Source organism: Paraburkholderia sp. FW306-2-2C-D06C (genome assembly GCF_058781505.1).
The window spans coordinates 54356-112026 of record NZ_JBYSWU010000023.1; the positions used below are offsets into that span (position 1 = coordinate 54356).

The 57671-nt window shown below is 62.8% G+C and carries 47 protein-coding genes and 2 pseudogenes (2 of these 49 running past the window's edge); 31 read left to right on the forward strand and 18 right to left on the reverse strand.

Annotated features, from left to right (window positions below; genetic code table 11):
• Window positions 1-843: the 3' portion of a hypothetical protein gene (locus AC3WLT_RS18890; RefSeq protein WP_492593213.1), read on the forward strand. The gene continues 153 nt to the left of window position 1, outside the view; the window shows 843 of its 996 coding nt (coding positions 154-996); its start codon lies beyond the left edge, outside the window; it ends in the stop codon at window positions 841-843.
• On the opposite strand, the gene AC3WLT_RS18895 is transcribed toward AC3WLT_RS18890, so the two are convergent.
• Window positions 840-1148, reverse strand: a complete 309-nt coding sequence (locus tag AC3WLT_RS18895; protein WP_492593260.1) for a hypothetical protein — start codon at window positions 1146-1148, stop codon at window positions 840-842. The two genes, AC3WLT_RS18890 and AC3WLT_RS18895, sit on opposite strands and share 4 nt — an antisense overlap.
• Window positions 1149-1577: 429 nt before the next feature.
• On the opposite strand from AC3WLT_RS18895, the gene AC3WLT_RS18900 reads away from it, so the two are divergent.
• From AC3WLT_RS18900 to AC3WLT_RS18915, 4 genes are read left to right on the forward strand one after another with little or no spacing between them, the layout of a single operon-like run.
• Window positions 1578-2435, forward strand: a complete 858-nt coding sequence (locus tag AC3WLT_RS18900) for a transporter substrate-binding domain-containing protein (protein WP_492593214.1) — start codon at window positions 1578-1580, stop codon at window positions 2433-2435.
• On the forward strand, window positions 2432-3193 hold the full coding sequence (locus tag AC3WLT_RS18905; RefSeq protein WP_492593215.1) for an amino acid ABC transporter permease: 762 nt from the start codon (window positions 2432-2434) through the stop codon (window positions 3191-3193). The genes AC3WLT_RS18900 and AC3WLT_RS18905 overlap by 4 nt, the downstream gene beginning before the upstream one ends.
• Window positions 3183-4031, forward strand: coding sequence for an amino acid ABC transporter permease (locus AC3WLT_RS18910; RefSeq protein ID WP_492593216.1), 849 nt, complete (start codon window positions 3183-3185; stop codon window positions 4029-4031). The genes AC3WLT_RS18905 and AC3WLT_RS18910 overlap by 11 nt, the downstream gene beginning before the upstream one ends.
• Window positions 4018-4887, forward strand: coding sequence for an ATP-binding cassette domain-containing protein (locus AC3WLT_RS18915; protein ID WP_492593217.1), 870 nt, complete (start codon window positions 4018-4020; stop codon window positions 4885-4887). The genes AC3WLT_RS18910 and AC3WLT_RS18915 overlap by 14 nt, the downstream gene beginning before the upstream one ends.
• Window positions 4888-5107: 220 nt before the next feature.
• Here AC3WLT_RS18915 and AC3WLT_RS18920 read toward each other — a convergent pair whose 3' ends face one another.
• Both AC3WLT_RS18920 and AC3WLT_RS18925 read right to left on the reverse strand, forming a co-directional pair.
• Window positions 5108-6439 (reverse strand): LLM class flavin-dependent oxidoreductase, encoded by a 1332-nt coding sequence (locus AC3WLT_RS18920; RefSeq protein WP_492593218.1) that lies wholly within the window; start codon window positions 6437-6439, stop codon window positions 5108-5110.
• Complete coding sequence (locus tag AC3WLT_RS18925; protein WP_492593219.1) at window positions 6436-7809, reverse strand: MmgE/PrpD family protein; 1374 nt, start codon at window positions 7807-7809, stop codon at window positions 6436-6438. Before AC3WLT_RS18925 ends, AC3WLT_RS18920 begins: the two co-directional genes overlap by 4 nt.
• Window positions 7810-8130: 321 nt before the next feature.
• Here AC3WLT_RS18925 and AC3WLT_RS18930 point away from each other — a divergent pair, with 321 nt between their 5' ends.
• From AC3WLT_RS18930 to AC3WLT_RS18945, 4 genes are all read left to right on the forward strand, one after another.
• Window positions 8131-8523, forward strand: a complete 393-nt coding sequence (locus AC3WLT_RS18930) for a DUF2946 domain-containing protein (RefSeq protein ID WP_492593220.1) — start codon at window positions 8131-8133, stop codon at window positions 8521-8523.
• Between the two features lie 81 nt (window positions 8524-8604).
• Complete coding sequence (locus tag AC3WLT_RS18935) at window positions 8605-11007, forward strand: TonB-dependent receptor (RefSeq protein ID WP_492593221.1); 2403 nt, start codon at window positions 8605-8607, stop codon at window positions 11005-11007.
• Between the two features lie 125 nt (window positions 11008-11132).
• Window positions 11133-12632 carry a PepSY-associated TM helix domain-containing protein gene (locus tag AC3WLT_RS18940; RefSeq protein WP_492593222.1) on the forward strand — a complete coding sequence of 500 codons (1500 nt, stop codon included), beginning with the start codon at window positions 11133-11135 and terminating at the stop codon, window positions 12630-12632.
• Window positions 12629-12826: a copper chaperone PCu(A)C domain-containing protein gene (locus AC3WLT_RS18945; RefSeq protein WP_492593223.1), complete on the forward strand. Its 198-nt coding sequence runs from the start codon at window positions 12629-12631 to the stop codon at window positions 12824-12826. The genes AC3WLT_RS18940 and AC3WLT_RS18945 overlap by 4 nt, the downstream gene beginning before the upstream one ends.
• 53 nt (window positions 12827-12879) lie before the next feature.
• Here AC3WLT_RS18945 and AC3WLT_RS18950 read toward each other — a convergent pair whose 3' ends face one another.
• On the reverse strand, window positions 12880-14403 hold the full coding sequence (locus tag AC3WLT_RS18950) for a CoA-acylating methylmalonate-semialdehyde dehydrogenase (protein WP_492593224.1): 1524 nt from the start codon (window positions 14401-14403) through the stop codon (window positions 12880-12882).
• A gap of 305 nt (window positions 14404-14708) precedes the next feature.
• Window positions 14709-15119, reverse strand: a complete 411-nt coding sequence (hpaR, locus tag AC3WLT_RS18955) for a homoprotocatechuate degradation operon regulator HpaR (RefSeq protein WP_492593261.1) — start codon at window positions 15117-15119, stop codon at window positions 14709-14711.
• A gap of 180 nt (window positions 15120-15299) precedes the next feature.
• On the opposite strand from hpaR, the gene AC3WLT_RS18960 reads away from it, so the two are divergent.
• The 7 genes from AC3WLT_RS18960 to hpaI all read left to right on the forward strand — a co-directional run bounded on the left by AC3WLT_RS18960 (window position 15300) and on the right by hpaI (window position 21524).
• A complete protein-coding gene (locus AC3WLT_RS18960; protein ID WP_492593225.1) occupies window positions 15300-16073 on the forward strand; it encodes a fumarylacetoacetate hydrolase family protein in 774 nt (257 codons plus the stop codon).
• A complete protein-coding gene (locus tag AC3WLT_RS18965; protein ID WP_492593226.1) occupies window positions 16070-16828 on the forward strand; it encodes a fumarylacetoacetate hydrolase family protein in 759 nt (252 codons plus the stop codon). Before AC3WLT_RS18960 ends, AC3WLT_RS18965 begins: the two co-directional genes overlap by 4 nt.
• A gap of 83 nt (window positions 16829-16911) precedes the next feature.
• Window positions 16912-18369 (forward strand): 5-carboxymethyl-2-hydroxymuconate semialdehyde dehydrogenase, encoded by a 1458-nt coding sequence (gene hpaE / locus AC3WLT_RS18970; protein ID WP_492593227.1) that lies wholly within the window; start codon window positions 16912-16914, stop codon window positions 18367-18369.
• 222 nt (window positions 18370-18591) lie between these two features.
• A complete protein-coding gene (gene hpaD / locus AC3WLT_RS18975; RefSeq protein ID WP_492593228.1) occupies window positions 18592-19455 on the forward strand; it encodes a 3,4-dihydroxyphenylacetate 2,3-dioxygenase in 864 nt (287 codons plus the stop codon).
• Between the two features lie 17 nt (window positions 19456-19472).
• Complete coding sequence (locus AC3WLT_RS18980) at window positions 19473-19883, forward strand: 5-carboxymethyl-2-hydroxymuconate Delta-isomerase (protein ID WP_492593229.1); 411 nt, start codon at window positions 19473-19475, stop codon at window positions 19881-19883.
• Window positions 19884-19906: 23 nt separating this feature from the next.
• Window positions 19907-20710 (forward strand): 2-oxo-hept-4-ene-1,7-dioate hydratase, encoded by an 804-nt coding sequence (hpaH, locus tag AC3WLT_RS18985; protein WP_492593230.1) that lies wholly within the window; start codon window positions 19907-19909, stop codon window positions 20708-20710.
• Between the two features lie 10 nt (window positions 20711-20720).
• A complete protein-coding gene (gene hpaI / locus AC3WLT_RS18990; RefSeq protein WP_492593231.1) occupies window positions 20721-21524 on the forward strand; it encodes a 4-hydroxy-2-oxoheptanedioate aldolase in 804 nt (267 codons plus the stop codon).
• A gap of 8 nt (window positions 21525-21532) precedes the next feature.
• Here hpaI and AC3WLT_RS18995 read toward each other — a convergent pair whose 3' ends face one another.
• From AC3WLT_RS18995 to AC3WLT_RS19030, 8 genes are all read right to left on the reverse strand, one after another.
• Window positions 21533-22930: a hypothetical protein gene (locus AC3WLT_RS18995; protein ID WP_492593232.1), complete on the reverse strand. Its 1398-nt coding sequence runs from the start codon at window positions 22928-22930 to the stop codon at window positions 21533-21535.
• Window positions 22927-23187 carry a PAAR domain-containing protein gene (locus AC3WLT_RS19000; RefSeq protein WP_492593233.1) on the reverse strand — a complete coding sequence of 87 codons (261 nt, stop codon included), beginning with the start codon at window positions 23185-23187 and terminating at the stop codon, window positions 22927-22929. Before AC3WLT_RS19000 ends, AC3WLT_RS18995 begins: the two co-directional genes overlap by 4 nt.
• Entirely contained in the window at window positions 23184-23900 is a 717-nt protein-coding gene (locus AC3WLT_RS19005; protein ID WP_492593234.1) for a T6SS immunity protein Tli3 family protein, read from the reverse strand. The genes AC3WLT_RS19000 and AC3WLT_RS19005 overlap by 4 nt, the downstream gene beginning before the upstream one ends.
• On the reverse strand, window positions 23890-25845 hold the full coding sequence (locus AC3WLT_RS19010) for a T6SS effector phospholipase Tle3 domain-containing protein (protein WP_492593235.1): 1956 nt from the start codon (window positions 25843-25845) through the stop codon (window positions 23890-23892). Before AC3WLT_RS19010 ends, AC3WLT_RS19005 begins: the two co-directional genes overlap by 11 nt.
• Window positions 25846-25849: 4 nt before the next feature.
• Window positions 25850-28288 carry a type VI secretion system Vgr family protein gene (locus AC3WLT_RS19015; protein ID WP_492593236.1) on the reverse strand — a complete coding sequence of 813 codons (2439 nt, stop codon included), beginning with the start codon at window positions 28286-28288 and terminating at the stop codon, window positions 25850-25852.
• A 276-nt stretch (window positions 28289-28564) separates the two neighbouring features.
• The gene (locus tag AC3WLT_RS19020; RefSeq protein WP_492593237.1) at window positions 28565-29056 is read right to left on the reverse strand and encodes a hypothetical protein; all 492 of its coding nucleotides are present in this window, start codon (window positions 29054-29056) and stop codon (window positions 28565-28567) included.
• A 411-nt stretch (window positions 29057-29467) separates the two neighbouring features.
• Window positions 29468-31801: an EAL domain-containing protein gene (locus tag AC3WLT_RS19025; protein WP_492593238.1), complete on the reverse strand. Its 2334-nt coding sequence runs from the start codon at window positions 31799-31801 to the stop codon at window positions 29468-29470.
• 248 nt (window positions 31802-32049) lie between these two features.
• Window positions 32050-32172: a hypothetical protein gene (locus tag AC3WLT_RS19030; RefSeq protein WP_492593239.1), complete on the reverse strand. Its 123-nt coding sequence runs from the start codon at window positions 32170-32172 to the stop codon at window positions 32050-32052.
• A 497-nt stretch (window positions 32173-32669) separates the two neighbouring features.
• Here AC3WLT_RS19030 and bcsD point away from each other — a divergent pair, with 497 nt between their 5' ends.
• The 7 genes from bcsD to AC3WLT_RS19065 all read left to right on the forward strand — a co-directional run bounded on the left by bcsD (window position 32670) and on the right by AC3WLT_RS19065 (window position 45709).
• The gene (gene bcsD / locus AC3WLT_RS19035; RefSeq protein WP_492593240.1) at window positions 32670-33125 is read left to right on the forward strand and encodes a cellulose biosynthesis protein BcsD; all 456 of its coding nucleotides are present in this window, start codon (window positions 32670-32672) and stop codon (window positions 33123-33125) included.
• Between the two features lie 211 nt (window positions 33126-33336).
• On the forward strand, window positions 33337-34128 hold the full coding sequence (gene bcsP / locus AC3WLT_RS19040; protein WP_492593241.1) for a cellulose biosynthesis protein BcsP: 792 nt from the start codon (window positions 33337-33339) through the stop codon (window positions 34126-34128).
• Window positions 34125-34913, forward strand: a complete 789-nt coding sequence (bcsQ, locus tag AC3WLT_RS19045) for a cellulose biosynthesis protein BcsQ (protein ID WP_492593242.1) — start codon at window positions 34125-34127, stop codon at window positions 34911-34913. The genes bcsP and bcsQ overlap by 4 nt, the downstream gene beginning before the upstream one ends.
• Entirely contained in the window at window positions 34910-37114 is a 2205-nt protein-coding gene (bcsA, locus tag AC3WLT_RS19050) for a UDP-forming cellulose synthase catalytic subunit (RefSeq protein WP_492593243.1), read from the forward strand. Before bcsQ ends, bcsA begins: the two co-directional genes overlap by 4 nt.
• A gap of 3 nt (window positions 37115-37117) precedes the next feature.
• Window positions 37118-39709, forward strand: coding sequence for a cellulose biosynthesis cyclic di-GMP-binding regulatory protein BcsB (gene bcsB / locus AC3WLT_RS19055; RefSeq protein WP_492593244.1), 2592 nt, complete (start codon window positions 37118-37120; stop codon window positions 39707-39709).
• Window positions 39710-39719: 10 nt separating this feature from the next.
• A complete protein-coding gene (gene bcsZ / locus AC3WLT_RS19060) occupies window positions 39720-40910 on the forward strand; it encodes a cellulose synthase complex periplasmic endoglucanase BcsZ (RefSeq protein ID WP_492593245.1) in 1191 nt (396 codons plus the stop codon).
• A complete protein-coding gene (locus tag AC3WLT_RS19065; protein WP_492593246.1) occupies window positions 40901-45709 on the forward strand; it encodes a cellulose synthase subunit BcsC-related outer membrane protein in 4809 nt (1602 codons plus the stop codon). Before bcsZ ends, AC3WLT_RS19065 begins: the two co-directional genes overlap by 10 nt.
• A gap of 1477 nt (window positions 45710-47186) precedes the next feature.
• On the opposite strand, the gene AC3WLT_RS19070 is transcribed toward AC3WLT_RS19065, so the two are convergent.
• Genes AC3WLT_RS19070 through AC3WLT_RS19080 form a run of 3 tightly spaced genes read right to left on the reverse strand, consistent with a single transcriptional unit; the run spans window position 47187 to window position 51268 of the window.
• On the reverse strand, window positions 47187-47744 hold the full coding sequence (locus tag AC3WLT_RS19070) for a hypothetical protein (RefSeq protein WP_492593247.1): 558 nt from the start codon (window positions 47742-47744) through the stop codon (window positions 47187-47189).
• A complete protein-coding gene (locus tag AC3WLT_RS19075; RefSeq protein WP_492593248.1) occupies window positions 47644-49890 on the reverse strand; it encodes a hypothetical protein in 2247 nt (748 codons plus the stop codon). The genes AC3WLT_RS19070 and AC3WLT_RS19075 overlap by 101 nt, the downstream gene beginning before the upstream one ends.
• Window positions 49880-51268 carry a tyrosine-type recombinase/integrase gene (locus AC3WLT_RS19080; protein WP_492593249.1) on the reverse strand — a complete coding sequence of 463 codons (1389 nt, stop codon included), beginning with the start codon at window positions 51266-51268 and terminating at the stop codon, window positions 49880-49882. The genes AC3WLT_RS19075 and AC3WLT_RS19080 overlap by 11 nt, the downstream gene beginning before the upstream one ends.
• Window positions 51269-51587: 319 nt before the next feature.
• Between AC3WLT_RS19080 and AC3WLT_RS19085 the strand changes: the two genes are divergently transcribed.
• Window positions 51588-51854, forward strand: coding sequence for a hypothetical protein (locus AC3WLT_RS19085; protein WP_492593250.1), 267 nt, complete (start codon window positions 51588-51590; stop codon window positions 51852-51854).
• Window positions 51855-51937: 83 nt separating this feature from the next.
• Here the strand turns inward: AC3WLT_RS19085 and AC3WLT_RS19090 are convergent.
• Window positions 51938-52087: pseudogene (locus AC3WLT_RS19090) on the reverse strand (ATP-binding protein); the annotation flags it as partial.
• 363 nt (window positions 52088-52450) lie between these two features.
• On the opposite strand from AC3WLT_RS19090, the gene AC3WLT_RS19095 reads away from it, so the two are divergent.
• A complete protein-coding gene (locus AC3WLT_RS19095; protein WP_492593251.1) occupies window positions 52451-52696 on the forward strand; it encodes a hypothetical protein in 246 nt (81 codons plus the stop codon).
• Between the two features lie 129 nt (window positions 52697-52825).
• Here the strand turns inward: AC3WLT_RS19095 and AC3WLT_RS19100 are convergent, their stop codons facing one another.
• Window positions 52826-54076, reverse strand: coding sequence for an arsenic transporter (locus tag AC3WLT_RS19100; RefSeq protein ID WP_492593252.1), 1251 nt, complete (start codon window positions 54074-54076; stop codon window positions 52826-52828).
• A gap of 341 nt (window positions 54077-54417) precedes the next feature.
• Between AC3WLT_RS19100 and AC3WLT_RS19105 the strand changes: the two genes are divergently transcribed.
• The 6 genes and pseudogenes from AC3WLT_RS19105 to AC3WLT_RS19130 form a co-directional block, all read left to right on the forward strand.
• Window positions 54418-54972, forward strand: coding sequence for a cytochrome b (locus AC3WLT_RS19105; RefSeq protein ID WP_492593253.1), 555 nt, complete (start codon window positions 54418-54420; stop codon window positions 54970-54972).
• An 85-nt stretch (window positions 54973-55057) separates the two neighbouring features.
• A complete protein-coding gene (locus AC3WLT_RS19110; RefSeq protein ID WP_492593254.1) occupies window positions 55058-55621 on the forward strand; it encodes a YceI family protein in 564 nt (187 codons plus the stop codon).
• 133 nt (window positions 55622-55754) lie between these two features.
• On the forward strand, window positions 55755-56333 hold the full coding sequence (locus AC3WLT_RS19115) for a YceI family protein (protein WP_492593255.1): 579 nt from the start codon (window positions 55755-55757) through the stop codon (window positions 56331-56333).
• A gap of 188 nt (window positions 56334-56521) precedes the next feature.
• Window positions 56522-56908 (forward strand): annotated as a pseudogene (locus tag AC3WLT_RS19120) (DNA polymerase Y family protein); the annotation flags it as partial.
• A gap of 49 nt (window positions 56909-56957) precedes the next feature.
• On the forward strand, window positions 56958-57428 hold the full coding sequence (locus AC3WLT_RS19125; protein WP_492593256.1) for a hypothetical protein: 471 nt from the start codon (window positions 56958-56960) through the stop codon (window positions 57426-57428).
• Window positions 57429-57436: 8 nt separating this feature from the next.
• On the forward strand, window positions 57437-57671 hold the 5' portion of the coding sequence (locus AC3WLT_RS19130; protein ID WP_492593257.1) for a hypothetical protein. The gene runs 167 nt beyond the window's last position; the window shows 235 of its 402 coding nt (coding positions 1-235); it begins with the start codon at window positions 57437-57439; the stop codon falls past the right edge of the window.

Here is a 57671-nt window from a genome sequence, read left to right on the forward strand (position 1 = left end):
TGCGCCGTGCTGATTCCGGCGGCGTTCGCGCAGGATATCGTCAAACCGCTCAAGTCCGAAGAATTCCTCGTCCGTTACGCCTACCCGTTCGAACTCTTGACGGAAGTGCTCACCCGCACCACAGCCAAGTATGGCCCCTACGTCGAACAGCCTTACACCGACGCCATTTCGGTGGCCCGTTCGCACATGGAAGCCGTCAAGGGCGAGCGCATCAACGTGATGATCAGCGACGCGGGACACAAAGAGTTCGACGAGGGCATGATCCCGATTCCGTTTCCGATCGACAAAGGGCTGCTTGGCTACCGCGTCGCGCTGATCGCCGCCGACAACCAGCCGAAGATCGACGCGGTCGGCACGCTCGACCAGTTTCGCAAGCTATCCATCGGACAAGGCAGCGATTGGGGCGACGTGCGCGTGTATGAGTACAACCATGTGCCGGTCAGGACGGCGGAAACGTACGATTCGCTTTTTCTCATGCTTCTGCACCGGCGTTTCGACCTGTTCCCGCGCGGCGTGACCGAGGCGCCCCAGGAATTACGTGTTTACGGCGCACGCTACCCGAACCTCGCGATCGATCGTCATCTGCTGATCAGGTATCCGTTTGCCCAGTTTTTCTACGTTAGTAAATCGGAACCGCGCCTCGCCGCGCGCATTCGCGACGGGCTCGAACAAATGGTGCGGGACGGCAGCTTCGATGCCTTCTTCAACCGGCACTTCAGCCAACAGTTGGCCGCCTTGAAACTGAAAGACCGGACACTCGTCGAACTTCAGAATCCGTTCCTGCCGAAGTGGGTTCCGCTGTCGCGCAAGGAACTCTGGTTCGATCCCGCAAGCCTGCGCTAGCCGATTGCCGTTATCCGCTCGGGCGCGATGCCGAATGCGAGGATCTCGTCAACACAATCGGCCAGTTCGCGGAGCGCCTGCGACGTCTCCCGGTTCAGTGTTTCGGGATGCGATTTTCTGAGTTCGCGCAACGTTTCGCCAAGCCGCCTGATGGCATGCGGTCCGCTATCCAGAAGCGGCCAGCAATGCAGCAGATAACCCAGCGGCGTCACACTCCTGTTTTCGCACCATGTGTCGAACAGGTGCAGACAGAGCGAGTTGATGTGCTCCACCTCGTTTTCGCGTCCGGACAAATAGGGAATCATGGGAGGCAACCGCATGGACGATTCGATATTTCATCCTAGGCTGGCGACGGGCGTGATGCAGTCAGGAAGCACGGAAAATCGGCACTACACATCCTGAATCGAGCATAAGGAAATCCTTACCCCTGTATGACGCCCTTTTTCCAGGGCCGCCCTCTGCGAGCCGGTGTTACGCGTCAACTGGCCACGTCTGCGTTCGGAGCGGGCTTATGCAGAGATTATGCAGAGAAAATGTAGGCGCGATGGGCAGCCGGCAGGTTAGGGGAGCGCGCGCAATGCCGCAATAAATCGTCGCAACGTCAGATACGACGCTTAAACATCGGCGCCGTCTGCACAAATGCGCGAACCAGATAACGGTATGAAAATTGATTGGTTCTTTCCTGAGCCTGGCATGCCGAGAATAGGCGATCCCAAATTCCGCCTATCCTTTTCATGTTCAACGCACCGCATCGCATCACGCTCCACCGCGCTCTGCGCGCCTTCACTGTCCTCGCCGCTGTCCTCGCCGCATTCACCGCCGGCGCCGCGCACGCGGACAGCACGCTCGATCGCATCCATCAGCGCCACAAGATCGTGATCGGCGTGATCCTGTCCGGGCCGCCGTTCGGTTCGCTCGACCCCGCCACGCAAAAGCCGCTCGGATTCAACGTCGATCTCGCCGAAGACGTCGCGAAGCGGCTCGGCGTCGAAGTGGAACTGACACCGGTGCAGCCGTCGAATCGTGTGCAGTTCCTGCAGCAAGGCAAGGTGGACGCGCTGATCGCCAACATGGAAGTCACGAAGGAGCGCGCGGAGATTCTCTCTTATCCGCCCACGCCGTTCGAGGAAATCGGTGGCGCGCTCATCACGCGTAAAGACAGCGGCATCAAGACGTGGAGCGACGTGCGCGGCAAACCGGTATGCGTATCCCAAGGCAGCAACTACACCAAACCGCTCGCCGGGCAATACGGCGCACAGGTGAAGGCATTCCGCGGCCAGCCGGAATCGCTGCTCGCGCTGCGCGGCAATAACTGCGTCGCCGCGGTGCACGTCGCGCCGACCTTGCGCCTGCTCGTCGCGCGCAATCCGGACTGGAAGGACTACACCATCCCCGTATCGAACGATCTGATTCCGTCTCCGGCCGTGATCTGGGTGCGCAAGGGTGAAACCGACACTCAGAACGCGCTCGAGAAAATCGTCCAGGACTGGCATCGCAGCGGCTGGCTGATCGATGTCGAGCGCAAGAACGCGATGCAGCCTTCGCAGGCCGTGCTCGACCTGCACGAGAAGTACAAGGCGCAACGTACATGAGTGCAGCGCTTGCAGGCTTCTCGCAAGCCGCCGCGACGCTCGTCGATGCCATCGGCAAGATCGGCCTGAACTACAGCTTCGTGCTCGACGCGGACGAACTCGCATCGTTCCTGCACGGCATGCTGGTCACGCTCGAGTTGTCGCTCGTCACGGCGCCCGGCAGTCTGGCCGCCGGTGTCGTGCTGGCTGCCATGCTGACTTCGCCGCGCGCTGCGCTGGCGCGCCCGGCGCGTGTCTTCGTCGAAATCACTCGCAATACGCCGACCCTCGTGCAGCTGTTCTGCGCGTTTCTGGTGATCAACATGCTGATCAGCGAGGCGCTGCGCGATCTCGGCGGCAATCCGTTGACGCCGTTCATCTGGAGCGCGATCGTGATCTCGCTGCACAAAGGGGCGTTTCATGCGGAAGCATTGCGCGCCGGCATCGAAGCCGTGCCGCGCGCTACGCTGGAAGCGGCGCAGTCGCTCGGCTATAGCCGGCGCCAGCGCCTGTGGGGCGTGCAATTGCCGCTCGCGGTGCGGTTCGCACTGCCGGCGCTCGTCAACAATATGGTGGATCTGGTCAAGATGACCACCGTCGCCTCGGCGATCGCCGTCGGCGACATCACCTATGCGTCGATCATGATCTGGACGCAGCGCGACAACGTGCTCGAACTGATGATCCTGATCCTGCTGTTTTTCGGCGCGCTGACCTTCGCGGTCAACCGCGCGGGACGCTGGCTCGAGGCGCGTTTGAGGATGCCCGGCTATGGCCACTGAAACGCGCTCAACGCCCGCGCGGGGCGAACGGCGCCGCCCTGCCGCGCGCCTTGCAGCGCGCCCTGCCGCCCGTCTTGGCGCCCGCTTTGGCACATTACTCGCGGTCGTTGGCGTCGCCGCGTTGCTTGCCGTGATCGAGCACGAGACCGCCTATGGCCGCCACCATGCGACGCTCAACGCGCTCACGTGGGCGCCCGCGCTCGCCAAATCGCTGTGGGTCAACATCGAAATCAGCTTGCTCGCGATCGCGCTCGGCACCCTGGCCGGCCTCGTGCTCGGACCGCTGCTGCTGTCGCCGCTGCGGATCGTGCGCGTCGTCACGCGCGGCTACGTGCAGGTGTTCCGCAACGCGCCGCTGCTCGTGCTGATCTACTTCTCGACCTACGTCTTCCCGTTCGAAATCGCGATCGGCCATCACACGCTGCCGTTCCCCGACTGGTTCAAGGTCACGCTCGGTCTCGCGCTGCCCGCCAGCGCCAACTTCGCGGAGATCTTCCGCGGCGCGATCCAGTCGATCCCGCACGCGCAGTGGGATGCCGCGCGTTCGCTCGCATTCAGCCGCACGCAGGTATTCCGCTGGATCATCCTGCCGCAGTGCGTGAAGCGAATGCTGCCGCCGTGGATGAATCTCTACGCCAGCATCACCATGGCGACCGCGCTCGCGTCGCTGGTCGGCGTGCACGATCTGCTCGACACCGCACAGGTCGCCAGCAATACGGTGGCGCGTGCGGATTTCACGGTCGTCGTCTATTTCGCCGTGCTTGGATTGTTCTTCGCGTACTGCTATCCGATTGCGCGCCTCACCCGTTTCATCGAAAAACGTTATGCCTTCAGTTGACGCCTCAGTTGACACCTTACTTGCCGCCTCCTCCGCCGCGCGCCCGCTGGTACGGTTGCGCGATGTGCATCTTTCATTCGGCGCCAATCCGGTGCTCAAGGGTATCGACCTCGACGTGTTCCGCGGTCAGGCCGTATCGATCATCGGTCCGTCGGGTTCGGGCAAATCGACGATCCTGCGCTGCATCACAGGACTGCTGCGCCCCCAGCAGGGCGAGATCGAAGTCGACGGCACGCGCGTCGATCAACTCGCGTCCGAACGCGACGAGATCGAACTGCGCAAACGTGTCGGCTTTGTGTTCCAGCAGTACAACCTGTTTCCGCATCTGAGCGTGCTCGACAATCTGGTCGTCGCACCGGTGCGCATTCTCGGCCGCGACAAGGCCGCCGCAACCCGCACCGCTTACGACCTGCTGAAGAAAGTGCGCCTCGCCGATAAAGCGCGTGCGTATCCGGGCGAGCTGTCGGGCGGACAGCAACAGCGCGTGGCGATCGCTCGCGCGCTCGCCATGCAGCCGGATCTGATCCTGTTCGACGAGGTGACCTCCGCGCTCGATCCTGAAACCGTGGGTGAAGTGCTGACCGTGATACGCGATCTGGTGCGCGACGGCATGACCTGCGTGCTCGTCACGCACGAAATGCGTTTTGCCGAGGAAGTCAGCGATGCGGTTTACTTCACCGAAGCCGGGGTGATCGTCGAGCAGGGTCCTGCTGAACGGCTGTTTCGCGCGCCGGCGAACCCGCGCACGCAGGCGTTTCTGGCGCACATGCCGGGTGTGCCGGGTGTGTTGGACACGGCACTTGCAGCGCAACCGCGTGTACCGCTGCAACTGGATCTGAACCGTTTCGCGATCTGAGCGTCCCTGGCCTCGGGTGGGGACTGATTCAACAGGACTAACCCAACGAGACTTACTCAGCGAGACTTACTCAGCGAGACTTACTCAGCGAGACTTACTCAGCGAGACTTACTCAGCGAGACTTACTCAACGAGACTTACTCAACGAGACTAACCCAACGACGCTGCGATCCAAAGGCGCGGCACCTGTTCAACAGGCACCGCGTTTTTCTTCGCCGGATTCAGCGGACCGCGTAACGGCTGGCGGGCCGCTGCAAGCCAAGGTGATCGCGCAGCGTCGTGCCGCTGTACTCGGTGCGGAACAAACCGCGCCGTTGCAATTCGGGCACCACGAGTTCGACGAAATCGTCGAGGCCGCCGGGGAAATACGGCGGCATGATATTGAAGCCGTCGGCGGCCTCGCCGGTGAACCACTCCTCGAGCGCGTCCGCGACCTGCACCGGCGTGCCCCACACAATACGGTGCCCGCGCGCGCCGGCCACGAGGTAATAGAGTTCGCGCAAAGTCAGATTCTCGCGGCGCGCGAGATCGGTCAGCAGTTTGGCGCGGCTTTTCAACTGATCGGATTCGGGCAGCTCCGGCAGCGGACCGTCGAGCGGATACTTCGACACGTCATGGCCGAGCCGGTCGGATAGCAGCGACAATGCGCCGGAGGTGTCGGTCCATTGCTGCAATTGCGCGTACTTGTCCTTCGCTTCCTGCTCCGTTCTGCCGATGACAGGAAACACGCCGGGCATCACGTGCAGTTGTTCGCCCTCGCGGCCGAACTTCGGCAGACGGCTCTTGAGGTCGCGGTAGAAGGTCTGCGCTTCTTCGATCGTTTGCTGCGCCGTGAACACCACTTCGGCGGTACGCGCGGCGAGATCCTGTCCCGGTCCCGACGAACCGGCCTGAATCACCACCGGATGCCCCTGCGGCGCACGCGACGCATTCAGCGGCCCTTTCACCTTGAAGAACTGCCCTTCATGGTCCAACGCATGCACCTTGGCGGGATCGAAGTAGACGCCGCGCGTCTTGTCCTTCACGAGCGCGTCGTCGTCCCAGCTGTCCCACAGTCCTTTGACGACATCGACGAATTCGCCCGCCATTTCATAGCGCAATGCGTGCTCCGGATGATTGCCGCGCGTGAAGTTCGCGGCTGTGCGATCGTATGAAGTCGTCACCACGTTCCAGGCCGCGCGGCCGTTGCTCAGATGATCGAGCGACGCGAATGCTCGCGCGACATGATACGGCTCGCTATACGTGGTCGACGCGGTGGCGGCCAGCCCGATGTGGCGCGTGCCCATTGCAAGCGCGGACAGCAGGCACAGCGGCTCGAGCCGCATCGCCATCGACGGATGCGCATCGGGTCCGCTCGTCAGGCCGTCGGCGAGAAACACCATGTCGAACTTCGCGCGCTCGGCGGTCTGCGTGATGCGTTGCATCAGCGCGAGATTCTCGCTGCCGGCCTGCGCATCGGGATGACGCCAGCCGGCGACGTGGTGCCCCGCGCCCTGAATGAAGAGCCCGAGGCGCATCTGCCTGCGGGTAGCGTTACTGTTGGTCGTGGTCATACGCTGACTTGTGCGAAAGCTGTGAAAAGAGAAGCGAGATCGGCAGCGCTTTGCATCGTGTCGATCAGTGAAGGAATGAATGCGAGCCGCCGGCTGTGACCGGTGGCGTCCGAGAATTTCGCGCGCAGATCCTCGGCGCTATAAAGACGGTCCGTCGTGTGGCTCAGCGCCGTGCCGTTGCGCAGTTCGATCTCGATGGTCGAGAACCGCGTGGCCGGATCGGTCGAGGCACGCGCGGCTGTTTCGTCATGACGGCGCGTCACGCGCGCGGCGAGCGCGATCAGGTTGTCACGCACGGGAACGTCGGCGAACGTCGCGACGCCGGGTGAGCCATCCGTCAGCGCGGCGGCCACTGCGTATTCGACGCTGAAACGCGCCTCGAGACCCGTTGCCGGCAGACGGTTCGCCAACGGCGTGTCGCCGCCCGGGGGAAACGTCACCGTCACGCGTTCGATATCACGCGGCGTCAGCCGGTGCAGCTCGCGCAACGTCAGCGCGGCATGCACCGCGTAGTGCGTCGCCGTGCAGCACGCCCACGGCTTGAAATACAGTCCTGGCGTGACGATTTGCCAGGGCGCGCCCCATCCTTCGAGCGCGCGCTCCGGCTGCGCGGCGCCGCCGCTGAACACGGCGAAAAAACCAACCGGCCCATCGAGCGCGCCTGCGGATCCTTGCAGGCCGGCCGCCGCCAGTTCGGCCGCGAACACGCCCGCGCGCGCGGCGAGGCCGGCATGCAACGGCTTCGCCTCGCTGCCGAACTGCAGTCTCAGTCCAGCCGACTGCGTGGCCGCGAGACCGAGCGCATTCTCGACGGCCGCCGCGTCGAGCTTCAAAAGAAACGATGCAGCCGCGGCGGCGCCCAAGGTGCCCAGCGTCGCGGTATTGTGAAACCCTTGCTCGTAGTGGCGGCTGCCCAGCGCCAAGCCGAGTCGCGCCATCGTTTCGACACCCACGACGTACGCGTCGAGCAATTCGAACGCACTGCTGCCGCGCGTTTGCGCGAGCGCGAACAGCGCGGGCAGCAGCACGGTTGCCGGATGACCGCGGACGCTGCTGTGCACGTCGTCGTAGTCGAGCGCATGTCCGGCGTAACCGTTGAGCAAGGCGGCCTGTTGCGCCGACGCGCCGGCCGCGCTGCCGATTACCGACGCTTCGCCGCGTGAATCCTGGTCGCTCACCGTCAAGAGTTTTCGATAGCCGGGGTCGCGGGCGCCGGCGAAGGCCGCCGCGAGAAAGTCGAGCATGCCGCGTCGCGCCGCGGTGATCGCGGCTGAGTCATTGGATGGGACTGCGTTCGCGATAGCGGCTGCCAATTGCCGCGTGATGCCGGCAGCCGGTTCCGCCGGAGTGGATGGGCAGAGGCGTGACATGTCGAAAGGATGAAGTCGTGGAAGATCGCATATGGAGCCTTGCGCGCCGCCTGCTCGACGCCAGTCTTGCGAAAGGCATCCGGACAAGTCGGCCGCGTGCCGGCGCCAACGCTCCAGACGTCGAATGCTAACCAGGCACCGGCTCATGGCCAAACAAGATTTCCCGCTTTCGATATCGCAGATTCAGCGTTGCTCCAGCAGACGGCGCTGCCCATGCCGCGCATACCTCGCCGACATTCCACGCACGACGCCGCTGGAGACGATCGCGCCAGGAGATCAAGCCAGGATGTTAGAATCCGGCGCGTCTTTTCGCTCACCATCATGACTCCACGCTCCCGCAACCGCATGACCGCATGGTTTGGCCTGATCGCCATGTGGCTCGTCGTGTTCGCGCCGGTCGTCAGTCAGATGCTGGTGTCGGGGCGCGCACACGAGCCGGTGGCCGCGCTCTGCTCGGCGCTCCAGCCGCTGGATTCGGTGCAGGCGAGCCATGCCGGCCAGCCTGCTGTGCATCTGAGCCACGACGATGCATTCGGCGCGTGCGGCTACTGTCACCTGCTCGAGCATCACATCGCGATGCCCACCCTCGCGCCGGCTGAACCGTCGGTTGCGCTAGCCGTCGCCGGCGCCGCGCCGCCCACCCTCTCTACCCGCTTCACCCCGCTCGGCGCGTTCCCATCCGGGCGCCCAAGAGATCCCCCCGCCGTTTCCTGATCGCTGTCGTTCCTGATCGCGTCTCATCGCGCCCGTCGAGGGCGCGCGCGATCGTCTGTTCAATGCATCCAGGAAATGTCCATGTTCAACTTCGCTTTGCGAAGGCTGCCCTTTTGCGCCCGCCACGGCGCGCGGCGCGTCACATCCGGCCGCTCGCCGCTGTCATTCATTCCGGCCTGCGTGCCGGCACTTGTTCCCGCGCTTGTTCCAGCTTGGATTCCAGCGCTGATTCCGGCATTCATCCCATTACCCGCTCACGCGGACAGCGCGATCGCCGATGCCACCCTGCCTTCGGTCACGATCAGCGCCAAAGCGAGCGCCGCGCCACGCGCTGTCGATCCGAACACGCCGGCCTCGGTCGAAACCGTGACACGCGAACAGTTCGACAACTGGAACGTCGTGAACACCGAGGACGTGCTGAAGTACATGCCGAATCTCGCGGTACGCAAACGCTTTATCGGCGACCTGAACTCGATCATCGCCGTGCGCGGCACCAGCAACACGCAAAGCGCGCGGGGCCTCGTCTACGCCGACGGGCTGCTGCTCAGCAATCTGCTCGGCAACAGCTATTCGTTTCCGCCGCGCTGGTCGATGGTCTTTCCCGACGACATTCAACAGGTCGACGTGCTCTACGGGCCGTTCTCCGCGCTGTATCCGGGCAACTCGCTCGGCGCCACCGTGCTCATCAGCACGCGCATGCCGAAGCAGTTCGAAGCCAATGCCGACGTCAAGGCCTTCACCCAGCATTTCAGCCTGTTCGGCGTGAATCAGAACTTCAACGGCAGTGAAGCGAGCGCGTCGATCGGCGACCGGATCGGCAAATTCTCCTGGCTGCTCGGCGTGAACCATCTGGACAATACGAGCCAGCCACTGCAATTCGCAACGCTCGCGAAATCCAGCACACCCGCCAAAGCCGGCGATACGCCGGTCAGCGGCGCCTACTTCTACAACAACCAGACCAACACGACGACCGCCGTACTCGGGGTCAACGGCGAAGGCATCGAGCACACGGCGCAGGACCAGTTCAAGCTGAAGACGCAGTACGACTTCACGCCCACGCTGCAAGCCGGCTTTACGCTCGGCTACTGGCATCAGACCTATAACAGCCAGACTTCGACGTTGCTGCGCGACGCCAACGGCAATCCGGTCTACAGCGGCAAGGTCGCGATCGGCGGCTACGAATACACGATTCCCGCTGCCGCACTCGCACCGAGTCTCGGCCATAGCGAGAACTGGCTATACGGCGTGTCGCTGAAAACGCACAACGCCGCCGGCTGGAATGGCGAAGCGCTCGCGTCGTATTACGACATCGGCAACAGCGTGGCGCGCACCGCCAGTTCGGGGGCGCCGGGCAACGGCCCCGGCACGGTGATTTTCGGCGACGGCACCGGCTGGAAGACGCTCGATCTCCGAACCACCTACACACCCGCCACGCCAGAAGCTGGCCTGGCAAACCACTGGCTAAGTTTCGGCTATCACTACGACAACTATTTTCTCGAGAACGAAAGCTACAACACGCTGAACTGGCGGGACGGAGCGGCCACGACGTTTGCCAACGCGTTCGCCGGCAAGACACAGACACAGGCGCTGTACGCGCAGGACGCGTGGCGCTTTTTGCCGCGCTGGAAGTTCGTCTACGGCGTGCGCTATGAGGACTGGCAAGCCTATGACGGCTCGCAGGCGCGGCCGGGCGTGACGCTTCCGTATCGCGACGCTAACCAGCATCACTTCTCGCCGAAAGCGTCGTTGTCGTTCGACGTCACCGACGATCTGACCTTGCGCGCATCGATTGGCCGCGCGTATCGCTTCCCGACCGTCAGCGAACTGTTCCAGGGGCAAATCAACGGCTCGTCGATCGTCAATAACAATCCGAACCTGCAACCCGAAGACGATCTGTCGAAAGAGCTGACTGCCGAATGGGCGCACTGGAACGGGCTATTCCGTTTCTCGCTGTTTCAGGACGACGTGAAGAATACGATCTTCAGTCAGACCGATACGACCGTGATCCCTAACGTGACGAACTTCCAGAACATCGGCAAGGTGCGCTCGCGCGGCGTGGAAACCAGTTACCAGGGGCAGGATGTGTTCGTGCGCGGACTCGATCTCATCGCGAGCGTCGCTTATACGCAATCGAAGATCATCGCGAACGCGCAGAACCCGGCGACGGTCGGCAAGTATTTCTACCGCATTCCGCTGTGGCGCGCCAATCTCGCTGCGACGTATCACATCGACGAGCGCTCGGCCGTCACGCTCGCGGCGCGCTACTCGGGGCGCGAGTACAACACGCTGACCAACACCGACACGAACCCGGATGTATTCGGCGGCACCAGTACGTACACCGTCGCGGATGCCAAGTTTACTTTCAGGCCCACGAAGCTGAGTGAACTCGGCGTCGGCATCGACAACCTGTTCGATGCGCGTTACTTCGTCTACCACCCGTATCCGGGCCGCACCTTTTACGTCGAAGCGAAGCTGCGCATGTGAGGTATGTGAACGCGGCTTTGCGCGCACATGCGCTCCCGTCCGTTCAGAAAACCCTGCGCGCCAACACGCCCGTCACGCAGGGTCGCTCGAAAGATCGATGACTGCCCTCACCTCAGGAGGATCGAATGTCCACCACGACCGCTCAACGCATGGCTGCGCCGGCCAGCACGGCAAACACCGGCTATCGCACGCTATGGCGCTGGCACTTTTACGCGGCGCTCTTCGTCATGCCGTTCCTGGTGATACTCGCCATTACCGGGACCCTGTATTGCTTCCAGCCGCAAATCGAGCCGCTGCTTTATCCGCACCAACTGATCGTCGAACCGCGGGCGACACCGAGGCTGCCCCAGGATGCGCTATTGGCGAAGGCACGCGCGGCGATGCCGGCCGATGCAACAGCGGTGACCGTTGCGATCGCGCAAGCGCCCAACCGCAGCGCTGAATTCGTTTTCCGCCTCGCCGACGGTGAAAAGCAAAGCGTCTATGTGAATCCCTATAGCGGCGAAGTATTGGGCACGCTCAGCGTCGAGCACCGCTTCATGCAGGTGGACCGCATGCTTCATCGCAAGCTGCTGCTCGGCAAGCCTGGCGAGCTATTGATGGAGTTGGCGGCATGCTGGACGCTCGTGATGATCGGCACCGGCATCGCGTTGTGGTGGCCGCGCGAAAAAACCACCGCGAGAGACGCACTGGTGCCGCGTTTCGCACTGAAAGGCCGCGCGTTGTGGAAGAACCTGCACGCGGTGATGGGCATCTGGCTCGCACTCGGTGCGCTGGCGTTCGTGCTGACCGGCCTGCCCTGGTCGGGTTCGTGGGGCAAGCAGTTCAAGGCGCTCGCGACCAGCGCGAATCTGGGTGCGCCCGCGGGCTCGTGGGGTGGTCTGCCGCTGCGCTCCACGCGGCCGGCCATGCACGCCGACCACGCAGATGGCACGGGCGCATCGCCTCAAGGCCACCCGCCGCGCCACCTGAGCGACACGCAGGAATCGAACATGGAATCGATGCCCGGCATGGTGATGGACGACCTGCCGCTGCCTGTCACGCCGTGGGCCGTCGGCAACGCACCGGTGCCGGCATCCGCCAACACGCAAACTACGCAAGCAACGCAGGCGCTGCCGCTCGACCGCGTCGTCACGCTAATCGCGTCGCTCGGCGTGGCGAGCGGCTATGACATCGTGCTGCCCACGTCGCCTGCAGGCGTGTACACCGTCTCGTACTTTCCAGCCGATCCGCAACAGGAGCGCACGTTGTATCTCGACCAATACAGCGGCGCGGTACTGAAGGACATCCGCTACGGCGACTACGGCGCCGTGTCGAAGGCCGTGTCGTACGGCACGTCCTTGCATATGGGCCGCTATTTCGGCGTCGCCAATCAGATTCTCTGTGCCGCGATTTCGCTTGGACTCGCGGGTATGGCTGTGACGGGCTGCGTGATGTGGTGGAAACGGCGGCCGCAGCGTTCGCTCGGTGCACCGGCACGCGAGCGCGCCGCGCCGCCCATGCGCGGCTGGAAAACCGGCCTCGTGTTGCTCGGCATCGTATTCCCGCTGATGGGCGTCACGCTGCTGGCGGTTTGGCTGGCCGACCGTGCGATTTTCGGCCGCGTGTCGCGGCAAGCCGCATGAAGCGTTGTTTCCCAATTGCAGTGCCGGCACACGGCACGCTCGCGCTTGCACCGCGCAGCTATCACGTGATGCTCGAACGCCCGAAGGAGCCGCTCAAAATCGGCGCGACGGTCCTGCCGGCCTTCGCGTTCAGCGACGGCCAGAAAGTCGCCGCGGCCTGCACGGTGAAGGGGGCCCGCACATTGGGCCAGTAAGGCGTGCACTGCGCGGCCGGACGGCCGCGCAGCAATACAGCTTGTGCGACGGCTTACTTCGCAACCGGCATCGTAAATTCGGCGCCCTTCGCGATGCTATCCGGCCAGCGCTGCATGATGCTCTTGTAGCGCGTATAGAAACGCACACCTTCTTCGCCGTAAGCGTGATGATCGCCGAACAGCGAACGCTTCCAGCCGCCGAACGAGTGCCAGGCCATCGGCACCGGAATCGGCACGTTGATGCCGACCATGCCTACCTGAATCTGCCGGCCGAACGCGCGCGCCACGCCGCCGTCGGACGTGAACAGCGATACGCCGTTGCCGAACTCATGCGCGTTGATCAATTCGACCGCGCTCGCGAAATCGGGGACACGCACCACCGCCAGCACCGGTCCGAAGATTTCTTCCTGATAGATCTTCATTTGCGTGCCGACCTGGTCGAACAGCGTGCCGCCGATGAAGAAACCGTCTTCGCTCGCGACCGGATGCGCGCGGCCGTCGACGATCAGCTTCGCGCCTTCCGCCTCGCCCGATGCGATATAGCCGGCCACCTTGGCCTTATGTTCGGCGGTCACCAACGGGCCCATCTCGGCGTCGAGGTTCTCGCCGTTCTTGATCACCAGCGACTTCACGCGCGGCACGAGGCGCTCGATCAGCTCATCGGCGACATGACCCACCGCCACCGCCACCGAAATCGCCATGCAGCGCTCGCCTGCCGAGCCGTAAGCGGCGCCGATCAAGGCGTCGACGGCCTGGTCGAGATCGGCGTCCGGCATCACCACCAGGTGATTCTTCGCGCCGCCCAGCGCCTGCACGCGTTTGCCGCGCTTCGATGCTTCCGTATAGATGTATTCGGCGATCGGCGTGGAGCCGACAAACGACAGCGCCGCCACGTCCGGATGTTCGATCAGCGCGTCGACCGCCACCTTGTCGCCGTTCACGACGTTGAACACGCCATCGGGCAGACCGGCTTCCTTCAGCAGTTCCGCGATCCGCAGCGACGCCGACGGATCACGTTCCGACGGCTTCAGCACGAACGTGTTGCCGCACGCGAGCGCGACCGGGAACATCCACATCGGCACCATCACCGGGAAATTGAACGGCGTAATGCCGGCGACCACGCCGAGCGGCTGGCGCAGATTCCAGTTGTCGATGCCGCCGCCGATCTGGTCGGTGAAATCGGTCTTCAGCAGATTCGGAATGCCGCAAGCGAACTCGACCACTTCGATGCCGCGCACCACTTCGCCTTGCGCGTCCGTGAACACCTTGCCGTGTTCGCGCGTGATCAGCAGCGCGAGTTCGTCGTGATGCCTGTTCAGCAGTTCCTTGAACTTGAACAGAATGCGCGCGCGCTTGAGCGGCGCGGTTTCGCTCCATGCGGCAAAGGCGGCCTTCGCGGCCTTGACCGCGGCGTCCACTTCCTCGACCGAAGCGAGCGCGACCGAACCGGTCACCTTGCCGGTGGCAGGATTGAACACGTCCTTGAAGCGGCCGCTGGTGGGCGCGGCCGGCGCGCCGCCGATGAAATGACCCAACTGCTGCACCGACAGCTGCGCTGGTTCGTTCACTGCATTCATCTGGTTACCTCGTTCTCTGGAGGCCCGGTACGAATGACCGCCGGGCTGGAAGCAAAAAAGATCAGGCTACGTCACGCAGCACATTGTCGGAGGTCCGCTCATCGGCAGGCTCCATGAAGACCTGCCAACTGTATCGACGGCGCCGCTCATATTCCCGATACAGCACAATAAAACCGCACCTCACTGTGTTGTTTTTTGTGTCGCAACTGTATTGGAAAGTCCGGCGTGGGGCGCCGTGCGGCGTTACCAGCGTTCAAGACAGGCCGCCGGCGCTGAACTTCAGCGCGGCCGAATGAACCGCTAACTCACTCGCCGTCTTCCTCTTCGAGCCCCGCAAGCAGATCGTCGACCGCGCGATACACGCGCTCGACGATTTCCGGCCCGACCTTGCGCTCCAGCTCGCGATAGTGCGCCTCGAGATCCTTCGAGATTACCCGCACCAGTTCCTCGCTCGTCGGCGTCAGCGACACCAGCACGCGGCGCTGGTCTTCCACGAAACGCTCCTTCGTCACCAGTTCCATGCTCTCCATGCGGGCAAGCACGCCGGCCATGCTCGGGCTCGAAATCGTGCAGATGTCGGAGATGTGGCGCGGCTCCATCGGGCCGTGCTCGTTGAGCGCGCGAATCACGCGCCATTGCTGTTCGGTCAGTCCGTGCGCGGTAATCAACGGGCGAAAACGCTCCATCATTTTTTCTCTGGCGCGCAGCAACAGCATCGGCAGATTGCGGCGCAGCACTCGGGTCGTAGCGGAAGCGGACATGGCAGAAGATGAGTAAAAGCAGCCGTCAAAGCTTAAGGGAAAACCCGCGAGCAGCCGACAGGCTATTGACCGTCAATGATATCAAGCGTAATACTACTAACATGTTAGTATTTTCTCCGGGAGACAGCTGATTTTATGTTTGCACTTGCCGATCATCTGCTGCATCCCGAAGGCGACGCGCTGCCTCGCGACGTGGATGCACGCACCGTTGCCGCGTTGCTGGCACGCGGCATGGCCTGCCGGGCGCCGGTTTCAGGCGCTGTCTACGGCACCTTGCTCAACGACCGGGCCGCATTGGACGCGCTAGGCGACGCCATGCATGCCCCGCCCTATCAAGCTCCGCCGAAGGCGCCGGTTCTTTATCTGAAGCCCCGCAATACGCTCGCCGGCCATCGCGCGCGTGTCGTCGTGCCCGACGACGCGTTGGGTGTGGAGGTCGGCGCGTCGCTGGGTATCGTGATCGGCCGCACGGCAACACGAGTTAGCGCGGATCGCGCGTTCGAATACATCGCCGGCTATACGCTGGTCGCCGACCTGAGCGTGCCGCATGCGAGCGTTTACCGGCCTTCGGTACGCTTCAGGGCACGCGGCGGTTTTTGCGTGGTCGGGCCGGCCGTGGTGGCGGCGCGTCATATTCCGACACCGGACGATCTGACCATCGAGGTTCTGCTCGAGGGACGCGAGGCCTTCACCGCCAGCACCGCATCGTCGGTGCGTAACGTCGCGCAATTGATCGCGGACGTCACCGACTTCATGACGCTTTCCGCCGGCGACGTCATCACACTAGGCGTGCCGCACGGTTCACCGGTCGCGCATACCGGCGACACCGCCACATTATCGATCGGCAACCTGCCGCCGCTCGAAGTGTCCTTCGCCGGCGCACAAGAACAAGATGGAGAACAGCCGTGATGCGCGGCCGTGTTGCGTATGCAGGCGCGATTCACGAAGCCTGGCCGGACACGAACGGCGTGCGCCTCGCCGACGGCCGTGTGCGTCGCGAGGATGAAGTCGTGTGGCTCGCGCCGATCGAGGTCGGCACGATCTTCGCGCTCGGCTTGAACTACGCCGAGCATGCGAAGGAACTGCAATTCACCCAGCAGGACGAGCCGCTCGTTTTTCTCAAGGGCTCCGGCACGGTGATCGGCCATCGCGGCGTGACGCGCCGCCCCGCGGACGTCACCTTCATGCACTACGAGTGCGAGCTGGCTGTCGTGATCGGGCAAACCGCGCGCAACGTCAGGCGCGAAAACGCCATGCAGCATGTGGCCGGCTACATGATCGCGAACGACTACGCGATCCGCGACTACCTGGAAAACTACTACCGCCCCAACCTGCGCGTGAAGAATCGCGACGGCGGCACGGTGCTTGGGCCCTGGTTCGTCGATGCGGCCGATATCGAAGACGTCACGCAACTCGAATTGCGCACCTATGTGAACGGCACGCGGCAGCAGCACGGCAACACCCGCGATCTGGTCACCGATATCCCCGCGTTGATCGAGTACCTGAGCGGCTTCATGACGCTCGCGCCCGGCGACGTGATCCTGACCGGCACGCCGGAAGGCATCGTCAACGTCAATGCGGGCGACGAGGTGGTCTGCGAAATCGACGGTCTTGGCCGTCTCGTCAATACGATTGCATCCGACGCGGATTTTGGCCGCGCCTGATCGGCTGCTTTGCATGGGATCGGAGTAAGCGCTAAAGCGCCAACTCCGATCGGCAGAGAAAGAGAAAGAGAAAGGACAAGGCAATGCGAATCGAACATCTGATCAACGGCGAGCCGGGCGCCGCTCGCGACTACTTCGAAACCGTCAATCCGGCGACGCAAGGCGTGCTCGCCGAAGTCGCGCGCGGCACCGCGCAAGAAGTCGACGCCGCCGTGCGCGCGGCGCAAGAAGCGTTTCCGGCATGGGCCGGCAAACCCGCTCCGGAACGCGCGAAACTGATTCGCCGACTCGGCGAGTTGATCGCGAAGAACGTGTCGGAAATCTCCGAGACCGAAACGAAGGACACCGGTCAGACGATCTCGCAAACGCGCAAGCAGCTCGTGCCGCGCGCTGCCGACAACTTCACCTATTTCGCGGAGATGTGCACGCGCGTCGACGGCCATACGTACCCCACCGATACGCATCTGAACTACACGCTGTTTCATCCGGTCGGCGTGTGCGCGCTGATTTCGCCGTGGAATGTGCCGTTCATGACGGCGACGTGGAAAGTCGCGCCCTGCCTCGCGTTCGGCAATACCGCCGTGCTGAAGATGAGCGAACTGTCGCCGCTGAGCGCGTCGATGCTCGGCAATCTCGCGCTCGAAGCCGGCATTCCGGCGGGCGTGCTGAACGTCGTGCACGGCTTCGGCAAGGAAACCGGCGAACCGCTGGTGGCGCATCCGGACGTGCACGCGGTGTCGTTCACCGGATCGACAGTAACCGGCAACCGCATCGTCCAAACCGCGGGCCTGAAGAAATTCTCGATGGAACTCGGCGGCAAGTCGCCGTTCGTGATCTTCGACGACGCCGATTTCGAACGCGCGCTCGACGCCGCGGTGTTCATGATCTTCTCGAACAACGGCGAACGCTGCACGGCAGGCTCGCGAATTCTCGTGCAGCGCTCGATTTACGCGCGCTTCGCCGAACGGTTCATCGAACGCACGAAGCGTTTGACCGTTGGCGATCCGCTTGCCGACAGCACGATTGTCGGTCCGATGATCAGCCAGGAGCATCTGGCGAAAGTGCGCAGCTATATCGAACTCGGCCCGAAGGAAGGCGCGACGCTCGCATGCGGCGGACTCGACTCGCCCGAACTGCCTGAGGCGATGCGCAAAGGCAACTTCGTCCGGCCGACGGTGTTCGTCGATGTCGACAACCGCATGCGGATCGCGCAGGAAGAAATTTTCGGCCCGGTCGCCTGCCTGATTCCTTTCGACGACGAAGCCGACGCGATCAAACTCGCCAACGACATTTCATACGGCCTGTCGAGCTACATCTGGACCGAAAGCACCGGCCGCGCGCTTCGCGTCGCCGCGGCCGTCGAAGCGGGCATGTGCTTCGTCAACAGCCAGAACGTACGCGATTTGCGCCAGCCATTCGGCGGCACCAAGGCATCGGGCGTGGGCCGGGAAGGCGGCACGTGGAGCTACGAGGTGTTCCTCGAACCGAAGAACGTGTGCGTGTCGCTCGGCTCCCATCACATTCCGCGCTGGGGCGTATGAACCAACGGTGCCGGCGCATGAAGCGCCGGTGTGTTTTCAGCGCAGGCGCTTGATGCGCCGCGTAGGAGCAAGACAGCAACTACGTTGCATGGGACCAGAGTAAGTGCTTTGCATGGGACCGGAGTAACGCGCTAAAGCGCCAACTCTGGTCGACGCAACTACGTTACATGGGACCAGAGTAAGGCGCTAAAGCGCCAACTCTGGTCGACATAGGAGACCGCGATGGGCAAACTCGCGTTGGCAGCAAAGGTGACTCACGTCCCGTCGTTGTATCTGTCCGAACTCGACGGCCCGCATCAAGGCTGCCGTCAGCCCGCTATCGACGGCCACCGTGAAATCGGCCGGCGTTGCCGCGAACTTGGCGTCGATACGATCGTCGTGTTCGATGTGCATTGGCTGGTGAACAGCGAATACCACATCAATTGCGCGCCGGCTTTTGAAGGCGTTTATACGAGCAACGAACTGCCGCACTTCATCAGGAACATGCCGTACGCGTATCCCGGCAACGTCGGGCTCGGCAATCTGATCGCGGAAGTCGCCAATGAAATGGGCGTGAAAAGCCGCGCGCACAGCGAGACTACGCTCGAACTCGAATACGGCACGCTGGTGCCGATGCGCTACATGAACAGCGACCAGCACTTCAAGACCGTGTCGGTAGCGGGCTGGTGCATGTGGCACGACCTCGGGACCAGCGCGCGCTTCGGCCTCGCGGTGCGCAAGGCGATCGAGGAGCGTTACGACGGCACCGTGGCGATTCTGGCGAGCGGCTCGCTCAGCCACCACTTCGCCAACAACGGCACCGCCGAGCAGTTCATGCATAAGGTATGGAGCCCGTTTCTCGAACAGATGGACCGCAGGGTGGTCGAGTTGTGGGAAGCCGGCGACTGGAAGACCTTCTGCGAAATGCTGCCGCTCTATAACGAAAAGTGCTGGGGCGAAGGCGGCATGCACGACACCGCGATGCTGCTCGGCGCACTCGGCTGGGATCGTTACGAGGGCAAGGTCGAAGTCATCACGCCTTACTTCGGCAGTTCGGGAACGGGCCAGATCAATGCGATCTTCCCTGTCACGCCCCTGCCCGCTTAAGCCTCGAGGAGCCCAACGTGCCGCACCTGACACTCGAATACAGCGCCAACCTGGCCGGCGCAGACAGCATCGGCCAACTGTGCAAGACCCTCGCTGATTGCCTCGATGCGCAGCGCGAGAACGGACAACGCGTTTATCCGCTCGGCGGAATTCGCGTGCGCGCGGTGCGCTGCGAGCAGTACTGCATCGCCGACGGCCGGCCCGACGCCGCGTTCCTGCACGCGAATCTGAAGATCGGCGCGGGCCGCTCCGAGGCCACCAGGAAGGCGACTGGCGACACGTTGTTCGACTTGATCAAACAGCGCTTCGCCGCGGAATTTGAACGACACGGTTTGGCTTTATCGCTCGAAATCAATGAATTCAGCGAAGCGGGAACGTGGAAGCACAACAATTTGCACGCACGGCTCAAGGCCTGGCCCCAGACCTAACAGCGGCTCATAGAGAATCGATCATGCTAGATGAACAGACTATCCGCGACCTCGCGGCGCGGCTCGACAACGCCGAGAAGACGCGTACGCCATTACGCCACTTCTCGGCCGCCTATCCCGGGATGACCGTACAGGACGGCTACGCGATTCAACGCGAGTGGGTGAAGCTGAAACTGGCCGAAGGCCATGTGATCAAGGGCCGCAAGATCGGGCTGACATCGCGTGCGATGCAGCGCTCGTCGCAGATCGACGAACCCGACTATGCGCCGCTGCTCGACAGCATGTTCATCGAAAGCGGCCAAGATATTCGCGCCGACCGCTTCATTGCGCCGCGCGTCGAGGTGGAATTGGCGTTCGTGCTGAGCAGGCCGCTCAAAGGTCCTGGCGTCACCCTGTTCGACGTACTCGACGCGACGGCCTACGTGAGCCCGGCGGTGGAGATCATCGATGCGCGCATCGAACAATTCGACCGTGAGACGAAGGCGCCGCGCAAGGTCTACGACACCATTTCGGACTTCGCCGCGAACGCCGGGATTGTTCTGGGCGGACGTCCGGTGCGTCCGCTGGACGTCGACCTGCGCTGGGTCGGCGCGTTGCTTTACAAGAACGGCGCGGTGGAAGAAAGCGGACTCGCCGCCGCGGTGCTGAATCACCCGGCTACCGGCGTAGCGTGGCTCGCGAACAAGATTGCGCCCTACGACGAAGTCCTGAACGCAAACGACGTGATTCTGAGCGGCTCGTTCACGAGCCCGATTCCCGCGCGTGCCGGCGACACGTTCCATGTCGACTATGGCCCGCTCGGCGGTATTGGATTGAATTTCGTTTGAGTTTGCCGACATGTCTCTACCGCAAAATCCTTTCAAGCGTGCGCTCGCTGAAGGCAAACCGCAATTCGGCTTATGGGCCGCGCTTGCCGATGCCTACGTGACCGAATTGCTGGCGACAGCCGGCTTCGACTGGTTGCTGATCGATAACGAACATGCGCCGAACGACGTGCGCAGTACGCTGGCGCAATTGCAGGCGGTGGCCGCGTACGCATCGCATCCCGTGGTGCGTCCGGTGCGCAGCGACAGCGCGCTGATCAAGCAACTGCTCGATATCGGCGCACAGACTTTGTTATTGCCGATGATCGACACGCCCTGGCAGGCAGCCGACGCGGTGGCGGCAACGCGCTATCCGCCACAGGGGATTCGCGGCGTGGGCAGCGCGCTGGCGCGAGCCTCGCGTTGGAACCGGATACCGGACTATCTGAACACCGCGGCGCAACAGTTATGCGTGCTGGTGCAGGTCGAGACCGTATTGGGGCTGGAAAATCTGCCGGCGATTGCGGGTGTGGAAGGTGTTGACGGCGTATTTTTCGGACCGGCTGACCTGAGTGCTTCGATGGGTTTGCTGGGCAAGCCGGGCGATGCGCGGGTGCGCGAAGCGATCTGCAACGGCATCAGGACGGTACGGGAAGCAGGCAAGGCAGCGGGCGTACTGGCGCCGGACGCGGGGATCGCGGCGGAGTATCTGGCGGCGGGCGCGACGTTCGTGGCGGTAGGAACGGATACGGGGTTATTGAGCCGCGCGGCGGCGGATCTGGCGGCGTCGTACAAGAAGACGGCGGAGGCGGCTGCGGTGGTCAAGGGCGGGTACTGATAGAGGCCTTACCATGGCAACCGGCGGTAAAAGTCATCCGCAACCTGGTTGTTTCTCACTAAAGAAAGCGCTACCTGCAGGAGCAGCACCGCGACGAAACACGCAAGCAGCCCCAAGAAGTAACCCATCGATAACTGTGCGTCGATGAATACAAGAAAAAGCAGGATTAGAAAACCACTCACCAGGAGCGTGGAGCAGACATTCAAAGGAGTCGGCAATCTCTCTGCGACACCCTGGACGGGTGCGACGCTGGTCCCAATGAGATTCAGCATGATTCCGCCCTTGTACGGTGTCGCAACCAGCTGCGTCCCCTGGCCGTGCTGCACCATCTGCGCGGCGAGCGCCTGGATGAGTAGCGCATTGACTGGACCCGGTACGCCGATGGCTGTATCCAGGTCATGTACGGCCAGTTTCAGTTCGGTATCCTTCACCGCCGTAAGCGTGGCATGTTTTCCCTGACCCGGTATGTGACTGAGCCACAGATGCTTGATACGCTCAATGGGTGACTGCCGTGCCGCCAGCAAGGTTTTCAGCCTGTCGAAAGCCGTATCCATCGTTGTGGGGATAGGCCGGAAGACCCACGCCTCCGGCTTGAGCTTGCCCCTGCTCCCAGCGATAACCGTGTCTGACGCAAATAGCAGCGCCACTGCCGCCTCAGAACAGATCGGCTCCTGTCCTGCGGAGTGAAGCTGGTACGCGAGTACCAGGCAAAAATCCGGCATTCCGTTACCGGACAGCCATCCCTCGATCAGTCCCATATCCAGCGCCTGAGGGACCCTGGTTATCTTCACAAAATCAAAGTCGCGCGGTGCCAGCTTGCGCAAGAGTGCACGAAGATCATTGAGGTCCTCTTCGCGCTCCGACTGCACTACGATACTGAATGTATGTCGCCCCACGATGTCCTGCATATACGGCGCAAACGGTGTAACCAGTTGCTCCAGCACCTGCTGGACACGCGACGCCGAATTGCTTTTTTCTATCGCAAGCGGCAGGATCTTTCCGGCGTTCATGGGTGCGCTGCCTTCGAGCCCGAGCATGCGCTCGGCCAGCTCCTTCTCCGGTGCCAGCGTCACACGACCAAGGATCGCAACGCGTTCCTGCGCCCACCAGCGCCAGCGTGCATACGTCCTGCGGCACAGGTTGTTAAAGAGGTCGACGCGTTCGTTCCAGTCCTCGTACCCGAAATAGATCAGGCCACATATCATCCCCCAAACGATCAGGGGAACCAGCAGCACGCGCACGAAAAACTCCGCGCAAATAACCGGCTTACCCTGCTTCCAGTTCAGCACTGTCACGACAAGACAGACGGCATAGATAACGACAAAGGCGATCACGCTGATCCAGATGGAGGGTGGTTCGCTATGCCTGTATTCCTCGATCTTCGGTTCTTCCCATTTGATACTCATGACCGGTTCTTCATCCCCGACTGGCTGGCAATAACAAGGCTTCCGCATTGCGTACGGCACTGATCGACCACCCACTTTCGGCCACCTTGCTTGTAGCCTTCGCCGTGCTCGATGATCGGGTTGTCGCCGTGTTCGGGACAGGTCACGATATCGCCCACTAGCGCGACTCGATGTCCTCCGAGTTTGAACGAGGCCGAACCCTGCTTGACCACGCCGCCGTGCGTGGTTTTGTCGCCTTCACGTACCGGATTTTTCATTGGCGTTCCCTCACAAGTGGTGCATCGGGATTGGTCGGCTTGATCGAAGCATCGCAGGTGATGTGATCCTGACCGGATGGCGTATGTAGGCCGGTCGGTGCTTTAGCATCGAAGTCAATGCGCTTCCCGTCAGGCAACTTCTCCTTTGCGAAGTAGACGAAACCGGGAACCATGGGATATAGCGTCGTCGCTGTTTGATCGGTCGTATCACCGAGTTTTTTAATAACATAGACCGCATCTTTTGTCGCTGCGACCATGTAGTTCTTTGAATATTCAAATGGATCGAAGTTATGCTCAGAGTATTTCATTCCGTGAAAGGTCGCGCCTCCGTCCGTCGAATAAGCCATGGTAGGACTGCAACCGCGATCGCTGCACGCGGTGTAGGGTGCTGTCGCAGCCGGGAAAACCAGATTCCGTCCTGTCGGGTCCGCATTGATGATCTTCCCCTGAAAGTTCTCGACGGTGCCGCGACCAAGATAACTACGAATGCCAGCCTTGGTATCGTTGTAGAAGGTCTCGCCGTGATTGCAGTCCCGGTAGTGCTCCAGCGTCACAAAGCGGTGATCGTCAAGGCGGTAGATCACCTGCGGCGGCGAGTCATAGGGCAGTTCCTTCGCGGCCAGAAAATCTCCAAGGTTGAACGACCACGGTTGCTGTGCTGCACAGCTGATAGTTGTTGCCGACAGAGCGAATATGATGAGCTTACGAACCACGATAGTCCTTCCCGTATTGAATGCGTTTCGCTTCTGCCTCACTGATTTTCTCCGCTACTGTGGTCCAGTCAATGGTCCCAGGTTTTTCGACCTTGTCGAACGTGCCGTAGTCGAAATACGTGTCGTGTCCGCTCGTCCACTCCGCCATCTTGATAAGGTCGAACCAGAATTCCCGGTCATCGAAGGAATCACAGAACCCGACAGGCAGATCGTAAGCGGCTACGCGCTTCATGAACTCTGTATTCGATGGTAGCGTGCTGTGATTGGTCGGCTCGGGCTTATAGTTACTGATACGGTCAATCATTTCATCATGAGACTCCCGTTCGGTCCGTTTCCCGGTATTGCTGTATACGTCGTCACGGGTCACGTACTTTTCAGGTTGATAGATTGACCTGTAGTAGGGAAACGTGGAGTCATCGTAAGAGCCTTTATTCGGGTTGTTTTCGTCCGTATTAAATTTCCCATACTCGGACGCGTACTTGCGCGTTTGCTCAAAATGACTCATCTCTTCCACCGTCAGCGGATTCGGCACCTTCTCGGCATTGACCGTTACCGTCTGGTTCGCATTCGGGATTGCCCATATATCCGTAACACCAAACAGCCCACCCAGCACCCCGCGATTTCCGTTCCAGAAGTCGGTCGGCTTTGCCTCGGCCACAAGCCGGTCTTCCGGGATCGGTGGCAGCGTGCCAAACTTGCGCACGCCAGGCTCGTCGCCAACCGGCGTACTGCGCGCGAGCATGCGCTGCTTGACGGTATCGCCAAGTTCTGCGAGCAGCTTGTCGTTCACACCCTGCCAGCCGATGCTCTGCAAGGGCGCCGCCCCCATCACGCGGTCATGCGGCGTGAAATAGACGTAGAGACGGCCATGGTTGTCCCGCTCGGGCATACCGTGGTTCAGCTTCAGATCAGGCCGCCAGAAGTTCATGTCCTGTGACGCGCCGACATGCAACTGCTGCATCATCTCTTCGGTGTAGACCTGCTTGTCTTGGTTGATACGATTCGCGACAGCACGAAACGTATTGACGCGAGCTTCGCCGGTAGGACGCTCGCTGCCGCACGCCAGGGCATCCGTCATCTTGTCTTCCAGCGCATACGGAGAATTCATCACAAACACGGCATCAGGTACACGCTCCTTGCAAAGCAGGGTTGCGGCCATTGCGATCATCGTGCCCTGACTGTGCGACATAAGCGTGATGGTGTCGCGTGGGTATTCCTTACGGATCTTGTCAACCAGTTTCGCGAGGCGTTGCGCCGCGTGGGAGTAATAGACGCGCGGCGGCGCATCCTGCAACTGCCGCTCGACTTCGGTATTCAGGTGTTGCATGTCGAAGCCAAAGACAGAGCGCGAGAAGCCCTTGTCGCTCCAGAGCTGCTGAAGGTTGTTGGTGCCGTTCTGGAACGCACCGCCGCCCCAATACCACGGACCACCATCCTTGGGGCACGCGGGCGCCCAACGGTCCTCGCCTTCGAGGTTGCGCAACGGCACCTTCCAGCGTTCCAGGTCATCGTAGTCGCTGCGGTAGCCCCAATAGAAGCGGATGACGGGGGAATTTTTGAATTGATCCATCTGGCGCGGTCCGACACCACCCCCGCCTTCATTCTCGTCAACGCTGTACTGATTCGCTACTAATAAGGTCGAGTCCGTCCGACCAAGCCTGACGTTCAAGCCGTCGCACAACCCCCTCTCTGCGAACTCGTACCACTCGCCCTCGGAATTCACGCCATGCACGAAGATGATGACACCCGGCATGTGCGGTGGAACGCGCGCCTCGGCCCGCACCTGATAACCCGCAGGCGACATGTAGGACTCCCAGAACGGTTGTCCAAGGTGATCGCGCTGCATCGGCACCACGTTGGTCATCACATCGTGCTGATAGGGTTGTGGCTGTGCGTCGGACTGCGTTCCCGGCTGCTCGTCCGGCTGGCTGTTCTGCTCATCCATTGAATCAGGCCCCCTTGATTTTCGAAAGCAACAGCTTGATACCCCGCGCGATATCGTTCTGCGTCAGCGACGTTTCGCCCTTATCGTTCGTGACGCCTTCCACGATGCGGCCGTCTGCCGTCTGAACCTTGTACGGACGATTTACGAGCGGGCGTCCGGTGACATGGTCACTGAGAATGAACCGCTCATCGCTCGGAGCGTCGGTCTGGTTGAACTTCGGCAGCGGCAGCGAGAGCGCGCCGGGGCCGCTCTTGTCGATATCCACGATCTTCAGGATAAGGTCTCCCGCGCCGCCGATTTCGACGTTATCGCCCTGAATCTTGATATACGCCGTACCGCCGCCGTTCAGGACAATCCCGTTCGCAGCGTTGGCGGTCAGTGTTCCCGCCACGCTGGAAAGCTGCATGTTCAGTTGCGAGACAAGCTCCATCGCATCCGCCTGCGCCTGGATCTGGACCTTTCCACGCATCGCAAGCAGGCGGATTCCCGCGCGCTGCGCGAACACGGACACGGCCTCGACCGCCGCAAGAGCAATATTCTTCAGCGCACTTACGTTAAACCCGGATGAGGTCGCAAAACTTGTGTCCTTGCCCGACGACACCATGACGCGACTGGGCGTCGCCATGCCAATGCCGCGCGGGGCTGACAGTGCAATTACAGCCTCTTTCAGGCCCGCCAGTTCATTCTTCAACCACTCGTTTTCGGCTTTCAGGTCCGCAATTTCGGCCTTTGCCATCGCGCCTGCATCGACCAGCCCCTGCGCCTGCGCCTGGGTCATGTTGAACTGGCTTGACATCGCGTCCATGTCGGTCTGCTGGCCTATCGCCTTTTCCTGCATGTCCGCCGACAGGAGCAGGCCGCCACCGGCCCTCAGGCTGCCTTTGAGGTCCGTGCGCAGTTCGTAACCGCTAACGCGCTGCTTGTTATCACGGTCCACCCCGTAGCCCATTGTGAGCTGCGTCTTGCCGTGCTCGGTCGCGAGCTTGACGTGCTCACGGCCTGCGCGGTCCTCGAGCTGGAACGTGTTGTTCGAGCGCGTGCGCAGCGTATTGCGCGTGCCCCACGGATGGCCCGCGATGACCGGGTCGGTATCCTGCGCGGTGTGCAGTACCTGACTGATGAACGGAAGGTCCGGGCAGCCCCACAGGAAGCCCACGGTCACGACCGTGCCTTCGACCAGACCGAAATGGAAACCGGTCTGTCCTGCGCCCGCGAACGGCTTCGCCAGCCGCATCGGACAGCTTTCCAGTCCAGGCGTGCGCTTATCCTGATCCGCATGAATGTGCACGATATAGGAGCCCTGCGCGTCCAGATACGGGTCCTTGTACCCACCTGGCGAGGCAATGGTGCCCGTGATGACCCCCTCGATTCTGGGCCACGTATGTTCGAGCAACGGCAACCGGTACAGCCGGTCGGATGGCATCGCGGTGAACTCGACGCGGTAAGGCTGCTTGCGCGATGCGCTGCATTTCACCCGGACAGCGACCAGCCCGTACTCAGCGTCGGGCAGTTTCCGGTTCGATAACTTGAGGATGCAGTTGGGCGCGAGGTCCAGCATGTTGCAGGTGCCGCGATACACCACCTGTGTGGCCACGGCCGCCTCGCGCCGCAGCAGCGCTTCTTCCTTCGCCTCATCCTCGCTCAGGTCGGGCGTGCCCCACGTATAAGCCTCGCCATAGGTGGTACGGTCCTCAGTGATCCGGCTGGCCCCTTCGATCGGTTCGGATATCGGACGCTCAGTGCTGAACGTGCGCACCTTGTAGCTCGTCGGCAAGGTCGTCGCGTCCATTTCAAGCGAATCGACCGATTCCGCCCCTGAGCTTTCCAGGCCGCTGTACTGGCGATAGGCCACGGTCAGGTCCGGGTCGCGGCGGTAATGGGTGAAGTCGTCACCAAACCGCACGTTTTCGCAGTGCCCGCCCTCCTCACAGACAAACCAGATACCGGAGCGGCGGCATAGCCGCGTGATGAAGGTCAGGTCGTCTTCCTGCCACTGCATCACGAATGGGCGCGGGCCATATTGACGGTACAGGTTGAACTCGAAACTTGCGTGTATCCTGTCGAAGCCGTGTTCGCGCAATATCTGCTCGATGATTTCCGGAAAACTTTTCTCAAGGAAGAACCGGCACTTCGGCGTGTTGCGCAGCAGCGCCAGGCGCGACTCCAGCACAACCTCATAGGTGGTTTCGTCGCGGCTGCTGCCGCGCTGGCTGAAGCCCGTGATGACTCCCTGTATGCGCCGTTCGGGTTCCGGCTTGAGCGTCGTGAGCGCATTGAATGGCGGCTGGATCACGAACGCCGCAGGCTTGTTCAAGTACTCGACGCGCGACAGATCAGGTTGTGGATGCGTGAACCGGATCTGATACCGGGTAGGCTCCCCGATGGCCCGCTCACCTTCGAAGGCAAAGATATCGGCCAGCCCGGCGCTGCTGGCCTGCGGCATGTCGAGATGATAGTGCCGATGCGTAAAACCTTTCTTTTGACTCAAGCCCCCTCCTGTTGCGTAACGTCACTCAACGTCTGTACTCCTTATCTTGAAATACCCACTTTGCATGAGGTATTGCTCGTTGCTGATGCGATGAGTCTTCGTCCATCAACGGCGCGTTAAGCGGATGCTACGTCAAGGTAGCGGAAACGTTCCCGTCAGGGTGTCAAAATTTGTCAAGTCATCTTAACGTGACGAGCCATCGCACCAAACATTAAGCGCCATTTAACGAAATCAGACGATCAAGCATGAGGGCTGAAGGCGCTTACCAGCCAAGCAGTTGAGCGCACGGCGTGGGCAATATGTGCGGCGTTGGGTGCCCCCGGCATCGCGCGGCGTGTACTGGATGAAACCAATTTTCCCGGACAGCGTGTCGTTCGACCTGCACGCGTGGCCAAGCATCTTGCGCGTTTTGCCGATGATGACTGGCAGGCAAGTTTGCCAATCTCGTTTGCGCGCCTGCCGGACGGTACGTTGCGGCTTGTCGATGGGTAGCACCGCCTGAATGCGATCGTTCTGCGGGACATCGCAACTCCGGTTCGTGTGCTGATTCACGATGTCCAGGACGAACAGGCGGCGCGTCGCCTCTATGCATATTTCGATGAAAAGGATTCGGTGCGCAGCCAGTCGGAAGTGCTTGACGGGATCGGACTTGGCATAGATGGCACGGTTATCGTGAGTGACATTGCGAATGGTCCTCGTGATAGCGACGCACAAGAAGGTCATACGGCGTGTCGTAGTGCTTCGCGCGTTGATCCATCGCCGGACCTTCGAGCAGGTTTTTCCTGACCGCGTGACCGCATGTAAGCGACTCGAACACCGCATGATGCGAGTTGCACGCAGTTTGCGGCAGGTAGAAAAAAGCCCCTGCAATGCAGGGGCCGGTTTGAGGAAAATTCGTGCTATCTGTTCATGCGGCAGCCTGTTCGGTGAGCGCCGCCACTGCACTCGCGCGGTCCAGCGCGCGGATGTGGTCGCGCTGCTGGATTTGATTTATAACGATATGCGCTGTTATAGGGTCCCCATGCGATGTATGCAAATCCCCCGCACAGGGGCAACGCCAATAAACCAGTAACAAAACAAGAAATTGCACCGCCGTAAGCAAACAACCATCCAGGCGCTACGCGCAAAAAAACCTCAATCACTAGCGGGCCAGGGCAACCCCACAGAAGACCAATCCAGCTCAACCCCAACAACAGACCGTTCCTTAGCAAACTGCACAGCCAAAGTAACAGCAACACAAGGCCGGCCGCTGGCCAAAGAAAGATAAGGATTGCTCGTCACAGCCACCCCGGGCAACAAAACCGCATTACGAAAATAAGGCCGATGATCCCACCTCGCATCGCGCGGATTCGCAACAGGATACAGCGAAGTCGCTTCGCTGCTCCATGCCGGCCCTCGCACCTCATGCCCGATTTGCCGCCCCGAATCATCCAGAATAAAGCAGCTGACACACCGCTCAAACGTAGCGAGAAAAGCAAACGCCTCATCCATCGCCACACCGGCTCGCAAATCGTCGGCCGCGCTATTCAAAGCCACCCGATAAGGCTCGACCTCGCTTTCGAACAATGCATGCTGGTGCGCACGCCCTTGCGCGATAACGTCGAACGCATCGTCGATCCGCCGGCGCACCGATTCCGGCGGCGCCATCTCGGCGGCCGGCCGCCCGAGCAGATATCCCTGTGCAAAATCCACATTCGACGCCACCGCGAGGATCAGCTCCTCGGTCGTCTCGACACCCTCCACCACCACCAGCATCCCCGCCTGGTGCAGCAGCGATACCAGCTTCGGCAAAATTGGCTGCTCGGTACCGGGATTCGTCGCGCGAATCAGTTCGCCGTCGAGCTTGACGAGATCCGGACGGATCCGGAACAGCCGGTCGAGATTCGATTGACCCGCGCCGAAATCGTCGACGGCGATCAGAAAACCGTGCTCCCGATACAAGGCCGCCGCCCGCGACATTTCGTCGACGCTGCCGCCGTGCGACTCGAGAATCTCGAGAATCACCCGCTCCGGTTCGAGCCCCACCGCCCGCACAATCGCCGCGAGCTGATCGGCGTAACCTTCGGCGATGAAGGTGGCCGGCAGAATGTTGAGGAACAGCCACGCACTCGCGGGCAGCGCCTCGCGCGCATTGCCCAGATGCACGGCATGACTCGCGCGATCGAGCGCGCCTTCGTCGTTGCGAGGGTTCGGCGCGAACAGCACGACCGGCGGCACCAGCGTGCCGTCGTCGTGCTCGCCGCGCAGCAACGCCTCAAAGCCCACCTGCTTCTGATGCGACAAGCTGTAAAGCGGCTGGAAGTGCGAGGTCAGGTAATAGTTGTCCCATCGCTGCCTGCGCGCCACCGCGCCGCCCTCCGTGCGCGCCGCTTCGGACATGAGTTGCAGCGCCTCGCCCGGCGGCGCGTGTTCGGCGCACACGCGGTTTCGGCCCGAGTGCTTGGCGCGCAGCAACGCCTGGTCGGCGCGGTCGAGCAGCACCATGATGTTTTCGCCGCGGCGGTGTTCGGCCACCCCGAAGCTCGCGCTCAGATAGCCGTCCGGACGCTCGAGCGCGGCAATCGCGCCGCGCAGGCGCTCGGCCAGCTCGAGCGCGCCGGCGAGGCCCTCATGCAGCAGCACCGCGAACTCCTCGCCGCCGATGCGGCTGACGCTGTCTTCCGCCGTGGTATGTTCCATCAGCGCCTGGGCGACGTGATACAGCGCATGGTCGCCGACAGCGTGGCCGAAGCGGTCGTTCAGCGATTTGAAACTGTCGATGTCGAGAAAGATCACGCTGACTCGCGCATCAGGCACCATGGTTTCGAGGCGGTGCTCGGCCTGCTTGACGAACGCGCGACGGTTTTGCAAGCCGGTCAGCGGATCGGTCGCGGCGAGTTTTGCCAACTGGCTCTCAAGCAGAAAGTGGTTGCGCCGGAACCGGTAAAAGCCGAAGTGAAACACCGCGGAAGTCGGCATGCCGATCGCCGCGATCCACATCCACGTAACGATGTCGACGTCATGCGTGCGCGGCACGCCGAGCAGCAAGGCGAGCGCCGCCGCATAGAAGAGCGTGCTGCCCACCCAGAAATGCGCCGGCGTGAGCCACAGCGGCGCCGCGCAGATCGGAATCGCCACGAGAGCGGGCAGCGCCCACAGCAACGGCTGGTCGACCCCGGAGATGTTCAGCGCGAGCCCCGCCACCAGCGACAGCGAGTACGCTACGCCGATCGCGCCGAATGCCCAGGTCGTATTCGCGCGCGGAATCGCCAGCACCAGCAGGCCGAGCACCGGTGCGCAAGCGAGCCGGTACGACAGCGGCAGCGCCGGACCGCCGACGAAGTTGCGCGCCCCCACGAAGCACAGGAATGCGACCACGGTAAACGCCATCGTTACCGTCGAAAGCGGACGCTGGTGCTCCAGCGATCGTCGATGGAAACGCTCGCGCAAGCCGGCATCGGCCTGTTGCTTCGTTGAGGTGGAAAGCATATTGATAGTGATAGTTATCAGGCTGGTTCCGGTCACTCTGCCAATGTATAACGGCAACCATCAGACAAATATTTACCCCTTCCACGTAAATAGGCATGCGGCGAGATTCGGCTCTTGCATCGCGCCCGTCGGAGAACCTCGACGCGCTGCCCCGGCAAACGTTTGCCAATCACCGGCACGCTGCACATCACCGGCACGTCAGCTGCGCCACAGCGCGGCACGCCACCTTCCATCAGAACGCCGCCCCGCTATGCCGCCATCACGCGATCGCGGCCCGACGCCCTGACCGCATATAGCGCGGCGGCGGTCGCCAGACGCAACACGCCGAACGCCTCACCGCCCAGCCGCCCGAAGACATTGCCGACCCGCATCGCCGACCCGCACGTTGCGGGTGATGAAGGCCGCGAAGCGAAAGATCGGTGCGTGTCGCACGGGCAAGATCCAGCAAGAAACGTTCAAGGACCAGTAGCCTGTTGCAGTCGCCTAAACGCAAAGTGTTGTATTTACAATGCGGCCGAGCGCTGGAAAGTTTCGCTGAAATATGCCGTTATCGCGGCCAAGACACAGGCATTTGAAACGGCGCATCCGGCGGCGAGCCGCCGGAGAAAGCAATTCACGCCGCAAAAATGCATATCGCCCATGGCTTCGATTTCATCTTGCGCGCGTCTAAGCTGACGAATGGAAAGTAGCTAAATCTTAATGTCTTAAGTAGACTGCGCCGAACTATGCCGGGACAGATTGAACGAATTCGGTAAAAAGTAACTGCGGACGCGTGCAATGCGCGCTCCCTGTCGCAACACTTTCATTGGCATGCGGCTGTCTGCGCCCGTTCTACACGGGTTGATGCAACGGCCATTTCCCGGAAAATATGGTCCCAATTCTCGACTACCTGCTGGAACGCCAAATCTCGCCGCAGTGGCGAGGCATGCTGACTGCACTGGCCCACGAGTTCGAAGCGCAGATCGGCCGCGATGAATTGCGCCAACTGATGTACCGCGTCGGCTGCCGGTTTGCGGCGGCGCATCAACTGCCAGCCTGCGAATCTACCGCCGGACTCGTGCATACGTTGAACCTGTATTGGCATGAAATGGATTGGGGCTACGTCGAACTATCCGACGAGGCCGCGTGTCTGCGCATCGTCCATTACTGCGCGCCGCTGCGGACCTTCGGCGACGCGGCGCTGGCATGGACGCCCGCGTTCCTCCAGGGCGTCTATCAGACGTGGTTGAGCGCGTTGGGCGCCCAAGGCCTGTCGGTCGCGCAGACCAGCGAGTACGGCGAGGACACCGCGATCGAATTCCGCCTCGGCCGGCATCCTGCTTGAGCGGGACGTGAAGGCATCAGGCAGGTAGCGGCAGATGACGGGCAAATAGCGGGCAAGTAGCGGGCAGGCGGCGGACAGGTACCGAGCGGGTAACAGGCAGCGGATATGACGCGCCAGACCGTTGCGCGTGAAGTAGCAGGATCAGCGTTTTTGCGCCGCGAGTAAAGGTAAGGATGAGGGTAAGGCAAGTCATGAACAAGACGGCGACACTATGAGTTCATCGAGCGACATCGAAAAACTATTCGGTCATTTCGGCGGCGACGCCGGCGCATACCAGGAAATCAGCCGCGAAAACGAAGCGCGCTCGGCGCGCACGCGTTGGCCGCTGCTGGTGACGCTGGATCTGACGCAGCCGGAGATTCCGGCGATCGGGCCGCGCCGTGGGGCCGCCGCCCAGACGTCGGCGGACGACGCGCCGCAGCAGGCCGAGGATCGTCAGGGCACGACATCCAAAGACGCCGCCTCGGTTACGCGCGCACGAGCGCCGCTGTTCACCCGGCCGCATCGGCGCGACATTCCGCCGGTCGCCGCAGTGGTGCAGCCCGCCGTGCGGCCCGCCGGTCCGCGCGGCGCCGCGCGCTTCAGCGTGCTGGAAACGAAAGACGGCGACACGGCACAGGCGGAACCTGCCGCAGCCCGGATCGATGCGGCGGCGCCCGTTGCGCCGCAAGCCGGCATTCCGGCCATACCGCCGCGAACCAGCATCCCGTCGGCGCCGGCGTCCGCACCTGCGCCGACGTGGGCGCGAGCGCCGCTTCCGGCACCCGCCCTTGCTCCCGCCGCCAAACCCGCTTCGATCCTCGGCAAGCTGTTCGCGCCTGAACCCGAGCCCGCACCGCTGCAAGCGCCGGCCGCGGCGACCGGGTCCGCGCCCTTGCTATCGGTCTTCGACCGTCTGCGCGGCGCCGCCTCTCAACCGGCCAGCGCGCCGGCCAGCGCCGCACGTCCGGCCGCGCCCGCCGCCTCCAACTCGTGGCTGGTCAACGGCCCGCGCCGCACATGAAAGTCGTTGCGGTGGTGTCCGCTAAAGGCGGGGTCGGTAAAACCACCCTCGCCGCCAATCTCGCTTCCGTGCTCGCCCATAGCGGCCGGCGTGTGATCGCACTCGATCTCGATCCGCAAAACGCGCTGCGCCTGCATTTCGGCGTGCCGCTCGACAGCGTCGACGGTTTGTCGCGCGCGACGCTGACGGGCGATCCGTGGCATTCCGTGATGTTCGACGGCGTCGACGGCGTGACCGTGCTGCCCTACGGCGCGGTGCTCGAAGACGACCGCCGCCGCTTCGAGGCGTATATCGACCAGGAACCGCGATGGCTCGCGCACGCGTTGCAAGCGCTGCGGCTCGACGCGTCCGACGTCGTCATCATCGACACGCCGCCGGGTTCGTCCGCGTATGCGCGCGCCGCGTTGTGCTCGGCCACCTTCGCGCTGAACGCGGTGCTCGCCGACGCCGCCTCTTACGCGGCGATCCCGCAAATGGAACGGATGATCGAGGCGTATGCCGCGCCGCGCGCCGAGTTCGGCGGCGTTGGCTACGTGGTCAATCAGATCGACCAGTCGCGCCAGTTGACCAAAGACGTCCTCAAGGTCCTGCGCCAGATGCTCGGCGGCAAGCTGTTCCCCGGCGTGATCCATCTGGACGAAGGCGTGAGCGAGGCGCTCGCCTGCGACACCACGCTGATCCACTACGATCCGCTCAGCCAGGCCGCCGCCGATTTCCGCGCGTGCGGCAACTGGCTGATGGCGGCCGTCGATGCGATCGCTGTCTCGCCGAGGAACGTCGCATGAGCACGCCGAGCGCACCGCGCGCCGACACGGCCGAGCCGCCGCGATTCGAACGCTTCGTCGACGCGCGCTTCTGGAACAGCAGGATCGTGACCGGCATCGTCACGCTGTTCGCACTGGTGACGCTGTACTTCGTGTTCACCGTACCGCTCGCGTTCTATGAGCAGTTGATGTTCGCGACCTGCTGCTTCGTCTGCGCGCTGCTGTTTCGCCGCCTGCCGGGCCGGTACGCGACGATGGTGATGATCATGCTGTCGGTGGTGACATCCGGCCGCTATATATACTGGCGCCTGACCTCGACCACCTACTGGGAACATCCGCTCGACGCCGCATGGGGTTTGCTGCTGGTGTCGGCGGAGGTGTATTCGACCATCGTGCTGCTGCTCGGCTACTTCCAGACCGCGTGGCCGCTCAAGCGTGCGCCGCTGCCGCTGCCCGCTTCACGCGACGCCTGGCCGACCGTCGACGTGTTCATTCCGACCTACAACGAACCGCTCGCGGTGGTGAAGCCGACCATCTTCGCCGCGCTCGCGCTCGACTATCCGGCCGACAGGATCTCGATCCACGTGCTCGACGACGGCCGCCGCCCCGAGTTCAAGGCGTTCTGCGAGGAAGTCGGCGTCAACTGGACGATCCGCACGCACAACCGCCACGCGAAAGCCGGCAATATCAACGAAGCGTTGAAAATCACCAGCGGCGAGTACCTCGCGATCTTCGACTGCGATCACATTCCGACTCGCTCGTTCCTGCAGATCGGCCTCGGCTGGTTCCTGCGCGACAAGCTGCTGTCGATGCTGCAAACGCCGCACCACTTCTTTTCCGCCGATCCGTTCGAGCGCAATCTCGGCACCTTCCGCAAGGTGCCGAACGAAGGCGAACTGTTCTACGGTCTCGTGCAGGACGGCAACGATCTGTGGAACGCCACTTTCTTCTGCGGTTCGTGCGCGTTGCTGCGCCGGACCATGGTGGAAGAAATCGGCGGCATCGCGGTCGAGACCGTCACCGAAGACGCGCACACCGCATTGAAGCTGCACCGTCTCGGCTACACCACCGCGTATCTGGCGATTCCGCAAGCGGCGGGGCTCGCGACCGAAAGCCTGTCGGGCCACATCGGCCAGCGGATTCGCTGGGCGCGCGGCATGACGCAGATCTTCCGGATCGACAATCCGCTGACCGGCAAGGGTTTGAAAATCGGCCAGCGGCTCTGTTATCTGAACGCGATGATGCACTTCTTCTACGGCATCCCGCGTCTGGTGTTCCTTACCGCGCCGCTGTCGTATCTGTTCTTCGGCGCGCACGTGATCGAAGCCGCCGCCAGTACGATCGCGATCTACGCGCTGCCGCACATGATGCACGCGAGCATCACCAACTCGCGGATGCAGCGCGCGTTCCGCCATTCGTTCTGGGCCGAAGTGTACGAGTCGGTGCTGGCCTCGTACATCACCGCGCCGACTTTGCTCGCGCTGATCAACCCGAAGCTCGGCAAGTTCAACGTAACGGCCAAGGGCGGCCAGATCGAGAAGAACTACTTCGACTGGGCGATCTCGCGGCCGTATCTGTTCCTGCTGTTGCTCAACCTGATCGGCTTTTGCGTCGGCATCGCGCACATCTATCTGAACTGGAATGTGCACAGCGTGGTGCAGACCACCCTGCTGAACCTCGGCTGGACCACCTACAACATGCTGATCCTCGGTGCGAGCGTGGCCGCCGCAAGCGAGCGCCGGCAGATTCGCGCGGTGCACCGCGTGGCGATGCAAATGCCGGTGATGCTGAAGTTTTCGACCGGCCGCACGCTCGCCTGCGAAACCATCGACTACTCGGAAGGCGGCGTCGGCGTGGCGCTGCCCGGCAACATCGAAGTGCCGATGCACGAACGCGTGAGCGTGTCGCTGTTTCGCGGCGACGAGGAATATGCGTTCCCCGCCACCGTCGGTTTCGCCGCGCCGGGCCGCGTCGGCCTGCGCTTTTCCGCACTGACGCGCCAACAGGAATACGAGTTCGTCAAGACCACGTTCGCCCGCGCCGATGCATGGACCGGCTGGGCCGAAGGACGTCAGCAGGACACGCCGCTGCGCGGTCTGTCGCATGTGCTGACGGTCGGCGTGCGCGGCATTCTGGGCCTGTTCGAACATCTTTATGCCGACCTTCGAAGCTCGATGAAAAGCCGTCCAGTGGACGTCAAGAAGCTAAAAACCAAAGATTGATCTATGGGCAACCGGATGGCGAAGGGAAACCTCGAACGCTCGAACCACGAGCGCAGTGGGATGAAATCGGAAACGCGTCGGTCTGGACACATCCGCTCGCAACGACTGATGCGCGGCCTTGCATGCTGGCTCGCCCTGCAAACCGCGTTGACGGCGCCGCTGGCGTCGGCGGCTGAAGCCGCTGCGGCGGCGTCGAGCCGCGCAGGCACAGACACAGGCACGGAAACAGGCACGGAAACAGGCACCGCAGGCGCTGCGGCGCCGGCCGCTCATACCGGCGCCGCAATGGTCGCCACCGGGGTCGGCAACGTGCGCGCGCCGGGCCCCGCCGTGTTGTTCGATCCGAACACGATCGCGCAAGCGCCATTGGCGACGCCCACGCCGGCGCTCGCCGCGTCGTCGGTGAAAGCGCTGGGCATCAGGACGCCGACCACCGCCGAGCCGGGCACGCTGGTGCCGGGCGGCCGCCGTCAGACGCTCACCTTGGCCGACCTCGGCGCGCTCGATCCGCTGCAGCTGCGCGGCACCGACGGCCAGAACGGCGTCGCGTTTTCCGTGCGCGGCGACGAAGTGGCGACCGGTGCGGTCCTGCATCTGATCTATAGCTATTCGCCCGCGCTGCTCCCGAATATCTCGCAGCTGAAAGTGCTGCTGAACGGCGAAGTCGCCGCGACCCTGCCGGTGCCGCACGAACAGGCCGGCATGCTGGTGGCGCGCGACGTCTCGATCGATCCGCGCTTCATCACCGAATTCAACCACCTGAACGTGCAGTTGATCGGCCATTACACGCAACGCTGCGAAGACCCGGCGAATTCGTCGCTGTGGGCCACCGTCAGCAATGCGAGTTCGCTCGAGCTGACCTATGCGTCGCTCGCCAGCAAGCCTGACCTCGCGGCGCTGCCGCAGCCGTTCTTCGACCGCCGTGACGTGCGGCGCCTGGAGTTGCCGTTCGTGTTTCCGCAACGGCCCGGCGCGGCCACGCTCGAAGCGGGCGGCATCGTTGCTTCGTGGTTCGGCGCGCTCGCCGGCTACCGCGGCGCGGTGTTTCCGGCGCAACTGGATGACGCGCCGCTCTCCGGCAACGCGGTGGTATTCGCGACATCCGATCAACGCCCCGCAGGCGTGACGATTCCGGCGATCTCCGGGCCGACTATCACCGTGGTGGATCGCGAGGCGCCGGCGCGCGGCAAGCTGCTGCTCGTACTCGGCCGCACCGAGGCCGAGCTGAAAACCGCCGCCAGGGCGCTCGGCATCGGCCAGAACACGCTGACCGGTCCGAGCGCGACGATCACGCAATTGACCGAGCTCGCGCCGCGCGTGCCGTACGACGCGCCGAACTGGCTGCCGACCCATCGCCCGGTGCGTTTCGGCGAACTCGCCGACGCGCGCGATCTGACCGTCTCAGGCTACGACGCCGACGCCGTGCGCGTGAATCTGCGCGTGCCGCCCGATCTGTTCATGTGGCACACCAAAGGCGCGCCGATCGATCTGCGCTACCGCTACACGGTGCGCCCACTGCGGGACCGTTCGTCGCTGAATGTCAGCGTCAACAACGGCTTCGTGCAGGCGCTGCCGATTCCGGCGGAGTCGGCCTCGGTGTTCGAACTGAGCCATTACTTCGCCAGCGTGTTGCCCGACGGGACCGCCGAAGCGCGCCACACCGTCCATATCCCGCCGCTGCTGCTGACGCCGCGCGCGCAGGTGCGCCTGCATTTCTTCTACGACATTCCGAATACCGGCGAATGCCACGGCCGCCTGCTGGAAAACGTGGTCGGCGCGATCGATCCGAATTCGACCATCGACCTGTCGTCGTTCCCGCACTACATGGCCCTGCCCGATCTGGCCGCGTTCGCCAACAGCGGCTTCCCGTTCACGCGGATGGCCGACCTCTCCGAAACCGCGGTGATCCTGCCGAACGACGCCACGTCGAGCGACTACAGCCTGTACCTGCTGGCGATGGGCCGGATGGGCGCATCGACCGGCTATCCGGTGACCGGCGTGAGCGTCGGCACCTCGAACGACGTCGACAGGTTCGCCAGCAAGGACCTGCTGATTCTCGGCGCGCCCGGCCGTCAGCCGCTGCTGCAACGCTGGGCCAAGTCGATGCCGTTCTCGAGCGACGGCAATGCGCGCACTTTCCAGCTGTCCGATATCGCCTTCAAGCTCGAAGACTGGTGGCATGGCGAACGCGGCGTCGAACGCTCGCCGGCGCGCGCCGATCTGACGCTGGTGAGTTCGAACGGCGACGCGCTCCTGACCGGCTTCGAGTCGCCGTTACAGAAGAACCGCAGCGCCGTCGCGCTGGTGAGCGCGGCCGGCCAGTCGGACGCCGATCTCTCCGCCGCCCTGCTCGACGCCGATGTGCTGCCGCAGATTCAAGGCGCCATGGCCGTGATTCACGGCCGCACCGTGACGATCACGTCGAATGGCGAGGCGTACTACGTGGGCCGCCTGTCGCCGCAGGAGTATCTGCGCTGGGCGCTGTCGTCGCATCCGCTGCTGCTGATGCTGGGCGGCGTGCTCGCCGCGCTGATCATCGCGGGCCTGTTCTACCGGACGCTGCGCTCGATCGCCGCGCGCCGCTTAAGGAACTAATAGGACTGAAATGCAGGTTCGAATCAATCAGACATGGGTGGCGCTGACGGTGGGCCTCGGCCTCGGCCTTGCTGCGTCCACAGGTTTCGCCAGCGTCGTGAAGGTCGCGCAGACCACGGCGGCGCCCGGCGCATGCGGCGACTGGAGCGCGTACCGCACTTTCGTCGAACGTTTCGTGCAGGCCGATGGCCGCGTGATCGATTACTCGACGCCGGCTCAGCAGACCACGTCGGAAGGCCAGTCGTACGCGATGTTCTTCGCGCTGGTCGCGAACGACCGCGCCACCTTCGACCGATTGCTGAACTGGACCCGCACCAATCTCGCGGGCAATCAGTTCGACGTGCAGAACGTACGGCTGCCGTCGTGGCAATGGGGTAAGAAGCCGGACGGCTCGTACGGCGTGCTCGATCCGAATTCCGCGTCCGACTCCGACCTGTGGATCGCCTACGACCTGCTGCAAGCCGGCCGCCTGTGGCGCGAAGCCGGTTATACGCAACTCGGTCAGGCGCTGGCCGCGCAGATCGCGCGCCAGGAAATGACGCAACTGCCTGGCGTCGGCCCGATGCTGTTGCCCGGGCCGCAAGGCTTCAAAAACGGCGACGTGACACGTTTGAATCCGAGCTACCTGCCGCTGCCGGTGCTGCGCGCGCTGGCCCGGGAAGTGCCGAACGGCCCGTGGAGCAAACTCGCGGACAGCGCGTACAGGTTCATCAGGACCACCTCGCCGCAAGGCTTCGCGCCCGACTGGGCGGCGTGGCAAAACGGCCAGTTCGTGGTCGATCCGAAGAACGGCGACACCGGCAGCTACGACGCGATCCGCGTCTATCTGTGGGCCGGTCTCGCGTCGCCCGCCGATCCGCTCGCGAAACCCTGGCTAGCGGCACTCGGCGGCATGCGCGCGAAGATCGGGCAAACCGGCATTCCGCCCGAGAAGGTTTCGTCGACCACCGGCACGGCGAGCGGCGAAGGACCGTTGAGCTACTGGGGCGCGCTCGCGCCGTACTTCAAGGCGCTCGGCGACGAGCACGGCCTCGGTCTCGCGCGCACCCATCTGGCCGCGTTCGACGCCAATGTGCCGGGCCGCGACCCGGTCTATTACGATCGTGTGCTGGGCTTGTTCGGCACCGGATTCATCGACGGCCGCTATCGTTTCGACGAAGCCGGCCGTCTCGTGCCGAGTTGGAGAAATGCATGCGATTGAGCGCCCTCGCGTTGTCATTGCGCTTCGCGCTGAGCCTCACGGCCGTCTGCTATGCGGCGACGGCCTCGCCTGACGCGTTCGCGCAGGCATCGAAAGATCCGTTGAACGTGCTGATCGATCAGGGCAAATACTGGCAATCGCATCAGCGCGGCGACCTCGCCGAGCAGGCGTGGCTGAAAGTGCTGCGCATCGATCCGAAGCAGCCTGATGCGCTCTTCGGCATGGGCATGGTGCTCGCCGACCGCAAGGACGGCGCCGGCGCGCAGCAGTATCTGGCACGTCTGAAAGCGGTCGCGCCGAACTATCCGAATCTGGACGAACTGGGCCGGCGCCTCGGCGAATCGAGCCTGCGCGACCAGACTGTCAACGATGCGCGGCGGCTCGCGCAAAGCGGCCAGAGTGCGGGCGCGGTGCAGGAATATCAGCGCGCGTTGAGCGGCAAACCGGCCACGCCCGCACTTCAGCTCGAGTACTACCAGGCGCTCTCGGCCACGCCGCAAGGCTGGGATCAGGCCCGCCGCGGTCTCGAACAGCTGGCGCGCGACAATCCCGACGACCCGCGTTACGCGCTCGCCTTTGCGCAGCATCTGACCTATCGCGACGTCACGCGCCGCGACGGCATCGCGCGGCTGCAAAAGCTCACCACCGACAGCACGGTCGGCGCGGCGGCGAAGAAAAGCTGGCGCCAGGCGCTGCTGTGGCTCGACGCGCGGCCGTCCGACGCCGCGCTGTATCAGGCGTATCTGCAAGTCGCGAGCGACGACGCCGCGGTCAAGGCGCGCTTCGATTCGATGGTCCAGCAGGACAAGGCGGCACACGAGCGCGCACAGGAAAACGCCTCCGTCGATGCGCGCGGGCGCATCATCGCCGACGGTTTCGCCGCGCTCGATCGCGGCGACCTCGGCACGGCGGGCGCGAAGTTTTCGTCGCTGCTGGCGAACCGCCCGAACGATCCCGACGCGCTCGGCGGCATGGGCATCGCCGCGTTGAAGCAGGAACACTTCGCCGAGGCCCGCAACTATCTGGAGCGCGCGTCGCGCAGCGGCAATCCGGCGCGCTGGAAAACCGCACTCGATAGCGCGACCTACTGGACCTATACGAGCGACGCGATCGGCGCGCGCAGCAACGGCGAGTTCGCGAAGGCGAAGTCGCTGTTCGAACGCGCGATCGCAATGAATCCGTCCGACGTCACCGCGCAGGTGCTGCTCGGCGAAATGCTGCTCGCGAACCATGATCCCGCCGGCGCGGAGCAGGCGTACCGGATGGCGTTACGCCGCCAGGCCGACAATCCCGACGCGATTCGCGGCCTCGTCGGCGCGCTCGCCGCCCAGGGGCGGGGCGACGAAGCGCTGCAATTCGCCAATCAGTTGAACGCGGCACAGCAGTCGAAGGCCGGCGGCATCAGCCGTCTGCGCGGCGAAGCGCAGGCCGCGCAGGCGCGCGCCGCCGAAGCGCGCGGCGATCTGGGCGCGGCGCGCAGCCTGTTCGAAGACGCGCTGCTGAATACGCCCGACGATCCCTGGCTGCGTCTGGACCTCGCGCGCATCTACGTGCGCCAGGGCGCGGTCGCGAACGCGCGCAGCATGATGGACGGCTTGCTCGCCGCGCATCCGGACATGACCGATGCGCTGTATGCGAGCGCGCTGCTGTCGGCGGAAACGCAGGACTGGGCAGCGGGTCTCGCACAACTCGAACGGATTCCGGCCGCGCAGCGCACCGACGCGATGACCGCCTTGCAACACCGTTTGTGGGTGCGTCAGCAGGCCGACATCGCCACGCGGATGGCGCGCAGCGGTCAGCGCCAGCAGGCGCTCGCGACGCTGTATGCCGCCGAACCGGTCGCCGGCAACAGCCCCGAACTGATCGGCGTGCTCGCCACCGGCTATCAGCGGGCGGGCGACCCGAACCGCGCGTTGAGCCTCGTGCGCGGCGCGATGAACGCCGCGCCCGGCAACCCGGATTTGCTGCTGCAATACGCCGGCATATTGTCCGCCACGCGGCAGGACGCCGAACTCGGCATGGTGATGCGCCGGCTCGCGTCGATGCAACTGACGCCGCAGCAACGCACGGATTTCGGCAATCTGAATCTGGGGATCGTCATCAAGCAATGCGATGCGGTGCGTCAGCGCGGCGATCTCGCCAGCGCTTACGACGTGATCGCGCCGTGGCTCGCGGCGATGCCCGACAATGCCGATCTGCAAGCCGCGCTGGGCCGCCTGTATTCGAGCGCCGGCGACGACCGCAATGCGCTCGCGAGCTATCGCGTCGCGCTCCAGCGCCGGCCCGACGACCTGAATCTGCTCCAAGCGACGATCCCCGCCGCGGTCGGCGCGAAACAGTTCAGCTACGCCGAATCGCTCGCGAATCAGGCTCTCGCTGCCGCGCCCGGCGATCCGGGCGTGCTGGCTACGGTCGGCCGTATGTATCGCGCGGAAGGCAAGCTGTCGCTCGCGTCGACTTATTTGCAACGAGCGCTGGTCGCCGCCAATACGCCGCTGATGAGCAACGCCGGGCGCACTGGCGCCAACGCGCCGGGCAACGTGCCGCGCGGGTGGGAAGCCGCAACGGCACGGATCGGCGCGACGCCGCTGCCGGGCACCAATCCGTTCGAAGGCAAAACCGCCACCCTCACGCCAACCGATGCCGACAACGCCGCGCTAGCGGGCGGCGGCTTCAATGCCGCGCGTGCTTCGCTCCCGTATTCGCAGTCCTCCTTGCCGACACAGACCGTGCCGAACTATCCGCCGCCCTCGCAGCCCGCGCCTTATGTGGCGCCGTATGTGGCGCCGTCCGCGGCGCCCGCGCAGCCGTATGCGCCGAATGCCGCGCCCACCGCCGTTCCTTATGACGCGCCCCGTCCGGGCGTCGACTCGGGCGGCTACGGCCAGGAGACCTACGGGTCGAGCCAGTCGGGTGCGCCGTTGCAGCCTTATCCGGGCCAGGGCCAGGTGCAGACGCAAACGCCAATGCAGCCGATGCAGCCGATGCAGCAGCAGTACAACGCGGCTTATCCTCAGCAGGCCGCGGCGCCGTATCCGCAGCAGGCGCCGTATGGCGCGCCGGACGGCTACACGGCGACGCCCTGGCCGATGTCGCCGGCCGCGCGCGAAGCGCAGGCCAACGCCGGGGCGATGCAACAGCCGCGCTATACCGGCTCGACGGCGAGCACCAATCGTTCGACCAGCAGGAAGCCAAGCGCGTCGAACAAGAACCGTAATGGGCAGACTTACGCGCAAGCGCCGTATGGGCAACAACAGGCCTACGCGCAGCAGCAACAGCCGTACTACGGTCAGCAGGCTTATCCGCAGCAGCAGGCCTATGGGCAGCAACCTTATCAGCCGTACCCGCAACAGCAGCAGGCCTACGGGCAGCAGCCCTATCAGCCGTACCCGCAACAGCAGCAGCCGTATCCCAATCAGGGCTACTACGCTCAGCAACAGCCATACATTCCACAACCGCCGACCGGTTACGCGCAACCGTATTACCCGCCGCAGCCCGGCATAAACGGCAACAGCAACGGCAGCAACTACGCGTCGTCGAATGCGGGGAACGCGCGCGCAGCGAATACGCAAACGCTCGGCGTCGCCGAAGAACTGGCGCAGATCAATCGCGAGCAGGCGAGCACGGTGTCGGGCGGGATCGTGTTCCGCAACCGCAGCGGTGAAGACGGGCTGTCGACGCTCACCGACATCGAAGCACCGGTCCAGGGGCGTATCAAGGCGGGCAACGGTCATATTGTCGTGACGGCGACGCCGGTGACGCTCGATGCCGGTACGGCCGCGGGCAACGTCTCGACGCTCGCGCGTTTCGGCGCGGGATTGTCCAATAGCACGTCCGAATCGGCGGCGGTCGCTGGAACGAACAACTACGGCAGCCAGACCGCGAGCGGCGTGGGCCTGTCGCTCGGCTATGAAAGCCGCAATATCAGCGGCGACGTCGGCGTGACGCCGCTCGGCTTTCGCGAACAGAACGTGGTGGGCGGCGCGCAGTACAACGGCGGCATCACCGACAAGGTGTCGTATTCGCTGGCCGTCGCACGCCGCGCGGTCACCGACAGTTTGCTGTCCTATGCCGGCGCGCGCGACGCGGCCTCCGGTCTCGAATGGGGCGGCGTGACTTCCTACGGCGGCCGCGGCAGCCTTTCATGGGACGACGGCACGAGCGGCCTGTACACGAACGCCTCCTACCAGGTGTTCACGGGTCACAACGTGCCGACCAACAACGCCGTCAAAGGCGGCGGCGGCATCTACACGCGCGTGCTGAAGGACGCCGATCAGACGTTCACCGTCGGACTGAATACGACGCTGATGCGTTACAACAAGAATCTGTCGTACTTCACGTATGGTCAGGGCGGCTATTTCAGCCCGCAAGAGTATGTGATCCTGAATCTGCCGGTCGAATGGACCGGCCGCAACGGCGCGTTCACCTACGACCTGAAAGGCTCGATCGGCGTGCAGCACTATCGTCAGGACGCGTCGAATTACTTCCCGCTCAACGACAAATCCAGCCGCCAAACCGATGCCGCGGCGAATGCAAAATTTATCGGCACCGGTGTCGAGACCGACGCGGTCTATCCTGGCCAGAGCAAGACCGGCCTGTCGTATTCGCTGAACGCCGTGGGCGAATATCAGCTGGCGCCGCAGCTTGCGTTCGGCGCGACGGCTTCGCTCGGCAATGCATATGAATATCGCGAGTGGCTCGCCGCGGTGTATGTGCGCTACAGCTTCAGCAAGCAAACCGGCTTGCAGCCGTTCCCGCCGACGCCGCTTGCCTCGCCGTATTTGTCGCTGTCGAATTGATTTGATGTTTGCAGCGTGGCTGATGGGCTGTTCGGTTGCCCACCGCCCACTGCATGGACGCCGTACGGGGTCTTTTGAGTTATCCCCAGTTTTTTTATAGCGAGCCTGCGACATTTGGGTCAAAGGAATGATTTCCTTGCGGCGAACTATGAGCTACTGGCGCTTATAGGGACGGCCGATGCATCAAGTTGTCACGGTCATAGTGAGATGCCGTCGATCAAGAAGCGATCGGTCCATCGGCAGCAACCGGCCATCCCCGGACGTTAGCTAGCCCGGAAACGGGGTCACTCGAACGGTCACTCCGAACTTGAAAACGGCCGTCAACCGTCTTATGGAAACGTTTGCTGAGCGTCAGGGGCTTAGGAAGCGACGGCGTGAAGATCTGGCGGACTGTGATGCACGCATCCGGCGTGTATGTCACAAACGTGCATTGCGACAAGTTTCAGTAATGGCCCGTCGGCTTCGTCTTTCAGATACTAGGCAAATCGCTCTTTTTCAGAGCTTCACTTTGAGCTTCAGATTGCATCGCCCGAAGAAGCAGTCGCGTCTGCTAGGTGTCTTACCCACTCGACGGTTTGAGCGATACGGCAGTTGTAAATCCTTCGCGAAATACGCAATGCGAGGGCCGGGTGATAGTTGGAATGTGGTTACTGAAATTGGAGGTGTGTATGACCAACAGCAGCAGAGCATCGGAAGCAGCAACCCCCAACCTGGCAACGGAAGGAACTTCCGGAGTCAGCCAGAAGCGTCAAGTGAACTATGGAACGCCCGTTCGTCGGCCGCTTAGTTCCAATTCCGGCACGAGTACACGACGTCAGGTTACTGGAACCGTGACGCGAGTGCGTTAAGAAACTGTTGCATTTCGGAGGTAGGATCATGAGTCTCTGGCATATTAATATCGTTGGAAACGGCGTATTCGACGGGAACTTCACGTTTCCACCCGGAACGATAAACCGGCATAGCCACGTGTTGGCAAACATTTGCGAGGTGTCCGCGCCTCAGGGCGAACCGCTAGACTTTCCATTCCAAGGCGACGCAACCATGGAAATCCATAACATGGTTCCGAAGGACGATGGTACGTTGAGTGTGCGATTCGAAATCGACTTTGACTCACCATTGAACGCAAGAGTGCAGTTCTTCGTACAGGACTAATTCCGCGGATTTGCGCAAGCAGGGGCGTCACGTTATGGGCGATCGCAAAGTCGCCCATAGCAACGTCGAGCGATTGTCTCAAGGGTCCCGCATTTACCGCAGACCGCAAATGAGACCACCTCGTAATATCACCCGTCGGCAAGGTTAGCCGGCGAGCGACCGCTTTACTCCGGAACGTGTCGCTACGGGTGTGGTGTGGCGACCGGCCGCAATGGGTCGAATCCCGCCGTTCCCTATCGATCCTGTCAATACCGGCTATCCGCAGTGAACCGTAGAAGTTGTCGGCGTCTGCAAATTCGGTGCACGCAGGAGACCGGAGGGTGAGTCAGACACGGATTACCCGACGGGTACGTTGCCTGGCAAGGGTTCTCTCAACTTTATCCACAGCTTTATCCCGCGAAGCTGTGAGTAACTTCTGCGCCTGCAGCGCTTCCCATTCTTCCTCAAGGGCGCGCGCCTGCAGCTTCATCGAACAGTGGTAAAGGGCCGCGTATGCGCGTTCCGCGACCAGCAGACGGTCGACCAGCTCGGCTTTGGTCAGGCGGCCGAGACGCTGCCGTGCAGTACGCGGATCCCGGTCGAGTTTCGATGGCGGTGGCATCTCCGTGCAGGAAGATGCAGGCGGGTGTCGAGCCGGCCGGCGCGGCCGCCAGTCGCGGTGCTGCTCATACAGCTGACGCGCACCTGCATTGTTGAGCAGCGCGCTGTGACTGATGCCGTGTCCTTCCGGGTCGAACTCGCAGGATGCGGCCACGATCGTGGCGATGGTGACCGGCCGGTGCTTACGCTCCAGCGCGGCGACGGCGCGGCGGGCTAGATCGAGTGTGCGCGCGCGACGTTGCTGGTGAATTTGGATCAGCCACGGGCGTTGATTCGTTGGCATGGAGTTTCTCCTGCTGGGGGCGCCGGGCCTCGTCGATACGATATTGCTCGATCAGGTCCATCTCCCGCAGCTCGGTATCGGCTGCCGCGACAAGCTGCTGGAGCCGGTGCACATCGGGAAGTAGTCCCTCGCGGCGGTAGTAATCGATCTCGTGTTCTGCCCATTCGCGCCGGTGTTCGACCTGGGGGCGCTTTGCGGGATCCGGCACCTTGGCCGCGCAGCCGATGCAGGCGAACTGCACCTTGCAGAGACCGTGCGCGCCGCAGTGTCCGCCGACGACCTCGGCGAGAGTGCCGGTCCGGGTCGCGGCGTCGCGATAGAGCTGCTGGAGTTCGGCCGGTGAGCGCAGGACCGCCTCCCCGACATCGATAGTGCGGGCGATCGCGGCCAGATAACGATCGGCTGCGTCGGCGATCATCGTCGCCGTGGGCTGAGAATAGTACTGGGTGACCGGCACGCTCTTCTGATGCAGCCAGGCGCCGACAATGTCAACGGGGATCTTCTCTACCTGTACCGCATGCGTGGCGAAAGCGTGCCTCAGCAAGTGAGGGCGCAGTGACACGGTCCGACCCGAGGCCGTCCGGAGCACCATGCCGTGCAGGATGAAACGCACACAGGCGCTGATCGCGACCGCGGACAGATGCCGGTGTTCGAACTGGAACAGGTACGGTTCGGCGCCGAACCGGTGTGCGCGGCGATGTCCGGGAGCGAAGGGGATCACGGGTAACGGGCACCCTGCAGGGAGCGCGTAGTGTTCTGCGAGGATCTGCGCGACCCGGGCAACCAGCCGGATGGTTTCCGTGCCGACGAAGTAGTCATGGCGGACATTCCGGCGTTCGCCCTTCGGAATCAGACGGAACAGGTACCGGATGCGGGGCGCCGGGTCATTTGCAGTCGCCGGCGCGGGATGGACCAGCCGGACGAGGCAGTCCTGGCTCAGGCTCGTCTGCATGACCTCGTTCAGTCGCGCGCCGGTGGTCGTGAACAGGTCGAGCGCCATCACGCCGAAGGTCAATGCGTGAAAGACCTGCTCGACCGGCACCAGCAGGTGCCCCAGGCAGGCCTGCGCGCGGTTCAGGAAGACCTGCCACGAGGGCAGGAGGATACCCGGGTGATTGCAGATGAATGTCGCCGCGGTGTAGCCCCATGCCTTGCGCCAGGCGATGGCTTCAGCGTTGCGCACCCGGTCGGGGGCGTGGCGCAGCAGATCCGCAAACCACAGCGTGGCGCTGATATCGAGGTCGCGGCCACTGACCACCTCCTGGATACCGACCAGTTCAAGCAGCGTTGTATCGGGGGGCGGCAGGTCCGCATTGCCCGGCAACTGCAGCGTCGCGTGCCGCGCGAGCAATGCCCCAACATTCCAAAGCCGCAGGCGCAAGCACCATTGCCCGTCGACATATGAATATTCCATGGGGCTATCAGGTGCGTTCAGGCAATCGAACTGTCGTACCGCATTGTGGTAGGCGTCACGGAAACGGGTGAACCAGTTCCATCGCAGATGGGCCTCGCTGCGGATATCCGGATAGACCTGCATCAGCACATCGGTGTCTTCCTTGCGCCGCTGCTGGCGCGCCTGCACGATCGGCTCCAGATCGAGCCACTGTTTGTGCAGTGACCGGTTGGCGGGCGGAAGGAGCCACGGCTTGTAGCGTTCGCGCTGACGGACCGGAAGCCCCCGCAGCCATTGCAGCTCGGCGCTGGCAACCGACTGGTAGCGCTGGAAGAACGTGATGCGCGCCTCGCGTGAATTCTGGCCGACCGTGCCGGCAAGATACAGACGCATGTACTCGTCGAGATCGTCAAAGAATGCACCCATGTCCCTGAGCCGACCCTGTGGGTGGTGGCCACCAAAGATGAGCCGCAGCTTGCTGTGCAGGACGGAAATGGCACTGTAGATCGAGCTGTGTTCGTAGCGCTGCGCGGCCATCACCAGCGCGACCAGCACCAGATGGCCATACCAGGGCCTGCGATATGCATTGCGGTACAGATAGCGCACCACGCGCGCGGGTACCTGCGCAGCATCGGACGCTGCCTGCGCGTCACATTCGGTGTTGGGCGCATGCCGGATCGCGTCAGGCAGATCGGGCAGCGCCGCGATCCGGTCGATGCGCTCAGGCGTCTCTACGTAGGGATTATGTTTCACCGGACGCCCGTCCCAGCCGCTGCAGCAGCTCCCAGTCCGGGTTGGGCGGGACAACCATGACCGGTGTGGTCCCCGCTAACGGGGCAGGCGGTGGCACGCCGGCTGTCCGTCGCGCGTGGAGCGAGCGGTCGAGCTGCGCGTGCAGCCGCGCCTGCAGGTCGGCATGCTCCAGTTGCCGGAAGTGATGGTCGTAGCATTCAAGGGTCGCGCGGCCGCTGCTCCACTTCATGTAGGCGATCAGCGCGTCGATCGCGCGCTCCCGGTCCGTACCGGCCGGCAGCGTGTGATAGATCTCCCGCATGGCCTGCGTGACGTACCAGTGGCGCGCCTGATGGATGTTCGCGCTGATGCCTGCGTGACGACAGGCGGGGCGCCACGAGAGATCGCGGAATGTGCGTGCGCTCAGGGCCGTGCGCTGCGCGGTCAGGAGTAACGGCACGGTATGCCACGAAGCCGGATCGCTGCGACGCAGGTAATCCGCCAGACACCAGCCATGTTCATCGCGGGCGCGCCGGTCATGGTCGAAGTAGCGACGCAGCAGTCTGGCGGTGGTATCGCTGAAGCGCAGCGCCTTGACGCGCCGCTGGCCACTTCCCTTGCTGAAGGCACTGGCCTCGCAGCGCAGTCCGCGACTATGCCAGTCGCCGAGCGTCAAGCCGCAGATCTCGCTGATCCGGGCACCGGTTTCAAACAGCAGACGTGTGACCAGTTGCTCACGAAGATGCCAGCCGGCCTGCTGTCCGGCATCGAGCACCCTGCGTGGAAACAGTGGGTCGTCAATGATCTGCGGCAGCCACTGCTCCCTGACGATTACGAAGTACGCCGAGGTGTGACGCCCATTCGGCGCGCCCGTCGACGCTAGGACGCCGCTCGCCAGCGGCATGCGTGGAAACGTCTCAGGTGCTGCCCGCCGCGCGGCGCCGTCGTCGGTATCACTAAGCCGCGTGAGCGGATCAGAATGGGCATACAGCCCGGTCTCGATCGCAAAGCGGTAAAACGCGCGGGCTGCCGCGAGAAAGCTTCGTATCTGCGTCGCGTTGGCGACGGTCGCGTTCACCCCGACAAATCCGCCACGGTGCAAGCGCACCTGACAATGCAGCTCCTCGTTCAGAAACAGCATGCAGTGGGCGCGGGCGTGCTCAGGTGCGATATCCCATCGACGGCGTCCCGCGATGAGCCAGGAAAAGTAGCGGATCAGCGCGTGCGCATAGACCTTCACCGTAGGCGGCGCATAGCGTGCTTCGGCGAACCGGATGAACCAACTGAGCGGCCGGTGCGCACAGCCGTTCGCATCCATCACGAGTGTGCTGGCCGTGCCGTTCGTGGTCGTCGCGCGCATCAGGAACAGGCGTAGACGGTGCCGGGGATCGGAGTCCATCCTTCAACACTACTGGTTCCTATAAACCTTGAAATATAGAAGGTCACACGGCCAGATCAAGCAACTCGCGCTAACTACTCTGTGAGCAACACTGTGGATAAGGTGCTCGCCTGGCTCGCAAGTTGTTGAGGTTTAAGGGTTAGTGGTGTTTGACCCGTTCGTGGGTCCGGGCTTTGGACGTATGCCTGCAGCGTTGGACCTTGCCTGGTTTCTTTGCCTTACGCGGCGCTATGGCTGTGCGCCGCGTAAGGCAAAAAGCCCCGCTCCTAGCCTACAATTATCTCTGCAGCGAACACGACCTCAAGCACCGAGAACCATCATGTCTGCCGAACACGAAAAAAAACCCGCTGCCAGCACTGTGGAGAGTCCGCAAAAGCACAAGCGGTTGTCCATCGCGACACGCAATGTTTTGATGATCGCCGTCGGCTTGATCGTGTTCGTCATCGTCTCAACCGTCGTGCTGTATGACACGATCGCTTATGGCGACCCGGTTCCCAATTTCGGCATCATCCTTATGATGACCGTGCCCGTTATCGCAGGCGTGGCATTCCGGGTTGGGTTGGATGCGTGGCTGGACAAGGGTTGATCGAGTCCCGGTTTTACAGATCATGACAGGGGGTTCGTAGCCCGCTCCGAACGGTGGTCCGCTGTCCCTCCACCCTCCACCCTCTACCCCGCTCGCTCGATGAGCGGCAGCACGACCCACACCTCCAGCCCGCCCCCCTCGCGTGCATGAAACTGCACACTACCGCCGTGCAGCCGCGCAATCCGCTCGACGATCGCAAGTTCCAGGCCCGTGCCGCCGCTGTGTGCGCGCGCAGGGTTTCATGCGTTGCACTCCGTTCTTGATCGGCGCCTACCCTCACCCCACCCTGCCGAAGCAGCGCAGATTTTCAACGAGGTCCATGCAAAAAACGCCATCGGCATCCATTGGGGCCGCATCGAACCTGACGACACACCGTTCGATCAGGCCGCCAGCGAGACGGTGCCCGTGCCGGACGCACTTTCCGCGCACTCTCCGTTTCGCGCCATCGGTAGATGGGCGAGCCGATGGGCGGCGATACATCAGACGAATAGCGCCCCACTTTAAGCGGATTGTCAGCGCATCGTCAGCGCGGGGAGGAACGCGGCTTGCTGGACGTTTGGCGCGAGGCGCATCCGATCCACCTACCGGAACGTTAGATGAGCTATCAAGACATTGACAAAGAGATTGCCCATCTGGAACACGTGTTCCAGATGATTTCCACCAACGATCGCATTCCGCTTTCGTACTGGCGCAATCGCCTCAGCAAGTTTCCGAAGCCATGGCTGATGCCGACGCAGCGTGCGCGGCTCGAGCGGCTCGAAACGGCGCTGCGCGCGCTCGAACTGACCGCTGAAACAGCGGACACTGCACTCCCGCTGCGTTCGGCCGGCACGCGGCGGTAGCAAACGTCGTGAATGAGAAACGCGGAGCTACACGTGACGCGAGCGCCGCCGACGATGCCGGCGCGCGCCCGCAAGACGTCGGCGCCGCCTTGCGGCATCTGAACGACGACGAACAGGCCCGCGCGCCGGTCAACCGGTCAGAATCCGCGCAGCAAGCGCCAGCGCGAGGGCCGGCAGCATCACCACGACGCCGACTTTCAGGAACTTCATGAAGCTCACGTCCTCGCCCTCGCGGCGGATCGCGTTGAGCCAGAGGATTGTTGCAAGCGAGCCGGTGATCGACAGATTCGGGCCCAGATCGACGCCGATCAGCAGCGCATCGATCACCCGCTCGGGGCTGTGCGCCTGCATCAGCGTCGAGCTTGCGATCAAACCGGCCGGCAAGTTGTTCATCAGATTGCCGCCGATCGCGATGATGCCGCCGGCCGACGCCGCCGTCGCCAGTTCGCTGTGTTGCGTCGCGCGTTGCACGATACCTGCCAGCGTGGTGATGATGCCGGTGTGATCGAGCATTTCGACCAGCACGAACAACCCGGCCACTAGCGGCAGCACGCTCCACGAGATTTCCTTGATCATCGGCAGCGGCGACTTGCGCTCCTGAATCAGCACGACCGTGGCGGTCAGCGCGCCGAGTATCGCGGTGGGCAGGCCGAGCGGGATATCGTATGCGGAGACCGTCAGCAGGACGACGGCGGTAACCGCGATGCCCGCGAGCGCGACGCGTCCGCTCGACGACAACTCGAGCGGTTCGAGATTCGCCTCGCACTCGCCCGCGAGCGCCTCGCGCTGGGTCCAGCGCAACAGCGCGTAGGTGGCGGCGATCGACAACAGCGAAGGCAGCGTGAAGCGCATCAGCCACGGGCCGAGCGCGGGCGTGTGATTGCCGTACAACACCAGGTTGGCCGGATTCGAGATCGGCAGCACGAAGCTGGCGGCATTCGCGATGAACGCGCACACGAACAGCAGCGGCAGAGGATGCGTTTTCGCTCTCCTGGCGGCGGCGAACACCGCGGGCGTGAGGACCACTGCGGCGGCATCATTGGAGAGGAATGCGGTGATGACCACCCCTACCAGATAGACCAGCAGGAACAGCTTCTTGGGCGAACCTTTCGCGTGGTTGACGGCCAGCACGGCGACCCAGTCGAACAGGCCTTCGCGGCGGCCGACTTCGGACAGCACCATCATGCCGGTCAGAAACAGGTAGACGTCGGTGCCTTTTCCAACGGCCTGGATTGCCAGCTCGACCGGCAAAAGCCTGAGCGAGACCAGCAGTAGGGCGCCGGCTACGGCCCAGACGGCTTCAGGCCATTTGAAAGGCCGGGTGATGACGCCGGCCGTGGCGGCTGCGGCGATACCCCAGGACAGGACAATGGGACTCACTAACTGGATTCCAGGTGGGTTGATGCGTGGCGATGAAGGGTGAATGCCGCAGGATACCCGAAGTGGGGGGCGGCCTCGCGATGGCGTGGTGGTCCGTCAAAGCCGCACTACCGGCGCGCGCCGACGAAGCACCCGTGCCCGCATATAGCCGCGGTGAAGAAGCGCGGACCGATTGACTCCGGCCACATTAGCTTCACCACGACAACAATCTGTTCTCCCGCACCCGCCTATTCAGTTTTCACTGTCTTACCTACTATCCGCACTTGCACGCGGCACGCGCTACAGCGGCACGCGGCACACACGCAACACACACGCGGCACACACCAGGCGAGCATGAAAAAATGAATTCCCTTCCTTCGGATATCGACCGCTACAGCGGGCCGGCCATTGCCTTGCACTGGCTGATCGCACTGCTGATCGTATGCGGGTTCTATATCGGCTGGATCATGACCGATATCCCCGGCTTCACGCCGACCAAGCTGAAGTATTTCTCGTGGCACAAGTGGATCGGCGTCACGGTATTCGTGTTGGCCGTAGCGCGCGTACTGTGGCGCGCCACGCACCGCGCGCCGGCGCTGCAAGCCGCCACGCCCATGTGGCAGAAGGCTGCGGCCCATCTCGTGCACGGCGTGCTTTACCTGCTGATGCTGGCGATTCCGTTATCCGGCTACCTGTATAGCTCCGCCGCCGGCATTCAGGTCGTTTATCTCGGCATCGTGCCGCTGCCCACGCTCATCGGCCCGGATCAGGCGCTCAAGGCCACGCTGCGCACCGTTCACGTGCTGCTCAACTACACGCTGCTGGCGCTGGTCGCCATGCACGTGCTGGCGGCGCTCAAGCATCAATTCGTCGATCGCGACGGATTGCTCGCGCGCATGATTCCGCTCCTCAAGTAAGGAACGATTCGCTCCAGCATGTTGGCAATCAAATTCCCAGCGGTATTCAATTAACGCGCGCGGGTTCGATAGGATGCGTACCACTATGAAATCAAACCTCTCTCACTCGATTCTCGCCGGCGTTGCCGCCCTGTCCTTCCTCGGCGCGGGGCTCGCGCACGCCGATGTCGACGCGGGCAAAAGCAGCGTCGTCGCAACGACCAAACAGATGAACGTGCCGGTGGACGGCAAGTTCAAAAAGTTCTCGGCGCAGCTGAATTTCGATCCGGCCAGGCCCACCGCCGGCAGCGCCAACGTGTCGATCGATACCGGCAGCTACGACCTCGGCGCCGACGACTACAACAAGCAGGCGCAAGGCAAGGAATGGTTCGATAGCGCAACTTATCCGGCTGCGACGTTCGTGTCGAGCGCGATCGCGCCGGCCGGCGGCAATCAGTACAAGATCACCGGCAAGCTCACGATCAAGGGCAAATCGCAAACCGTCGTGGTGCCGGTCACGATCGCCAGCCAGGGCGCGACGCAGACCTTCGACGGCTCATTGCCGATCAAGCGCTCGCAGTTCGATGTCGGCACTGGCGAATGGAAAGACACGTCGGTCGTCGCCGACGAAGTCGTCATCAAATTTCACATCGTCGCTGCGAAGAAGTAACTGACGCGAACAGGCGACCTCGCACGCTTTCGCGCCTCTGTTGAGCCTTTTTTAGCGCCTCTTCTGGTGCCCCTTTTGTTGCTTTTTTTGCGCCTCTTTTTTGCGCTTTTTTTCGTATTACCTGGAGAAGAAATTGAAGAAACAACTTTTGCTCGCCGCCGGCGCGCTCGCCGCAGCCATGTCGTTCAACGCAATGGCCACCGACACGTACCAACTCGACCCGACGCACACGTACCCCAGCTTCGAAACCGACCACTTCGGCGGCCTGTCGATCTGGCGCGGCAAGTTCAGGAAGAGCAGCGGCACCGTCGTGCTGGATCGCGCGGCGAAGACCGGCACGGTCGACGTGACGATCGATATGAGCTCGATGGATATCGGTAACGACAAGCTGGACTCTGAACTGGTCACGGACAAGTTCTTCGACGCCGCGAAGTTCCCGACCGCGACCTACAAGGGCACGCAGATTCGCTTCGACGGCGACAAGCCGGTGGAAGTGATCGGCACGCTGACAATGCATGGCGTGACCAAGCCGGTCAACCTGAAGATCGAATCGTTCAAGTGCTTCGTGAACCCGATGCTCAAGCGCGAAGTGTGCGGCACGGAATCGACCGCGACGTTCAATCGCGACGACTTCGGCGTCGACTTCGGCAAGACCTACGGCTTCAAGATGCTGACCACGCTGAATATCCAGGCTGAAGGCATAAAGCAGTAACAGTGAGCAGCACGGTGCCTTGCCCAGGCGGAGCAAGGTACTATGATGGTTTGGCATCCGGCGCGCGGCGAAGCATTCCGAGCGCGTCCGGACGCCCGACGCAGCAAGCCGTACGCGCGGCCGCACCGGCGAGGCGCTGACGTCCCTGCCCCGCTGCTGTCGCTGCTGTCATTTTGTTTCCGCCATCCATGAGTTCTGCAAGCCGCCGCATCGCGCACCTGGACATGGACGCGTTCTACGCGTCGGTTGAGCTTTTGCGCTATCCGGAACTGCGCGGCAAGGCGGTGGTAATCGGCGGCGGCCGCAATAGCGCGCCGCAAACGCTGGAAGACGGCACTCGCCGCTTCGCGCGCCTACGCGATTACGCGGGTCGCGGCGTGGTCACCACGTCGACCTATGAAGCCCGCGCGCTCGGCGTGTTCTCGGCAATGGGCATGATGAAAGCCGCGGTGCTCGCGCCGGACGCAATTCTGCTGCCCACCGACTTCGATTCGTATCGCCACTACTCGCGTCTGTTCAAAACGACGGTCGCCACGTTTACCGACCGGATCGAAGACCGCGGCATCGACGAAATCGAATGATGATGCTACAGAATGGAAAGAAGACTCTCCTCTCCGATGGACCATGCGGGATTCGGCGCGCGAAGGCACCCCGCCAATCGACGCCATCGACTGCGACTTCAGCACGCTCACCTTCGGCTACGACGAAGGTTTCCTTCATGCGATGAAGGACATCATGATTTCTTTAAGGCATCGGGTGCAGTTGCCGACAATCCACGTCTATACCGGCGACATCGTCTCAGAAGAACGAAGGATCGACAGCACGGACCTTGAAACCAATCGCGTCGAAACTACTGGAATGTGCGGTCGTACCGTTGCGTGCGAATATGCTCCGATTGCTTGTTATGCCTGCCCTCGCTTTATCCCATGTTTCGACGCAGATCATTCGATCAACATGCAAATAGTGGAACGAGAAATCGAGGCATCAAGGGGCATGGGACTCTCGATGCAACATGATGTACAACGCTGGAAGACAATCCACAATCATATCCGACTGACGATACACTTGATTTTGCCCGCAAGATCGTCAGGCTAATAGAACGAATGCCAGACGCCAGCGTTCCAGTAACGTGGGACAACGTGGTACTGCACGTTAAACGACAGTTTGGAAAAGAACTACAACGCAACGTTTTGTCGCAAAAGGAGTGGAACGACCGAAAACTCATAGCCGAGGCCTATCAGGAAGCCAAGAGTGTCGAAAAACGCCTGCAGAAACAGGACGCACCGAAGTACGCAAATAGTCCTCGTTCCGTTTTACGAAAACGTATCGAGCAACTGG

Excerpts from the sequence above, each read along its gene's own strand:
- hpaR (WP_492593261.1), bottom strand. The coding sequence starts at position 15,119 with ATGCTGTTGCTGCGCGCCAGAGAAAAAATGATGGAGCGTTTTCGCCCG.
- AC3WLT_RS19030 (WP_492593239.1), bottom strand. The coding sequence starts at position 32,172 with ATGCGGGTCGGCAATGTCTTCGGGCGGCTGGGCGGTGAGGCGTTCGGC.
- AC3WLT_RS19065 (WP_492593246.1), top strand. The coding sequence starts at position 40,901 with ATGCGATTGAGCGCCCTCGCGTTGTCATTGCGCTTCGCGCTGAGCCTC.
- AC3WLT_RS18895 (WP_492593260.1), bottom strand. The coding sequence starts at position 1,148 with ATGATTCCCTATTTGTCCGGACGCGAAAACGAGGTGGAGCACATCAAC.
- AC3WLT_RS19105 (WP_492593253.1), top strand. The coding sequence starts at position 54,418 with ATGAATTCCCTTCCTTCGGATATCGACCGCTACAGCGGGCCGGCCATT.
- hpaD (WP_492593228.1), top strand. The coding sequence starts at position 18,592 with ATGGGCAAACTCGCGTTGGCAGCAAAGGTGACTCACGTCCCGTCGTTG.
- AC3WLT_RS19000 (WP_492593233.1), bottom strand. The coding sequence starts at position 23,187 with ATGAAAAATCCGGTACGTGAAGGCGACAAAACCACGCACGGCGGCGTG.
- AC3WLT_RS18910 (WP_492593216.1), top strand. The coding sequence starts at position 3,183 with ATGGCCACTGAAACGCGCTCAACGCCCGCGCGGGGCGAACGGCGCCGC.
- bcsP (WP_492593241.1), top strand. The coding sequence starts at position 33,337 with ATGAGTTCATCGAGCGACATCGAAAAACTATTCGGTCATTTCGGCGGC.
- AC3WLT_RS18945 (WP_492593223.1), top strand. The coding sequence starts at position 12,629 with ATGAAGCGTTGTTTCCCAATTGCAGTGCCGGCACACGGCACGCTCGCG.
- bcsZ (WP_492593245.1), top strand. The coding sequence starts at position 39,720 with ATGCAGGTTCGAATCAATCAGACATGGGTGGCGCTGACGGTGGGCCTC.
- AC3WLT_RS19020 (WP_492593237.1), bottom strand. The coding sequence starts at position 29,056 with ATGACCTTCTTGTGCGTCGCTATCACGAGGACCATTCGCAATGTCACT.
- AC3WLT_RS19070 (WP_492593247.1), bottom strand. The coding sequence starts at position 47,744 with ATGCCAACGAATCAACGCCCGTGGCTGATCCAAATTCACCAGCAACGT.
- AC3WLT_RS18925 (WP_492593219.1), bottom strand. The coding sequence starts at position 7,809 with ATGTCACGCCTCTGCCCATCCACTCCGGCGGAACCGGCTGCCGGCATC.
- hpaI (WP_492593231.1), top strand. The coding sequence starts at position 20,721 with ATGTCTCTACCGCAAAATCCTTTCAAGCGTGCGCTCGCTGAAGGCAAA.
- AC3WLT_RS19110 (WP_492593254.1), top strand. The coding sequence starts at position 55,058 with ATGAAATCAAACCTCTCTCACTCGATTCTCGCCGGCGTTGCCGCCCTG.
- AC3WLT_RS18930 (WP_492593220.1), top strand. The coding sequence starts at position 8,131 with ATGACTCCACGCTCCCGCAACCGCATGACCGCATGGTTTGGCCTGATC.
- AC3WLT_RS18915 (WP_492593217.1), top strand. The coding sequence starts at position 4,018 with ATGCCTTCAGTTGACGCCTCAGTTGACACCTTACTTGCCGCCTCCTCC.
- bcsD (WP_492593240.1), top strand. The coding sequence starts at position 32,670 with ATGGTCCCAATTCTCGACTACCTGCTGGAACGCCAAATCTCGCCGCAG.
- AC3WLT_RS18960 (WP_492593225.1), top strand. The coding sequence starts at position 15,300 with ATGTTTGCACTTGCCGATCATCTGCTGCATCCCGAAGGCGACGCGCTG.
- bcsB (WP_492593244.1), top strand. The coding sequence starts at position 37,118 with ATGGGCAACCGGATGGCGAAGGGAAACCTCGAACGCTCGAACCACGAG.
- AC3WLT_RS19085 (WP_492593250.1), top strand. The coding sequence starts at position 51,588 with ATGTCTGCCGAACACGAAAAAAAACCCGCTGCCAGCACTGTGGAGAGT.
- AC3WLT_RS19025 (WP_492593238.1), bottom strand. The coding sequence starts at position 31,801 with ATGCTTTCCACCTCAACGAAGCAACAGGCCGATGCCGGCTTGCGCGAG.
- AC3WLT_RS19095 (WP_492593251.1), top strand. The coding sequence starts at position 52,451 with ATGAGCTATCAAGACATTGACAAAGAGATTGCCCATCTGGAACACGTG.
- AC3WLT_RS18920 (WP_492593218.1), bottom strand. The coding sequence starts at position 6,439 with ATGACCACGACCAACAGTAACGCTACCCGCAGGCAGATGCGCCTCGGG.
- AC3WLT_RS19010 (WP_492593235.1), bottom strand. The coding sequence starts at position 25,845 with ATGGATGAGCAGAACAGCCAGCCGGACGAGCAGCCGGGAACGCAGTCC.
- AC3WLT_RS18935 (WP_492593221.1), top strand. The coding sequence starts at position 8,605 with ATGTTCAACTTCGCTTTGCGAAGGCTGCCCTTTTGCGCCCGCCACGGC.
- AC3WLT_RS19015 (WP_492593236.1), bottom strand. The coding sequence starts at position 28,288 with ATGCCGCAGGCCAGCAGCGCCGGGCTGGCCGATATCTTTGCCTTCGAA.
- hpaH (WP_492593230.1), top strand. The coding sequence starts at position 19,907 with ATGCTAGATGAACAGACTATCCGCGACCTCGCGGCGCGGCTCGACAAC.
- AC3WLT_RS18905 (WP_492593215.1), top strand. The coding sequence starts at position 2,432 with ATGAGTGCAGCGCTTGCAGGCTTCTCGCAAGCCGCCGCGACGCTCGTC.
- AC3WLT_RS18940 (WP_492593222.1), top strand. The coding sequence starts at position 11,133 with ATGTCCACCACGACCGCTCAACGCATGGCTGCGCCGGCCAGCACGGCA.
- AC3WLT_RS19125 (WP_492593256.1), top strand. The coding sequence starts at position 56,958 with ATGCGGGATTCGGCGCGCGAAGGCACCCCGCCAATCGACGCCATCGAC.
- AC3WLT_RS18900 (WP_492593214.1), top strand. The coding sequence starts at position 1,578 with ATGTTCAACGCACCGCATCGCATCACGCTCCACCGCGCTCTGCGCGCC.
- hpaE (WP_492593227.1), top strand. The coding sequence starts at position 16,912 with ATGCGAATCGAACATCTGATCAACGGCGAGCCGGGCGCCGCTCGCGAC.
- AC3WLT_RS18950 (WP_492593224.1), bottom strand. The coding sequence starts at position 14,403 with ATGAATGCAGTGAACGAACCAGCGCAGCTGTCGGTGCAGCAGTTGGGT.
- bcsQ (WP_492593242.1), top strand. The coding sequence starts at position 34,125 with ATGAAAGTCGTTGCGGTGGTGTCCGCTAAAGGCGGGGTCGGTAAAACC.
- AC3WLT_RS19080 (WP_492593249.1), bottom strand. The coding sequence starts at position 51,268 with ATGGACTCCGATCCCCGGCACCGTCTACGCCTGTTCCTGATGCGCGCG.
- bcsA (WP_492593243.1), top strand. The coding sequence starts at position 34,910 with ATGAGCACGCCGAGCGCACCGCGCGCCGACACGGCCGAGCCGCCGCGA.
- AC3WLT_RS18995 (WP_492593232.1), bottom strand. The coding sequence starts at position 22,930 with ATGAGTATCAAATGGGAAGAACCGAAGATCGAGGAATACAGGCATAGC.